Below are 57,671 nucleotides of genomic sequence, written 5' to 3'. Positions count from 1 at the left end.
CGACGAGAATCGGGTTGAACGCGATGCCGGGCGGCTGGTTCACCGGTCCCTTGCCCGTGTCCTCGCCGGCCGCGACCACCAGCTGTTCCTCGCGGTCGTAGCTGAACGCGTCCACGTCCCGGGCGGCCGTGTCATACCCGGTACCGGATCCCCAGCTCAGGTTGTGGATGGTCGCGCCGAACTCCCGGGACGCATCCAGCAGTCTCCGAAGGCTGAAGACGAAGAAGCCCGTCTTGAGCTTCCCGGTGTCCATGTCCCCGCGGCTGCGGCAGATGATCTTGGCGTCATGGGCGCCGCCCCGGTGCTCGTGCTTGCCGGGGTCGTTGAGGGCGTCGCCGGCCGCGATCCCGGCGACCTGCATGAAGTGGTCACTGGCGCCGAGGGCCTCGTTGAACGCCTTGAGCACCTTGCGGTGCTTCGGGCCGGGCTTGTTCGGTGGGTTGTCGGCGAAGAAGCCGTGGTCCATGTCGATGAAGCCCTCGTCGATGATCCCGATCACCTGGTTCTTGCCGGTGATGTGCCGGTCCCAGACCGTGCCCCGGTTCGGGTCGCCCGACTGATTCGTCTGAGCGGCCCCGACGTTGAAGTTGGTGAACACGGGCGCCGGTTCGATCCAGATGACGTCGTCGATCGCCGCCGCCTGGGCGAGCTCGGCCGGGTCGTCCAGCGTGAGGCGCAGGTGGAGCCGTCCGCCGATGTCCCGGTCGTCGAGGACCTGCATGTCGTGCGCGCCGATCGCGGTGAGCGCCGCCGTGACGGCGTCGGCGTCGGCGTCTTCGAAGAGGATCATCGTCAGGTCGAGCGGCCCGGTGGCGGGGAGCGTCGGGGAGAGCTTCGACGCCGGAGGGAACACGATGACGGACCGTACGAGGAAGTCGGCACGGACCCGGTCGGCCGTGGCCGTGTCGAGCCGTTCGAGATAGGCCAGGTTCGGAATGAACCGCTCCAGCCCCAACCCGTAGGCCGCCTTCAGCCGTGCGATGTCCGGCTCGCTCGGCAACGCCGCGAACTGCACGACCGCCGCCTGCGCGCCGGCCGCCGCCGGCGTGGCGGACGGATCCACCTCCGCGGGATCGAACGGCTCCGGCGCCACCATCAGCCGGAAGTCCCGCGCCCCCGGGACGGGCTCACCCCTCATCGCCGACCCCCTCGAAGCCCCGCTGTCCGGCCGCGGGCCCGGTCCCCCGGCCTCCGCCGGACCGGTCTCCAGTAGATGCGGGAGCCGGCGGGCGCACGGCTGGGGAGCGGTTCCCCGGATTCGGCCGGGCGAGCTTCATGCACTGCACTGCACCCTCCTAGGAGTGGGTGAGCCGGCGCCGACCGCGCCCCGGCAGCCGGCGTGAACCCGAGCAACTCCGCGATGGCCGTTCCGAAACGGTGTGTCCCAGAGGCAGAGCCGCCCTACCTAGAGGGCGTTCCATCTCGTTCCGTCTCGTTCCATCTCCCGCTTCCAGCGCCGCCGGTGCGGGGAGAACGGCGCTGCCGGGGACCCTGGTGAGGCCGATGTGACCTGCCTCGCAAATGATCGAGGCCAGCGCCGGAGCCCCGCCCGCATGCCCGCTCACCTGCACGGATGCAGTTCTCGGCAAGCGCAAGGTACGTCGGACACCTGAGGCGGCCACCTGCGGCCAGTGGTTGAAGCTCATCCACTGAACCGGCGAGGCATGCTCCGCGTGTAGAGGATGCACGCGCTCGGCATCGGTTCGAGAACCCCCGCACGACCGAGGACCGGCTACCGCGCGGCACGGCCGTGACGGCCAACGACGACCTGGGGGTGGACGGGCCTGTGACGACTTCACGGGAACTGGGCGTGGCTCCGGCCACGCGGGGTGACGACGCCATCGAGTTATCGCTGGCGGCCGGGGAGCGCGCCCTGCTCGACGAGGGGGACCTGCGGACGAGCCGGATCCGGTTCGACGCGGCCTACCGCGAGGCGGAGCGCTGGGGCGACGGGGAGGGGATGGCGCGGGCGGCGTTGGGCCTCGGCGGGCTGTGGGTGCACGAGCATCGCATGGCGGCCGTCGCGGGGATGGTGCGCGCCCGGCAGCGCACCGCCCTGTCGCTGATCGACCCGCGGTCCTCCCTGGCCCTGCGGCTGCGAGTCAGGCTGGCGGCAGAGAAGGACTACGCGACCGGCGAGCACGCCTCGATCATGGCCCTGGTGGCGGAGGCCAGGCGGGCCGGCCACCCGGTACCGCTGGCCGAAGCGCTGAGCCTCGCCCACCACTGCGTTCTCGGCTCCGAGCACGGGGCGCTGCGGCTCGAACTCGCCAGGGAGCTGATCGGCGAGGCGTCCAGGACCGGCCGCCGCGCCGACCTGCTGATGGGGCTGCTCTGGCATGTCGTCGACCTGTTCAGCAGCGCCGACCCGCACGCCGAGCGCAGCATGCGGGAATTGCGCGACCTGCTCGCCCGGCGGTCCCATCTCGCCGCCGGGGTCGTCCTCGACTCGCTCGAAGTGATGCTCAGCATCAGGCGGGGCCGGTTCGAGGAGGCCGAGGCGCTGGCCGGCGCCTGCGCGGAGCGCGGGGAAGCGACGGGCGACGCCTCCGCGACGGGCTGGTACGCGGCGCAGATCGGCACGATCCGGTGGTATCAGGGCCGCATCGCCGAGTGCCTCCCTGCGCTGACGGACCTGGTGGGCTCCCCGGTGCTCAGCCCCCTGGACAACGCCTGTTACGCGGGCCTCGCGATCGCCGCCGCCCACTCCGGTGACCGGCGGCTGGCGGCGGGGACGCTGGCCCGGCTGCGTGGCCGGGTGCAGGATGGAGCACCGCGCTCCAACACCTGGCTGTTCGCGATGTACGGGGTCGTCGAGGTCGCGCATCTCCTCGGAGACGCCGAGGCCGCGTCCCAAGCGTACGAACTGCTGAGCCCGTTCGCGGAACTCCCGACAATCCTGGGCCTCGGCGGAGCGTGCCTCGGCTCGGTGCACCACTCCCTGGGAGTGGCCTCGCTGACCGCCGGTGACGCGGACACCGCCGTGGGGCATCTGGTCAAGGCGGTCGACGGCAACTTGGCGCTGTGGCACTGGCCGGCCGTGGTCCTGTCCCGGACGCGCCTGGGCGAGGCGCTCACTCTCCGGGACGGGCCGCGAAGCGAGGCCGCGCGGGCGTCGCTGGAACTGGCGGCGCAGGAGGCGGCACAGCTGGGCATGCCGGTCCCCGCCGAGGCGTCCGGCCGACCGGCGGGCGTGGGCCGCTCCGGCGACCGGGCGCCGGTGCTCGTGTGCGAACGCCAGGGAAGGCAGTGGCGCGTCGCGCTGGGCTCGCGCACCGCGCTGGTGGGGGACAGCGTGGGCATGCGGCACCTGGCCACCCTGATCGACAACCCCGGGCAGGAGATACCGGCGATCACCCTGGCGATGGGACAGGCCGCTTCCTCGGGCGACACCGCGCCCGCCCAGCCGGTCCTGGACGACGAGGCCAAGCGCAGCTACAAGCGGCGGCTCTCGGAGCTGGAGGCCGAGATCGAGGAACTCGAGTCGGCGGAGCAGTTCGAGCGCGCCACCGCCGTCAGCGCCGAACGCGACTGGCTGATCGCCGAACTCGCGTCCGCTTCGGGCCTCGGCGGCCGGACGCGGCGCTTCGTCGGCAGCGAGGAACGGGCCCGTATCGCCGTCGGGAAAGCCATCCGGCGTGTCTTGCAGCGCGTCGCCGACGCCGACGCGGGCATCGGCGCCGAGCTGCGCGCCACCGTGCAGACCGGGCTTCTCTGCTCGTACCACCCCGAATGACAGCCCCTGCGCGACGCGCAGCCGCCCCCCCGGTGCCCGCCGAGGGGCGGAATAATACGCTGGTGGCCGGGTCGTGCCTCAGATCGTGCAGGCGGACGGGCGGTCGCCGCGCACCAGCGGGTGAGCAGCATGGCGCCCTCCATCGACAGGTTGGCCACGATAAAGCTCTGGCGCTGCGGGAACCTGTCGATGAGCGCCCCGGCGAACGGGGCGACCAGGAAAGGCCGGGCGGCGAAGAAGAACGCGCCGTCCGACGCGGCATCGCTACCAGTCAACTCCTTGACCCAGATGCCGAAGGCAATGATGAGTGCCCCGGCCGCCCAGGGGCGATAAGGACTTTCCGCTGATCAGGAGCCGGAATCCATGATTGGTCAGCAGAGCCCTAACAGGCGACCTCCTCGACGGTGGGTGAAACTTCAAGATCATGCCAGATTGGAGCCTGCGGGGATATGGAAGGCCGGTGGCCGGATCCGGCGCTCGGCGATTCCGCCTTGCCCATTTACTATCAGTAAAGATCATGTGTCGGACGACCCCGGACACCTGAGCGAGAGCGCCGTCGTCCTCCCGGCAACCCGCACGGGATGGGACGAACGGCCTGGGGCCGCTCGCCGGTAGCCGTCCGTGCGAGGAGGTCGATATGCCGGAGGCGCCGGTCGAAGACCCGGCCGCGGAACTCGCAGAGCCCGCGGCGCTGCTGGATCCCTACTCCCTCTTCGGCCGCCTGCGCGAGAGCGCGCCCGTCTACCGCAGCGCCTTCCTCGACTCCTGGGTGGTGACCGGGTACGACGACTGCGCCGTGGTGCTGCGCGACACGGCATCGTTCGCCTCGGACTGGCGCCGGATCGGCGAGGCCGTGCCGGAGCCGTTGCTGAGCATCCAGTCGCTCGACCCGCCCGAGCACACGGCCATCCGGCACTTCATGGTCGACGCGGTCCGCGGTCTCGACCTGGGCATGCTGCGCGAGCGAATCGCCGTGCAGGTCCGCGCCCGAGCCGAGCGGCTGCGCGCGGCCGGGGAGTTCGACTGCGTGTCCGACCTCACCGCGCCACTCGCGCTGGACACCATCACCGCGGTGCTCGGGGTGCCGCCCATCGACGCCGCGTAGTTCCTGCCCGTGTCGCAGACGATCGTGAACGGCATGGACGCCGGGATTTGGCCGGAGACCGCCGGGCCCGCCGTGCAAGCCCGCGCTGAGCTGGCCGAATACACCGGCCGGTGGCTGGACGACCCGCCCGCGGACGGGCTGGTGGCGCATGTGGCGGCCAAGGCGCCCGGCTCCGGCATCGAGCGCCCTGTGCTGCTGAACACGCTGCGGGCCGTCCTGCACGCCGGGTTCGAATCGGCGGGGCGGCTGCTCAGCAACGCTCTTGTCGTCCTGCTGAACGCGCCGGAAGTTTTGGCGCGTTTCGCCCGGAGTGACCTGTCACTCGCAGTGGAGGAACTGGTCCGGTACGTGTCGCCGGTGCAGGCCGACGGGCGGGCGTGTGTGCGGGAGACGCGTGTCGGCGGCCAGGTCATCGCGCCCGGCGAAGCGGTGACGCTGCTGCTGGCCGCCGCGAACCGGGATCCAGCCAAGTTCGCCGAGCCCGACGAGCTGGACTTCGCCCGCTCTCCCAACCCGCATCTGGGGTTCGGCCGGGGTGCCCACTCGTGCCTCGGGCAGTCGCTGGCGGCACTCCAGGCACAGGTCGTCCTCGGCCTGCTCGCCACCGAGTTCCCCGGCATCCGCCTTGCCCACGAGCCCGTCTACCACCGGAACCTCACGCTGCGAGGCGTGGCTCAACTCCGAGTCCGCCTCGGCTAACCGACCTCAGATCCGTCTTGACAGAAAGGAGGTGACAAGAATGCGTTACCTCCACTGAGTGGCATAGAGGGTGCCCGGCATATCGTGGCACGCTTCCTACCTGCGATGATATGCCGGGCACTCATTATTCACCGCGCGGCCGGCCTCAGAGACCTCTGCACATATCGATATGGTTTCTGTTTCCTGGCATCACATGTCTTCTTCTGGAGCGCTTATGAGGGTGTTTGTGCGCACAAAAACCGCCTTGGCAACCGGCCTCGTCACCATAATCGCCACCATCCTTTCGGCCGCTCCGCCGTCCGTCACCCCCCACGCCGCCGCAACTTCCCCCCACACGGTGTCCGCCCCGGTGGCGGCAGGTCGTTCGGACGGTAGGTCTGGGGAGCTGTGGCTGGCGCGGCTGCTGGCGGGGTCCACCCGTGGCGGTGACGCGTGGCGGCACCTGCGCGTCCTTGACCGGATCGCCGCACGGAACGGCGGGGTGCGCGCCGCCGGCACGCCGGGGTTCGAGGCCTCCGCGCGCTACGCCGCCAAGGTGCTCACCGCCGCCGGCTACCGCGTTCACCAGCAGCAGGTGCCGTACACCGACTACCAGGTCGACGCGGAGAGCGCGACGGTGACCGCGCCCGCCGCCCGGCAGGTGCGCGCGCTGGTCATGCGCTGGTCACCCGTCACCCCGCCCGGCGGCATCGACGCACACCTCGTCGTGCCCCGGGCCACGGCGGGTGACGCCGCCGGATGCTCCGCCGCCGACTACGACGGGCTGCCCGTGGCCGGATCCATCGTGATCGTACGGCGCGGATCCTGCGGCTACACGGCACAGCAACGCGTCGCCGCCGGGCTCGGCGCGCGGGCGATGCTGATCTACCTGTCCACGCCGAGTCCGAACAACATCTACCGGCTGCACGCGTTCAACCCGCAGGCGTTCACCATCCCGGTGGCCAGCGTCACACAGGCGCAGGCCGAACAGCTCGCGGACGAGGCCGCGCAGCACCAGGTGCGGCTGCGTCTCGACCTGCGCGGGCACGAGGTCGCGGGAGTCACCACCAACCTGTTCGCCGAGACGCGCGGCGGCAGCGACGACCGCACCGTCATGGCCGGCGCCCATCTGGACAGCGTCACCGAAGCACCCGGTATCAACGACAACGCCGCCGCGGCTGCCGCGCTGATGGCGACCGCGCTGCGGCTGGCTCCCCACCAGGACGAGGTGCGCCACAAAGTGCGGTTCGCGCTGTGGGGGGCCGAGGAGCTCATCGACATCGGCTCCAACTACTACGTGCGCAATCTGCCACCGGCCGAACGCTTCAAGATCGCGCTCTACCTCAACTTCGAACTGATCGCCGCGCCGAACGGGGTGCGGTTCGTTCTCGACGGGGATGGGAGCGAGCAGCCGCCGGGCACCCCGCCGGGCCCGGCGGGGTCGCAGGTCGTGGAGAAGGTCTTCAAGGACTACTTCGACCGCGCCGGACTCCCCTACGAGAGCCACGACCTGCGTGCCGTCGGCTCCGACCACGAGCCGTTCATGGCCGCGGGCATCCCGGTCGGCGGCCTGAACGGCGGCGTCCTCGGGGTCAAGACCGCCGCGCAGGCGGCGCGGTTCGGCGGGGCGGCCGGGCAGCTGTACGACCCCTGCTACCACCAGCCATGCGACACGATCGGCAACCTCGACCGCCGGGCTCTCGATGAGAACGTGCCCGCCATCGCGTGGGCCGTGGGCCGCTTCGCCCTCGACGTCTCCGACCTGCCCGCCGCCGGCGCCCAGGAGCAGCGACCATGACGACGTCCCACCAGGCCATCGAATCGCTGACGGATCCGCCCGCCGCCTACCCGCCGTCGTCGCCGATGCGGCTCAGCTTCGACGTCGATGCGCTGCGCGCCGACCTCGACCTGCTGCGGCACCAGCGGTGGCGCGCCCAGCGCGCCTACAGCCAGGACGGCGCCGCCACAGAGTCCGGCGTGGACTGGCGCATCCTGCCGCTGCGCAGCGTCGGCGGCGATCCGGTACGGACCGACCCGGGCGGCGCGGGCCTGACCGACTTCGCCGACACCCCGTGGCTGGCCGACGCCCCGGCCTTCGCACAGGTCATCGACGCCCTACCGGCGCCGGTCCGGGGCGTACGGCTGATCGCCCTGGGCGCGGGCGCGACCGTGCACGAGCACCGCGACTACAAGTACGGGTTCGAACGCGGACTCCTGCGGCTGCATGTGCCGATCGACACCAACCCGGACGCCGTCGTGGTCATCGACGGCGTGTCCGAGCACTGGACGGCGGGACGGTTGTGGTTCGGCGACTTCGGCCGAAGGCACTACGTGGCGAACGGCGGGGACCGCTCGCGGGTTCACATGGTGCTCGATTGCCTGGTCAGCCGGGAGGTCGTCGGGTTGTTGCCGGACGAGTTCCTGGAGCTGCTGCCGCTGAGCGAGGTGATGTTCGCCCGCGATCCGGTGCCGCTCACCGCGTCCGAACGCGACCGGCTGTGCTGCCGGTTCCGGCTGCCAGGCGACTTCGCGCAGTGGTCAGAGGAGGAGGTCGAGGCCAGGCCCGACAGCGACGCCGCGGTCCTCGTGCACGAGGACCGGCTCGTCCTCGCCATCGACGGCGAGCCCGCCTTCGGCCTGGTGCATCTCGGGCTGGGCGAGTTCCGCCTCAGCGGCTGGAGCGAGGAACGCACCATCGCCGTCGAGTCCACCGGCCAGGTGCGGATCAGGGAACGCGCCGGCCGCGCGCTCCGCGAGTGGACACGCCCGGCACAACTCACCTATGGCGGTCGGACGACGTCGGCCACGCACGATCATCTGACGACGCACCCTCGTTCCGACCAGACAGGCAGGTGACTCGCATGTCCTCCTCCGCCCGGGTCGCTCCGCTCGGCACCGACCCGTACGCCTTCCAGCCCGGTTACTATGATCTCTTCCGCGCCTCCCGTGGAGAGGGCGCCCTCCCCGACCCCCGGTTCTTCGCCGACCGCGCACCCCAGGGTGGACACGCGCTGGAGATCGGCGCGGGTACCGGCCGGATCACGCTGGCCGTGGCCGAGCGAGCCGCCACCGTACTGTGCCTGGAGCGGTCAGCCACCATGCGCGCCGTGCTGCTGGCCAAGCTCGCCGAACGCCCGCACCTGCGCGCCCGCGTCACCGTGCTCGACCGCGCGGCACCCCACTTCGACCTGGCCCGCCGCTTCGACTTCGTGTACCTGGCGGGTGTGCTGGAGCACGTGCCGCACCCCGAAAGGCCTGCGCTCTTCGAGGCGATCGCCGAACATCTGGCCGAGGACGGCGAGGTGGCGATGGACATGGTGCTGTCGGAGGCCGTACCGGACTGGCCCGAGCACGTCGCCGACGAGGCCACCCTCGGCGACTGCCGGTACGAGATGTCATGCGAGGCGCGGCCCGACGGCGACGACCAGGCGTACCTGCGGTTCGTCTACCGCACCTACCACCAAGGCGATCTGGTCGCGACCGAAGTGGTGGAACGCGCCCACTACATGCACCGGCCGGACGCCGTCGTCGCCGACCTGGCGGCGGCCGGGCTGACCCCGACTGCCGGAACCGCCCTCCACCCCGTCGCCAACGGCGAAGACCCCGGCACTCTGGTGGCCCGCCGTACGACCTGACCGACCTGAACGCCATCCACTTCATCCTGAGGAGAGTTCACGCGCAGGTCATCGGCGTCGGTTCCCTGCGAACGGGTACGACTTTCGCTCGCGCTGGTAATCGACCGGCTCGGCTACGGCCTTTGCTATGACATACGGGTCCCTCCACCCCATTAATTCACGGGCTTCAATCGGACGGTTCGTTGAGCAATTCGTTCCTTGACTGCGAGGGCTCGCGGCGCACTACGAGTCTCTGGCAGCTTTAGTGCGCTCCATGACCACGGGCCCTCTCCGTCCGGCCCGGCTGTGTCGCTCTGCGTCGGCAGGACGGTGGGCTGCTCGGTCTCCTACCTGCTCCTCAGCAGCCGGAACGACCGGACGGCTCCCGCTGCGACACCCCATTGTCTGGCCTGCTGTGGCGCGCCTACGCGGCGCATCGTCTCGTCGTGGCACCTCCGGTCCTCGTCCCCGAGGACGTCTCGCTGAGCGAGAAGGCGTCAGAAGCAATCGGTGTTGTGAAATATCGTCCTGCTGGTGGTGATCCGACAGCAAACGTTCCCAGCCCTCCTCTCGCCCGGCAAGATCGGGCCCATCGCGCTGGCCAACCGAGTGGTTCTTCCCGCGATGGACATGAACCTCTGCGAGGACGGCGAGATCCACCAGGGCGATATAGACCACTTCGCGGCCCGCGCCAAGGGCGGCACCGGAATGATCATCACGGGCTGCTGCGCCGTCGCCTACCCGGCGGGCTGCACCAGCCGCAAGGAGCCGGGCCTGTCGGAGGACCGGTTCATCCCCGGCCTCAAGGCGCTGGCCGACGCGGTCCACGAGGCCGGCAGCAAGCTGTGCGTGCAGATGGTGCACCACGGCAAGGTCGCCCGGATCGACACCCTCGACGGCCGGCCGCAGCTGGTGCCGTCCGTCCCGAAGCCTCTCGGCGACCTGAGCATGCTGATCGACTGCACTCCCGAGGAACTCGGGAAGATGGCCGCGATCCAGGAGGGCAAGAAGGCCACCCACCGTGAGGCCGCCCACGAGGACCTCGCGTGGCTGGTCCGGATGTTCGCGGAGGCGGCGGGCCGGGTGAAGGCCGCCGGTGGCGACGCCGTCGAGATCCACTGCGCCCACAACTACGTGCTCGGCGGCTTCTTGAGCCGCTACTCGAACCAGCGCACCGACGAGTACGGCGGGTCGCTCGAGAACCGGGCGCGGCTGTCGTGCGAGGTGATCCGCGCGGTCAAGGAAGAAGTCGGTGACAGCCTCGCCGTCATCGTGCGTCTGGCAGGCCAGGAGTACGGCGAGTCCGAGGGGCTGACGCCCGACGAGGCCGCCGGCGCCGCCGCCGTGTTCGAGCAGGCGGGCGCCGATGCCATCCACGTCACCGGCACCGCGCTGAACGCGTTCGCGAATTTCACCGACGGCCCGCTGCCCAACAAGGTCGGCTTCTACACCGCCAACGCCGCGGCCGTGAAGCGCGCGGTGTCGATTCCGGTCATCACCGTCGGCCGCATGCTGCCCGAGGTCGGCGAGCGGATGATCGCCGAGGGCCACACCGATTTCGTCGCCATGGGCCGCCAGCTGCTGGCCGATCCCGGCCTGGTCAACAAGCTGAAGGCCGGCCTCAGTGAGCAGGTCCGCCCGTGCATCAACTGCTACGTGTGCGTGCAGGAGAACTTCTGGGACGCCACCCCGCTGTGCGCGGTCAACCCCGCGCTGGGCAACGAGACGCTGCTGCCGTTCCCGCGCACAACGACCCCCAAGCACGTCGTCGTCGTCGGTGCCGGACCGGGCGGCATGGAGACCGCCCGTGTCGCCACCGAACGCGGCCACCGCGTCACCATGCTGGACAGGAGCGACCGTCTCGGCGGAACGCTGTGGTTCTCGACGCTGACCACCCCCGACAACGAGCGCCTGCTGAAGTGGCTCACCCAGGAGGTGCAGCGGGCCGGTGTCGACGTCCGGCTGAAGACCGAGGCCACCGCCGCGACGATCCAGGCCCTCGCGCCCGATGCCGTCGTCGTCGCCACGGGTGCTGTGCGCGGACGTCCGAGCGTTCCGGGCGGCGACCTGCCCCACGTGCATACCGGTGACAGTCTGCGCGGCCTGATGACCGGCACCGGTGACCTCTCGGACCAGCCGCTGTTCCTGCGGGTCGCCAGCAAGCTCGGCGGTCTCGTCGGCATCACCAAGAGCCCTTCCAGGATTCGCGGCATGAGTCGCAGGTTCCTCAGGTTCCTGCCGATGAGCAAGAACGTGGTCGTCATCGGCGGCTCGCTCGTCGGTCTCGAACTCGCGGAGTTCCTCGCCGAGCGCGGCAGTCGGGTGACCCTGGTCGAGGAAGGCCGGCAGCTCGGGGTGCCGATGGCGATGCCCCGCCGCTGGACCGCCGTCAAGCACGCCAACGAGCTGGGCGTGAAGATCCACCGCAACGCGACCGTCGAGCGCATCACCCCCAAGACCGTCGAGTTCACGGTCGAAGGCAAGTCGCTGTCCGTGCCGGCGAGCATGGTCGTCGTGGCGTCGGGTGTCTCGGCGGCGGCGCCGCTCGCCGACGAACTGACCCAGGCCGGTATAGAGGTCCACCTCGTCGGCGACGCCGAGGAGGTCAACTACATCGAGGGCGCGATCCACTCGGCGTGGAAGGTGGCCACCGCGATCTGACCGCGGTCGATGACGGCCCCCGAAGCCCGTCTCGGGGACCGCGGCGTGTGTTACCGCTACATGCCGGCGATGTTCATCGCGGCGATGTGGCTGACTTCACCATGCCGTGCCGGATTACGACGCGTCGTCCACCGCACCTGGTGGGCGGTGCTCTGAGACCGGCAAGGGTCCGCCATCGGCAGGCTCCGGCCAAGGTCGCCGCGGGCCTGACCGGAGACCAGCAGCATTTCAGGACACTTCAGACGACTCGATGACGGCAATGTCGGAGCAGTCGCCGGTCGATCGTATCGATGGCACCAGACCGGACTCCTGAGCGAGACAGGTGAACGCCCACGACGTGCCCTGGCGTCCTCCAGCAACAGCGCTCCCTGCTCGCCGACGGACTCGAACACGGCTGGGGACGACCCGCACATCTTCCACTTTTAGATATATTGCCCAGATTTGCCGGACCCTCGAATGAGAGAGCCGCAAAGGGACCTTCTCCCCGTTGCCGGTAAAGCATCAAGGGAACCACATTATTGAGCATTATCCGATTGTGCGCACTTCCGCCAGGAACAACGGTTCGTGTGATGAGTTCTTCTCGGACGAGGACTTCTCGGACAACGGCCTTCCTGCTGGCCGCGGCGGTCGCCTCGACGCTGGCGGGGTGCAATGGCGATGTGCGCCATGCTCCGTCCCACCAGCGTGCGGCCGTGGCCAAGGGGCCCGCCACGATCACGGTGGCGGCGACCGGCGATTTCCTCCTGCACGAGCCGCTCATCACGCAGGCCGCCGAGGACGCCGCGAAGAGCGGCCACCACAGCTGGGACTTCCTCCCCATGCTCAACCAGTTGCGCCCCCTCATCGGCACCGCCGACATCGGCATCTGCCACTTGGAGACACCGGTGGCCACGCGCCGCGGCCCGTTCCAGGGGTATCCCGCGTTCGATTCCCCGCCGCAGATCGTCGACGCCATCCGCGACCTCGGCTACGACACCTGCTCCACCGCGTCCAACCACACCCTCGACCAGGGCGACGCCGGGGTACGGCGGACGCTCGGCGCCCTTGATGCCGCAGGCGTCCGGCACACCGGGTCGGCACGCGGCTCCGCAGAGGCCGGGCGCACCAATCTGCTCGACGTGCGGGGGGTGAAGGTCGCGCAACTCTCGTACACCTACGGCACCAACGGTGTTCCGATCCCGCCGGGCCGGCCGTGGCTGGTCAATTCCGGGCTGGACGCGCCCGCGATCCTGCACGCCGCCGCCCGCGCCAGAGCGGATGGCGCCTCGATCGTCATCGTCAGCCTGCACTGGGGCGAGGAATACCGGCACGCGCCCACCGGCGAGCAGCGGGCGCTGGCCCGCCGCCTGCTCGCCTCACCCGACGTCGATCTGATCGTCGGCGACCACGTACACGTCGTGCAGCCGTTCGACCAGTTCAACGGCAAGTGGGTGGTGTACGGCATGGGCAACCAGATCGCCAATCCGATCGCCAACGAGGAGGACACCCATGAGGGCCTGGTCGCCCGGTTCCGGCTGACCCGCGACGCGGCGGGCCGCTGGCAGGCGACGGCGTCGTTCGTCCCGACCCTCGTGGAGGCGGGCCCGCCGATCCGGCTCGTCGACCTGCCCCGCGCCCTCGCCCGTGCCGACCTCCCCGCCGGGCCCCGCGCCCGGTACCGCGCGGCACTCGACCGCACAACGGCTGCCGTCCGCGCCCTCGGAGCGAAGGTCCCCGTCCTGGACGGCCCCCTCCCGACGAACTCTCCGGCCCCCGCCGAGCAACTCGCGGGCCCCTGAGACATCTGGCCGGCGCACGCTCTCGGGGACGGCGGCCCGGCCGTTCGCGACCCCGCGTCCTCGGAAGGAATGCGCCGCACTGCCCGCGCGCCCGAACGGTCACAGGTGTAGTCCAACACCGTCCTGAACAGCCCGACCCACATTCTCGTGTCAGCCCCCTGATCGATTCGTTCGACCTCGGCCTTGTCCCCCGCCAGGCAAGGCAACAGAGCACTTTGAACATGATCTACGCGCCCCGGGTGCGACCGTATGTAGTGCGGGCAGCTACGGGCCGTATGCGTTGCGGGATGTGGCCAGGTCCGGGAACCGGCCGCCCCTTTCCCGCCCCGCGTCCCGCTTGAATAATGATCAATATGCTCGCCCGACAGTACGGATATGCCGTCACCGCTCGGCCGGCCGCCGAGGCAGCCCCATGGGCCGCCGCCGACCTCCCTGCCTCGCGCTGGCTGCCTGTTCCGCCGATGGTCGCGTTCCTGCCCATCCCGCCGCTCCTCGTGCTGGTCGTGGCCGGCTGGGCCTGGTCTTTGGGCGGCGCGGGCGGCAGCCTCTTCCTTGCCATCGTCGCCTACATCGGGCCTATCCTGCTGCTGATTACCAGTTTCCTTATCTGGACGTCGACGCTCGCGAACAAGCGGCTCACACGCGAGATGCAGGAATTGCTCCAGCGGGAACCGTGGCAGGCATGGCCGTGCCGTATGGAACGCGAGGGCGAAGGCGGGACGACCCGCATCGAGGTCATCGTGTCCCTGCTGGCCCCGGACCACAGCGTTGCCGGTCAGTGCAAGGCGAGGGTCCGCCCCGAGACGTGGCGAGCGATGACCGATGGTTACGGTGTCCTGTTGTTCGCGGGCGACTTGCGCTTCCCCGGCGTCATCGCCGACCCCCGAACGGAAACCGCTCACCTCACCGTCCCGGTCAAGAATCAGGACTTGCAGCAGAACCAGAGGAACTCGGCTGTCGAGGACGAACTGACCCGCCAAGCGATCGCCTGGTTCTTCTCCCAGTGATGTGACTCCGGCCTGAAGGCGATGAGCAAGCGGAAGACTGCCACTCACTGAACTTCCGGCATCCCACGGGTGCACTCGGCCGGCCACATCCCGCCCGCCCACCACGAGATCGTTTCGACCCTGGCCAGCGGACCAGGCACCAAGGTCCCCGCGCCCTTCAAGGCGCGCAGGATGATGCCCCGTATGCAGGCGGCGGTCAGGTTGTGGACCTTGCCGGGCGGCGCCCTCGAAGTCCACAGGATGGCGAGGGCGGAGAGTGGGGCGCCCGCGCCGTCCGGAAGTTGACGACGCGGTTCGTGCCGTTCATCGGGCTCCGCTACATCGTGGTGTGCCTCGACCGCCTGAATATCGGTATCGCGGCGCTGACGAAGCCTCGCGGTGCCCTGACCCCGCGGCGCCTGCTTTCGGTGTGCCTACAGAAGGCAAACAACAGAAGCCCCGGTCCCTCTCGGGCCGGGGCTTCTTCAGTGTCACGTTGGCGTTAGCGCTTCAAGATTGCCAGGAGGCTCGCGAACTCGTCGCGGCGCAGGGTGAACTTGCCGCCGGCCGGGTCTTTGCTGTCGCGGATGCCCACGGACTCGCCGAGGTCGGCCAGTTCCACGCAGTTGTCTCCGGCCTCACTACTGCGCGACGACTTGCGCCAGGTCACGTCCATCGCTCCTCCACAACCTTCCGCATCAGTTCGACCGACGCCTTCGGCGAAAGCGCCGCCGCTTGGAGCCTACTGAACGCCTCGCTGACGAGCGCCAGGTCTCTCGGCTCTGCACTCGTCTCGCCCCCGACATTGCTTTCCAGGTACACGATCTCGCTGCGATCGGGTTGAGTCGCAATCACGAACGGCGCTCGGGCGTCGCGGTAGTAGCCGATCGGAGCGATCTGGATCGTGATGTTCTCCCGCTCCGACATCTCGATCAGATGCTCCAACTGTTCGCGCATGATCTCCCGGGAGCCGACCTCGCGGAGGAGGACGGACTCGTCCAGCACGACGAACACGGTCGGAGGGTTCGGTTTGGTGAGGATTCTCTGCCGTTGCATCCGCTCGCGGACGGCATCGTCGTTGCACAGGAGCACACGTGCGTACGCCTCGGTCTGCAGAAGCCCGTAGACCAACCTGATCTCGAACGCGCGCAGGGCGTTAGCGGACGCCTCGGCTCGGGGGAAGTCTGCGAAGAACTTCGGGTAGCTGCTGGAACGCAGGAGTTCGTCCCATGCATCGACCAGGGCCGTGCCCGCGTCCAGCCCCTTGTCCATGCGTTCGGCGAAGTCCCTGCGGCACTTGGTGCGCCCGGACTCGACCTGCGAGATGTAGCTCCGGGTGACCGCCGTCCGTGCGGCGAGTTCCGTGCGGTTGATTCCGGCTTCCTCGCGGAGACGCGTGACCTCTGCGCCGAAGGAGACGGTCTTGGATGTCGGTTTGCGTGCGGCCACTGCTTCGCCTCCACGTGAGCGAGGGGAACCCACCTACCAGCGATCGTCAGCGCCACGTGTGTTCCCACCCGGCTCTCCGCATCCCCGCCGGCACCACGGTCTCCACTGCACTGACTCGGATGCGCGAGGCCAGCGAACAGCTCGCCCTGGTGACCGAGGACCAACGGATCATGGGCGTCGTCACCATCACCGACGTGCTACGACGCCTGTTCCCCCGCGCGCCCGCACCGCCCCCGGCGACCTGATGACGACGGCCTGCTACTACCGCTGAAAAGAATGCTGGGATCGCGAGATCCGCAACGAGCGAAGGAAGCAACGCCTTTCTGGGGCACGTACGCGGGAACCGGGGTGCCATGTTGATGGGAGCGCGTTCACTGCCAATCCGACGCTGACCGGGCTGGAAGCGAGGGCTGTCACGACTCGGCCGCGCCGGCCGCGCGGAGGTAGCGGTGGCCGAGGGCCGCGACGTGGGTGCGCAGTTCGGGCGGGGAGACGACCTGGAAGTCGAGGCCGAGCATCCCGAGGTAGGCGGCGAGGGTCTCCAGGCTGTCGGCGCCGGTGACCAGGACGCAGCGGTCTGCGGCCACGGGCTCGACGATGCCGACCGTCGCATTGATCCGGGCCAGGACCCGTTCGGCCGAAGCGTGGACGGTGACGCGGGCGTGGACCTTCCAGCCCGTCGCCGCCACGTTCCGCAGGACGAACGAGGTGTAGTCACCGCCCGGCAGCGGTGTCGGAACGAAGGCCGGTCCGCCGGGCGTACGGAGGGTCATCAGGTCGGCTCGGAAAGCCGACCAGGCGCCCGTGTCTCCGTCCCGGGCGACGAGGTACCAGCGTCGGCGCCAGGCCACGAGGCGGTAGGGCTCCACCAGCTTGCGGCCCGGGGACGCTGCCGTCGCCGATGGGGGTCGGTCTCCGGCGGGCTCGACGGCGGCGGCGTAGTCGAAGCGGAGCTGGACACCGTCGCGGATGGCCGAGGCGATCGCGGTGAGGAGTGCGGCGTCGGTCTCGGGGTCGGCGGCGTCGGTGTCGAGGTTCTCCGGCGCCCGCGACGTGGCCTCGTGCAGGGCGAGGACCTGGCGGCGCAGCCGGTGCGGAAGCACCTGCTCGAGCTTCGCCAGCGCGCGGACGCTGCTCTCGGCGATGCCGCCGACGCCGGTGGCCGCGCGCAGCCCGATCGCGACGGCGACGGCCTCCTCGTCGTCGAGCAGCAGCGGCGGCAGTTTCGTGCCCGCGCCGAGCCGGTAGGAGCCCGCCGCGCCCCGGGTGGCGTCGACCGGGTAGCCGAGGTCGCGCAGCCGCTCGATGTCGTTGCGGATGGTGCGGGCGGTCACGCCTAGGCGTTCGGCGAGCTGCCCGCCGGTCCAGTCGGGCCGGGACTGGAACAGCGAGAGCAGCGCCAGAAGGCGCGCCGACGTTTCCAACATCTCTCCAGTATCCCGGACCATATAGGAACCTCTTCTTCCTATATGCCTCCTATCGTGAGGGACATGACGAAGACGCTGCACTCCACCGAGATCCGTCCCTTCACCGTCGCGATCGAGCAGGCCGAGATCGACGATCTGCACGCGCGGCTCGCCCGCACCCGCCTGCCCCGGCCGGCGGCGGCCGACGACTGGGCGCTCGGCACCCCGAACGGCTACCTGCGCGAGACCGTCGAGTACTGGCGCACCACGTTCGACTGGCGGGCGGCTGAGGCGCGGCTGAACGCGTTCCCGCACCACCTCACCGAGATCGACGGCCAGACCGTCCACTTCGTGCACGTGCCGTCGCCGGAGGCGGACGCGACGCCGCTGCTCCTGCTGCACACCTATCCCGGATCGTTCGCGGACTTCCTCGACATGATCGGCCCGCTGACCGACCCCGTCGCCCACGGCGGCCGGGCCGAGGACGCGTTCTCGGTGGTCGTCCCGTCGGTACCCGGCTTCGGTTTCAGCACCCCGCTCAACGGCGGCGGTTGGACCCAGGCGAGGGTCGCCCGCACCTTCGACGCCCTGATGCGCCGCCTCGGCTACGACTCCTACGGCGCGCACGGCAGCGACATGGGCGCGATGCTCTGCCGTGAACTCGGTCTTCTGAACCCGCCCGGATTCCTCGGGATGCACGTCCTGCAGCTGTTCTCCTTCCCCTCCGGCGACCCCGCCGAGTTCGAGGGGTTCGGTCCGAAGGAGTACGCGGCACTGGAGCACATGCAGTGGTTCCAGTCGGTCGGCGGCTACAACGCGATGAACGCCGCCCGGCCCCAGACGATCGGCGCGGCGGTGGCGGACTCTCCCGTAGGGCAGCTCGCCTACAGCGAACTGCTCAACTCCTTCGGCAACGGCACCAGCCTCGTGACCATCGACCAGATCCTGCTCCAGGTGTCCCTCTACTGGTTCACCAACACCCAGGCCACCGCGAGCCGGTACTACTACGAGGAGGCCCGCTCGGGAGCCGAGCCCGCGGTCAACACCGCCCCGACGGGCGTCGCGGTCTTCGCCGACGACTTCCAGACGATCAGGTCTCTCGCCGCAAGGGACAACACCAACATCGTGCACTGGAGCGAGTTCCCCAAGGCGGGCCACTTCGCCGCGATGGAGGCCCCCGACGACGTCGCCGCCGACATCCGCGCGTTCTTCGCCGGACTGCGCGCAGTCTGACACGATCATCTGCGTCGGCCCCGGCCCGTGGAATCCCGCGTTCGCGATGGTCAAGCTCGGCAGGTTCGGCGAGGTCGCCGCCGCCGAGCGCTCGGCAGGCCATCACGAGCAACTCGGCGGCATGGCGCTCGGGGCCGGCGATGCGGGTACGGCCGACGGCGCCGTCATCGCCGCTGAAGTGCAGGTCCCGGCCGGAGGCGAGTGCTTCGGCCGGGACTCCGGCCGTGCATCGCCGTTCGGCCGCGGCGCGACGTGGTCATGCAGGGCCGGGAGCGTCTGACGAACGGCGGATTCGATGAGCGAAGAGATGCCAGATGACCGACACCGTCGTTGAGAACGGGGCCGGGGAGCAGCCGGTCCCGGGGGCCATCGCGTGTGGCCTCGGACGAGGGACATCAGAGGCCGGGCATGAGGTGCAGCGAGAACGCCTCAGCCCTGAGTCGCTCAGGCCGTCACACCCGGCCGATCACCAGTTGTGTCACTTCGATGAACTTGCGTCCGGGTACCACGGCCGGTGCCGCGAAGATCACTGTTCTGGTCTGGCCGTTGTATCGCTTGCTGGCCGTGAGGACCGAGAACCCGTTTTTTGTATAGATAACTGCGGCGGCTCCCACGCCGGGCACCCGACGGCTCTTGACCTCGCTGTTCTTGGCCACCGCGGCGATCACTGCCTTCGGTGTGACGTTCGGCCGTGACATGACGGTGAGCGCGAAAGGTTTCTTCCCGCCGCTGCCGTACGCGCACGTGAAATCGTTCGGATTATCGGTTTTTTCGTCAGTTGCCGTCAGTTTCGTGCGAGCACCGCCACCGAGCAGTGTCTTCAGCTCCGTCGCCGAAAGGAGCGGGCAGGCGGCGGTCAGCTTCGCGGCCGGGGACGGCGTGCGATCCGCGCCGCCCGAAGTAGGCGTGGTGGGCGGCGCGGACGTCGAACTGGACGGCGCATCCTGGGAGCAACCGCCCACCAGGGCGACGCCGACACACATCAAGGACAAAAAGCGAATAGTTCGCAACACAAGTGATCACCCTATGCTTCAGTCGTATACGGACCAAATCGCTACAGTCTCCAGCGCTTCGTCCTGGCCGGCGACCTGCCTGCGCGCCCATTTTCCGGGGCCGCCCCCCTCTACGGCCCCTCCGGCGCAAGCCGCGGGTAGCCGCCAGCGGCTCCTCCCGCGGAGAGCATCACCCGCTTGGACGGCTCCCTGATCAGACCGGAGACCGGGACGCGTGGCCCGAAGATCGATACCAGTCTGGTTGTGAGACTTCCTCGGATTTGATGATCGTGGTTCCATAGGTGCCGAGCAAGCGTTTGGGGATCGACTCGGAGCGCTGAGCGAGGGAGAACCGGATGGGCCTGCGGTTTCTCGGGAGGTTGTGGGTGCCCCTGGCGGCCGCGGCCGTGCTGCTCCTCGGCATGGTGCAGGCGGCGCAGGCGCACATCGAGCGGCCGTCGTACTGGCCGTCTCCCGGCCCCGACTGCTCCGTCAGCCCGTGCGCGGGCGGGAGGGTGCCGACGGCCCGGAGCCTGGCGTCGGCCGTCCAGACCGTTCCGGGGAGCACGACCCGCGTGGTGTGCCGGCCGGACTCGCTGGAACGGCTGGACGCCTCGATCAAGCGGGCGCTGAAGTCGGGCTACGACGTCCGCCCGAACGACCACCGGACGCTCGGCGCCACCCAGGCGCGGGAACTGAAGCGGACCAACCGGGCGTTGTTCGACCGCTGCCGGTACAGCGAGATCCAGCCCGCGGTGACCGATTCGCGGAACAACGACCGGGTCGTGGTGCTGCCGGGCGTCTACACCGAGCCCACGGCGCGCCAGAAGCCGACGCACGACCCGGCGTGCGACCAGTACAAGCTGAGCACGGGCGCGTACTCCTACCTCGGCGAGTACACCTGCCAGAACGACGCCAACCTGATCGCCGTGCTCGGCCGGGCCCCCGGCGGCGGCCAGGACCCGGACCCGCCGCTCGTCGACCGGCACGGCATCCCCAACCGCGGCGCGTGCGTGCGCTGCAACCTCCAGCTCGAAGGATCGGGCGTGAGCGCCGACGACGTGGTCGTGGACGCCGGTGACCCGTCGTCCGGCAACGGCGGCCCGCACAACTCGGCGAAGGACGTGGGCATCCGCGCCGACCGGGCCGACGGCTTCGTGCTGCGGAACCTGACCGTCCGGCACGCGGGCGAGCACGACATCTACGTGCTGGAGAGCAACGGATACCTGCTGGACAGCTTCAAGACCTTCTACGCGGGCGAGTACGGCGTGCTCACCTTCGTCGAGGACCACGGCGTGATCCAGAACTGCGAGGCGGCCGGGAACGGCGACTCCGGGCTCTATCCCGGGTCGGGCGCGAAGACCGCGGCGGGACGCGACGAGAGCGTCTACCCGGCCGCGCGGTACAGCCAGGAGATCCGCTACTGCGACTCCCACCACAACACCAGCGGCTACTCGGGCACCGACGGCAGCGCCACCTGGGTGCACCACAACAACTTCTACGACAATGCCCTCGGCTTCACCACCGACGTGTTCACCGCCGCCGGGCATCCCGGTTTCCCGCAGCAGGGCGACCTCGTCGAGAACAACGACTTCTACTCCAACAACTTCAACCCGTACCTGGCGAACAGCGACGTGGTGCCGACCGTGCCAGTGCCCGTGGGGAGCGGGATGTGGATCGCCGGCGGTGACGACAACATCGTCCGGAACAACACCTTCCGCGACAACCGGCGGCGCGGGGCCATGCTCTTCGCCGTCCCGGACGCGTTCGTCTGCGCCGACCAGCCCTTGACGGGCTGCGACCCGCTGAAGCTGTCCACCTCGCACCGCAACCAGTTCTACGGCAACCGGATGACCGGCAACGGCCTGGACTTCTGGTGGGACGCCTTCCCCGGCAACTCCGGCAACTGCTGGTACTCCAACGGCACCGTCACCACCTCACCCGGCAACCTGCCGGACTGCCTGAACGGCAAGGCGCCCTTCCTCAGCATCGGGTTCGGCAACCTGGGCAACGAGCTCGAACTGCTCACCTGCATGGCCAACCTGAAGCCCGGCGGCCCGTGCCCCTGGTTCACGACCCCCGAGGCGACCGCCCCGGCCGCATCCAGGACGGCGCCCGCGGACGACCCCCACCACCCCGAGACGAGCGAACTCGACGACGCGATGCTCGCCGCGATGACCTGCCATTCCTGGCAGGAGATGACGACCGGCCAGCGCGACCACATGCTGGCCAAGATGGCAGTGTTCATGGGCGGCCAGATCGACCATCCGGGGGCGCGCGGCACGACGCTGAGCAACCAGAAGGCGACCAGCATGCTCAACAACGCCTGCGGGCTGTCCTTCGCGGGACCGTTCAAGCTCTACAAGCTCTACGCCCGAGCGGCGGCCTTCCCCCTGCAACTCCCATAACGACTCCAAGGGGCTGGCAAGCGGTGGGCGGGCGTGCCGGCCCTCCCTCGGACGCCGTCTCCGTACTGAGTACGGATGTGCCTTCTGCCAGGCCCCTGTCAAATGGAGGCAAGGACACCCGAGAGTTCGAGGTGAGGCAATGAGCAGTTCCGTCCGGCAGCTGGTGACTCGCGCACTAGCCGAGGTGCGCAACATGTCGGTGCCAGAGGTCACCGAGGCGCTGGAGGCGCAGGATCGCTGCGCGGTCGGGTCGCCCGGTCGCCTGATCGGCGTCCGCGAGCAGGAGCAGGCTCGTCACGAGCACGTTCCGGTCGCCCAGACCAACGGCGATCTCAAGGGCCTCGGCGAAGTGCTGCCAGGCCCGCCCGCGTTCACCGGCGGAGGCTGCGGCGCCGCCGAGGCCGTGGAGGCATCGCGCCGCGCAGCGCAGGTCGCCGATCTGACGGAACTCGGAAAGCAGCCCGGCGAACCGGGGGCCGGCGGCGGTTCGGTCCTCACGTGCCTGTGCGAGGCGGGCGAGGGCGAGCTCGACGTGCAGGCGCTCGTGCTCGTTGCCGCTGATCCCGGCCAGCCGACCGGCCTCGGCCAGCCAGGTCGCGGCCTCGTCGAGACGGATGCGGTCCTCGATCGCGAAATTGGCCATGTGGAAGAGGCAATTGGAGCGCTTGACCGGGTTATGTAGGTGGTCGAAGAGGTCGGCGGCATCCGCCAACCGGGTCAGGGCGGCCGGGGTGTCCGGCACGGACAACCCCAGGCGGAACAGCGCCAGAGCGCGATGCCAGTCGTCGCCCAGGCGCTCGAAAAGGGAGACGGCCCGTTCGAGGAGCTCGAACTCGCCGCCCTGCGCCACCACCGCCGCCCTCGCCGTCCAGCCGAGGGCGAGCAGGGCCAGCGCGCGGTCCTGCGTTGAGGCGTTCCCGGCACGCTCATACGCGTGTTCGGCGAACCCCCGCGCCCGTTCGGTGTCCTGGTAGTCGAGCAGGATGGCGCAGGTGATCGCGGCTCGAACGCCCAGGGCGCCCCGCGGGAAGGGGCGCTCGAGCAACGTGTCGAGCCAGTCGAAAAGCTCGCCGCGGGCGCCGAGCACCTCCCATCCGGTGCAGATGCCCGCGAGGAACTCCCACGCGACGGTCGTCTCCGGCTGCTGGAGAGCCCACTGCATCCCGGCCCGCAGGTCCGCCCAGTGGCGCGGCCAGCAGATCCGCCAGCAACGCCGCCGCGCCGTCGGCAACGTGCTCGCAGTTGTCGACGAGGAGCCAGTGCCGGCCCTTCGCGAGCGCGGCACGGACCTGGGCGAGCGAGCCGCCCCGTCCCGGCGACGAGCCCGAGGGCGTCGGCGAACTCCCGTTCCGCGCTCTGGCCGGGCGCGACGCGGGCGAAGTCGACCAGGACGGCGGGCGGCAGGGAGGTCTCCGTGTTCGCCAGGTGCAGCGCCAGCCGGGTCTTGCCGGTCCCGGCGGGCCCCGTCAGCGTCAGCAGCCGGTGGGCGCCGACGAGCCGGCGCACGTCGTCGATCTCCCGGCCTCGTCCGACGAACGAGGAAAGCGGCTTGGGCAAGGCGGCGGCGTCCCGGAGCGCCTTCAGCCGTTCCGCCGCCTCGACCAGGACCTGCCAGTTCGGCGAGGCAGGCCGGTCCGGGCCGCCGTTTTGCGGAGGAGTGCCGACACGTGGCTTTCCACGGTCCGTTCCGAGACGTGCAGGGCATCGGCGATCTCCTGGTTGTGCAGGCGATCCCCGACGGGCCAGAAGACCTCCAGCTCCCGGGGCGTCACCCCCGCCGCCCGCAACTCGTCCGGAAAGACGTCCGATCCCACTCTCGAAGTATCCCGTTATCAGCGGGCAGATCGACCTCGGTTTGGCGGGCGCGGGGCTCTGGCCGAGCTCACGCGATCTCGACAAAGTCCAGTTCGGCCCACCGGCTGTGGTGCTGGAAGCGCAGGGTGTTCCATCCTCGGGCGAGGCTGAGGGAGGTCGAGACCTGTTGCCAGTTGTCCCAGCCGTGCGCAGGATAATTCAGTACGAATCGGGTTGTACCGTTCACCGTCACGGTGTGCTGGGCGTCGCCGCCTCCGGCGGCGTACACGACGTGCGCGGTGTAGGTTCCAGCGGCCGGTGCGAACACCTGGATGTCGACCCAACTGTCCTGATGGTCCAGTCCGGCCACGACGGCGCCCTGCGATGCGCCGACAGCGCCGGTGCGGGTTTCGGCGTGGTTCAGCATGCCGCGCTCGGCCTCGTAACGAACCCGGCTTCCTCGCACGACGGGGTGGTCATTCGCCCAGCCCAGGTCCGCTGTATATGTCCAGCGCGCTCCATTTCCAGGGCAATCCCCTACCCAGCCGTGAAAGAAGACGTCCTCGCCGAGCACGTCGGCGCCGCCGGGGCCCCGCACCGCACCGCCGAGGGTCTCGGTCGTCATCAGCGGCCGGTAGGCCTTGCTGAAACGCCCGGTGAGCGAGGAGGACACGGCGTAGCTGGTGAAGTATTCGTCGCTGCAGTATGAGCCGCCCGAGTAGAGGAGCACGTACTGGGTGGGGCGTTTGATCAGTACAGGTGCTTCGATCACTCCATTTTCTTCAGCGCGATCGTTGCGGATCAATTCTTTGCGCGGGCCGACGAAGGTGATCCCGTCGGCTTGCACCTCCTGCAGCCAGATGACCGAGGGGGTGCCGTTGTTCAGCGCGTTCCCGTCATTCTTGTAGAGCAGATATCTCTTTCCGTCGGTGTCGACGAAGCTCGCCGGGTCGATGTCGCCGCCCTCGCTCGCGTCGCAGACGAGAGGCGCGTCGCCGATGGGCCGGAACGGGCCGAGCGGTCCGGTCGAGAGGGCGGCGCCGATGCACATGCGCGTGGGAGTGGTCGCAGCGCTCGGGGCGGTGAAGTACATGAGGTACTGGCCGTCCGCGCGCCGGGAGACGTCCGGTGCCCAGAAACCGCCTTTCTCCGTCGCCCAGGACGGCCTGCTGGGCAGGGCGTCCCCGCGCATGGTCCACGGCCCGGAGGCGGACGGTGCACTGGCGACGGGAACCGCGCCTGCCGAACTGCTTGTGGAGTAGGCGTAGACGGTGGACCCGGCCTGGATCACGTCCGGGTCCGGAAAGTCGGCGGCGATGACCGCTCTGGGAGGCACTGTGGCCGCCGCCAGAACCGGGCCGCCGTGCGCCGTGGCCATCACGAGCATGGTGACCAGCACCACGGTACGGCTGAACGATCGCATCACGCTCTCCTGATGGCTGCAGGGACGGTCGAGTCTCCAGGGCCGCCCCGCCGTGCCATACGCGCACCGGGCCAGGGGCACCGGGCGGTGTTGCACAGCGGGCGGGGCGAACCTCATTTCAGGTAGCTGAGGCGGCGCGCTCCGACCCAGGTCTGGTCGGTGATGCGGTAGTCGTGTTCGGCTTCACTGTCGGGGTGGTCTGGGCCGACATTGACGGTGTCGGCTCGGGACCAGGCTCCGTCGACTTTCTGGTCGACGAAGTAGGTGAACTCGTTGAAGTCCAGTTCCGAGGACACGAACGTGTTGACGATGGCGAGCCGGCGGTGCCCCACGGTCAGCGCAGGGGGGAGGACGATGCTCTGGTCTTTCCAGATCCGAGGCCCCCCCTGCAGGGGTTGCCATACCGCGGCCAGGGCCCCGTCCACGGTGACGGTGGCGGTTTGCCTCGCGATGATGGCGTCCAGACGGCGAGTCAGTCGTATCTCGGTATGGGCGGGATTGACGGTCACGTTGAATCGGCTCGACCCGCCCCTGCTGAACGCACGACCGTCGTCGGTCAGGCCTTGGGGAGGTGAGCCCGGGTCGGTGAGTGCCAAGAGGCCGATGGCGGCGGCCAGGCCCGCGGCAGCGGCCAGCCCGATCGACAGTCCGATACGACGCCGAGCAGGCTTCCTGTCGCGGACGGCCTTGCCCATGACCGGCTGACTGTTCTGGCCTGCTGGAGCGGAGCCGCCCTTGGGCTCACTGGAAGAGTACTGAGGGGCGGGCCCGTCGTGTTCCGCACCAGCGGGCTGTGCCACGGAGACCTGCGTGGAGACCTGCGCAGTGGAGATCTGGGAGATCTTCACCCGTTCCCATGCCCGCTCCCAGTCGGGGAGTTGCCCGTCGGGCACCTGACATGCCCGCAGGAACGCCACCATCACCGCCTTCTTGGGGAACCTGCGGCCGGCCAGCATGTCCGAACACGTCGCCCGCGCCAGCCGGGTCCCGCCCGCCCGGTTCGCCCGCAACTCCAACTCTCGCAGCGACACATCGGCCCGCGCGTACTGCTCGGCCAGCAGCCTGGCGAGTTCCTCGGTGCATGCCACCGAATCCAACTCGGACCGGCGTACGGCCCGGGAGGCTTCTGGATCATCACTGATCGTCACGCTGGACCTCTGCGTTTGATGGCGGGCGGCGCGGTTCTCCACTGTCCTGACGCTGATTATGCCGCAATCCTGTCCGACAGTGTCCGAGCAGTGACCGTACGTGTCCGATCGTGGTCGTGTGCTGTCCGCTTTCAGCCCCAGCCCGGACGAAGGCGGACGAGCCTGTCCAGCGCTCTGTTGGACACCTTCACAACCGGGTTTTCCTCTTCCCAGGGCACCTGCCGGTTTCCGTCGCTGCGGCGACAGACCCCGTGAGCGGGCCCGCCTGCACCACAAGGATCGCGTCGGCCCCTTCGGGCCGCCGAACACATGAATCTCCGCTGCTTGAAGCAGCGAGATGGATGGGAGAACGTCATGCACACCACCGCGAAAGTCGCCGGCCGCGTGCTGGCCACCACCGCCGCCGGCCTGCTGGCCATGGGGGTCGCAGCCGGCACCCATGCCTCGGCTACCGCGAAGCCCGAGCCCACCGCCACGCAGGGCACGACCATGGTTCTCAAGGACCGCCAGACCCTGCCTGGCAAGAAGCCCCTGACGGGCAAGACCGCCGCCAAGCGCGTCGCGCTCAAGGGCTATGTCACCGACGGGGTCTGGAGCACCGACATGGCCTGGGGCGCCGGCGTGCGCATCAGCTCGGGCCGGTACGGCGCCTACACCGATTGCAGCGACGGCAGCACGCGCTACGGCCCGAAGCAGGGCCCCGGGTACTGGGCGTTCGGCGGCAACTGCGAGGGCGCCGGCCACCTGATCGAGGGCGGCGTCTACGGCAGCGGCTGACCTCAAGGCCCGCGTCCGGGAGGGCCGCTCCCTTGACCGCCCGTGTGGTCGAGGGAGCACGCCCGCCACCTGAGACCGGACGCGCTGACAGCGGCCGTGGGCGGCGGCTCTCCCCGCCGCCCACGGCCGCGGCACCACCCCAGGCAGTCGATCAACTACGAAACCGGTGCGCGCCGTCCCGCGTCGGCCTCCCGGCTGGAAAGGCAGCGGGTCACGGCCGCCGAGGCGCAGGCGGCCACCGCCAGGGCGGTCATCGCCATCGTCGCTCCACGCGGCCCGTACTCGAACAGCCGGCTCACGGCGATGCCGCCGGCGAAAGCGAGCAGGCCGGAGAAGAACGCCCGCACGCCCAGGTGGGTTCCGTAATGCGCGGACGGGGCGAGCCGGACGACGGTCTGGAACACCGCCGGTTGCAGCAGACCGCCCGCGATCCCGTGCAGCACCGCCGCCGCGACCAGGCCCGCAAGCCGGTCCCCTGCGCCGGCCGCCAGCAGCAGGTAGCCGCCCCCGGCGCACAGCAGCCCCGCGCGCAGCACACCGAACCGTTCAGCGCGGGTCCCCGCCGCGCACCAGGGCTGGACCGCCGCCGACACCGTCGCCAGGACGCAGGTGAACAGCGTGACCGCGCGTGGTTCCGCGCCGCCCAGCGGCACCACCACCGACGCCTGGTCCGTCAGCAGCATCGTGGGCATCGACACGGCCACGAACCACATGAAGAACCGGTTCCGCAGCGCCGTCCGCACTCCGGCCGCGGCCCCGTCCTCGGACGGAACCCGCGGACCGTTCCGTACCAGCGGGAACAGGCACGCCGCCAAGATCCACAACCCGGCCGCCGTCAGCGCCACCAGCCAGTAGCCGATGTTCAGCAGTGCCAGCCCGACCGCCGGCCCGAGCACCGCCATCGCCTGCAGCGTCATCGTGTACGCCGCATACCCGCGGGCGCGCCGCCGCTCGGCGACCCCTGCCAGCAGCGACTGCGCCGCCGGATGGAACAGCGCTCCGCCCGTGCCCAGCAGCACCGCCGCGACAACGAGCCCGGACGGGGAGGACACGGCGCCCAGCAACGCGAACCCGGCCGCGCGGAGCAGGCAGGCAAGCGTGCCCGCCCGGGCCGGGTCGAGCACGTCCACCAGCGCGCCGACCGGGAGGGAGAGCGTGTGCTGCACCAGGTTGCGCAGCGACAGCACCAGGCCGATCAGCCCGGTGGCCGCTCCCAGGTCCTCCTTCAGGTGTACGACCAGGTGCGCCATCGCCGAGAAGTAGCCGAGCGAGATGGCCGCCTGAATGGCGACGACCACGGTGACCGTGCGACGGTCACCGTGGTCCGCGGAGGAGACGCTCACGCAGTGGGCAGCACGTTCAGCCGCTGCAGCAACTCGCGCGCGACCGTGGCGCGCTTGCCGGCGTCGCCGTCCTTGGTGACGTCGATGTTCAGCGCGAACGTGTACACACGTCCGCCGCGCTCGACCCACCCGGCCCACCAGCCGGTGCCGGGGCCCGGGGCGTTCTGCCACCCCGACTTGGCGAACAGTTCGTACCCGTCCTTCTCCTCCTGCTTGATCAGCTCCCGGACGGTGCGCTGGTGCTCACGCGAGGCGGGCAGGCGGCCGGCCGCCAGCCGCTCCATGAACCGGGTCTGCTCCACCGCCGAGATCTTCAGCGGGCCGTCCAGCCAGAACCGGTCCACCACCGCCCCGGCCTGGCGGTTGCCGTAGCCGAGGCGGTGCAGCCACTGCCGTTCGCGCTGCAGGCCGATCCGGCGGGCGATCACCTGGAACGCCGCGGCGTTGGAGACGCGGACGGCCTCCCGCATCGTCATGTCCTGCTCCCATTCGGGGTACGGCTGCGGCGTCCCGTCCCAGGGGATCACCTCGTCAGGGCTCTTGACCGCCCCCGTTTCCAGGGCGACCAATACGTGCGGGACCTTGAAGGTGGATGCGGGCACCAGCGCGGTCTGGGCACGCCGCCGGTCCACCACGGTCGTGCTCTGGGTTCTCACGTCCAGCAGCGCGAACGAGCCCCGCACGCCCGCCGCGTCGAAGACGGCCCGCAGATCGTCGCGCTCGGTGATCCCGGGCCGGATCGGATCGGCCGCCGCGACGACGGCGGCGCCGCGCGGGGTGGAGTCATGGGCGGCCGCGCCGCACGCGGCGGTGCCGAAGAGGGTGAGCGCGGCGAGCGTGGTGGCACCCAGCCGAGCGCGCAGAGTTCGGGGAGAAGGCTTGATCATGCGGTCACTCGACCACTAAACGATGCCCTCTGTCCAATATGCATATCAATCAGCGATTGATATGCAAAAGCGAATTATTGCAGCTCAAGTGGGTGACCTGGCGTCATCGACACAGCGTCCAGCCGCGCGCCGCGATCCCCGGCTCGGCTGCCGGCGGACGCCGCAACGTGAGGAGTCGCCCAATCACGAGTCGGTGTAGACGGGCGGCCGGCGTTCGACGAAAGACGCGGCCTGTTCGGCGTGGTCGCGGGTGTAGGAGGTGAGGATCTGGGTGCGGTTCTCCAAATCGATGCCGGCCTGGAGGCTGGAGACCTCGAGCTGGCTCCAGGCGACCTCCTTGGTCATCCACACGCCCATCGGGCTGTTGGCGCAGATCTGCGCGGCCGTCTCCAGAGCGGCCTCGACCGCCTTGCCCTCGTCCACGACGCGGTTGACGAGGCCGATGCGCAGGGCCTCCTCCGCTTCGACGAAGCGGCCGGTGAGCAGCAGTTCGTGGGACGGGCCGGCGCCGACGAGGCGGGGCAGGAGCCAGCTGACGCCGATGTCGCAGCCGGACAACCCGATCTTGACGAAGGCGGCGTTGAACCTGGCGGTGGCCGAGGCGACCCTGACATCGCTGGCCAGGGCGAGGGCGAAGCCGCCGCCGGACGCCGGCCCGTTGACGGCGGCGATGACGGGCTGGCGCAGGTTGCGCAGTTTGGGGACGAGCGAGGCGATGGCCTGCTGGACGTGCATCCGGGCCTGCGGGCTGTGGCGCCCGGCTGCCTCGTCGTCCCCGGCGGGAGGGCCCGCGTCGCGGTTCGGAGGCTCGTACAGGTCCAGTCCCGCGCAGAAGGCGCGTCCCGCGCCGGTGAGGACGACGACGCGGCAGGAGTCGTCCAGGGCGACGTCGTCGAGCGCGGCGTGCAGGTCCTTGATCAGCTCGCCGGACATGGCGTTGAGCCGGTGCTCGCGGTCCAGGGTGAGCAGCCGGACGCCGGGCGCGGGTTCCTCGGCGCGCACCGTCCGTCCGGAGGCGGGTGTGTCGCGCAGGTAGGCGGCACCGTTGATCAGCATGTGGTTCCTTCTGCGCTCAGCGCGGGACGAGGCCGCCGTCGGCGATGAGGACCTGTCCGGTGACGAAACTGGAGGCGTCCGACGCCAGGAACAGGGCCGGGCCGACCATCTCGTCGGGGTCGGCCATCCGCTTCTGGAGGGCGGCCTGTTCCATCGCGGCCTGGAACTCGGGCGGGTTGTTGCGCACCATGTCGGTGTCGACCGTGCCGGGGGCCAGGGCGTTGACGCGGATGCCGCGCGGCGCGAACTCGGCGGCCATGGAACGCGTGTAGGCCACCATCGACGCCTTGGCCGCGGCGTACATCGACACGTACGGGGAGAACATGAACGCCCCGGCGGAGACCACGTTGACCACCGAGGCGGACGGGCTCGCGGTCAGGTGCTCCAGCGCCCGCTGCACCAGGAAGACCGGCCCGCGGACGTTGACCTCCTGGGACTTGGCGAACGCCTCGGGGGTGAGGGAGCCGAGCGGCAGCGCCAGGGCGTTGGCGGCGTTGTTGACGAGGACGTCGAGCCCGCCGAAGGTGTCGACGGTGCGCGTCACGAGGGCGTCCAGCGCGTCGAGGTCGCCGAGATGCGTGGGGACGCCGAGCGCCGGTGCGCCCATCTCCTTCAGATGCGCCTCCGTCTCGGCGCAGGGGCCCGGTTTGCGGCTGGCCACCACCACGTTCGCGCCGGCGGCGGCGAACCCCTCCGCTATCGCGCGCCCGATGCCGCGCGTGCCGCCGGTGACGAGCGCCGTTCTCCCCGACAGATCGAACAGCGACCGCAGACGTTCCGCGTCCATGGCGTCCCTTCAGCGAGCGGATGTTGGTGAGACTTTGCATCAACTGGGACAGAGTGTCAATATCGCGCTATGGAAGGTTCCCTGCGGGAGCGGAAGAAGCAGCGCACGTACACCGCGACGGCGCAGGCCGCGGTGAGGCTCGTCGCCGAACGCGGCATGCAGGCGGTCCGGGTGGAGGACGTCTGCGAGCGCGCGGAGATCAGCCGATCGACGTTCTTCCGCTACTTCGACTCCAAGGAGAGCTGCTTCATCATCGGGCTCAACCGCGGACGGCTCGACGCGGTGCTGGCCGCCCTGCAGGCCCGCCCGGCACACGAGGACGCCTTCACCGCCCTGTGCAACGCCTTCTACGACATCACCGCCGACTGGCGCCGCCACCGCGAGATCACCCAGCTGGAAATGCGCATCCGGGCCGAGGTCCCGGCGGTGCAGGTGCACTCCGACGCCGAACGCATCTCCTGGGAGAACACCCTGGCCACCGCCCTCGAACCCCGCTGCGCCGATGTCGGCGAACCCGCCCGCGCCCTCGCACCGCGCCTCGTGGCCGGGATCGTGCTGAGCGCGGTGCGGTTGGCGACGGAGCGGTGGCTGCAAGAGGGCGCCGCCCGTTCACCGGCCGAAAAGTACGCCGAAGCCTTTTCCGCGGTTCACGCCGTCCTCGAACGATCCCCCGGCGGAAGTGAGCGCAGCAGCGCAGAAGACGGCCAGTGAGGAACAAGTCCGTTGACGGCACCCGAGTGCCCGTCGTCGGCCTTCCACGGCTGAGCCGACGGGTGGGGGAAGGCGTCCCCGCTCCCCCGATCCAGCGAGCCGAGCGCTACTCGAGTCCCCTGCTCCGCAGCTCCAGAGTTTTGCGAAGGGCGAGTTCGTAGGCGAGGAACTCCAACCTCACCGGATCCGCCGCGAACAACCGGTTCATGTGCATGTGCAGCAGAGACCTCAGGAGGGCGGCGTCCATGATGTTCAGGTCCCGCACCCGCTCGAGCACCGCTTCTTCACTTTCATACCGATCAAGGAACCCGTCGACATGCACGCGGTGGCCCCGATAGAACTTGCCGACTCTATTGCCCTTGCGATTGAATTCCCAGCCGGTGTCATGCTGACACATCCGGTAGAAGTCGAGCCTGCGGTCGTGGTCTTCATACACGACGGCGGACCACTGCAGAATATCCGCCACCGCGCGATAGAGCCTCTCAAGGTGGCCGGGCCCCGCCCCTAGGAGACGCGCGATGTCCTCACTGTCCGCCGTGAACAGGGACTCGGCCTTCGCCAGGTTCGCCGGCCCGCCGTACCTCGTTGTCTCAGGCACGTAGCCGTCCATCACCGTACGTGCCACCAGAGCGGAATCACCGAATTCGTCCAACGCTGACATGACCGGCGTCCGAGCGGCGGGACGAGTGACCAGCATCCGCAGGCGAAGATGGTTTCCGTCCTCCTGATACCTGACGAAGAACCATTTCGATACGCGGCCCTCCGCAGTGAGTCGGTCAGCCAGCCGAGCCGCCTCGACGATCAACTCATCGGTCTCCACCACTCCGCAATAGTATTTGAAGTACAGCCACCTCTTGGAATGGGCGGGATCTCGACCGGCTGCGCGGCGCGGTGAAACCTCGTCGGGCACCCGGGCCAGGGGCAGGTAGATCTCCGCGACATGCCGTCCGGTCGGACTCGTCGCGGCCGGTGCCTCCATCTGCGGCAGTTCCCAGAAATCGAGGCGGCCTGCCTTGGCCGTCTTTTCCACGGCGTCTTCGATCGACTCCTTATCGGCGAGGTCCACGGGGACGTACTGGTGGACGTCCCCGTATCCCACCCATCTGCGGTCGCCGATTCCGGGGAGCAGCGCCCTCAGATCGTCGGATCTCACCTGTTCCGCCGTGACCCGCCACCGCTCGGGGACGACGATGACCTCGCCGCAGATGACGCGCGGGAGATGCGGCAGTTCCCCAAGAGAGCCCCACCGCCAGCGAACGGGATCGCCCCCCGCGAGCTGGGCCAGGAGACGGTAGAACGGGTCGGTGCTGTGGAGGAGGGCGTGATGGGCGGTGTTGAGCTCCAGGACGACCGGGCAGCCCGTCACCGCGTCCCGCAGCAGGAACCGGCCGTCCACCTGACGGATCAGCAGGCGGTCCAGAGTGAAGGTCCCGCCCGTGCCGCCACGCAGCGCGAGACGTTCCCCGCGCATGTCGGGTCGGAGGAGCACATTCGCCTGGTGCCCTCCCGGGTTGTGAACGACCTCCACATAGAGTTCGTCACCGGAGCGACATTCGGCCAGCCAGTCGTCCATGCGGGTGGAAAGTTCCGGGCGGGAGAGCCCGAACCGTGCCAGCCGGGACAGGGGCGCGCCCGGGTGCCCCGTCAGCAGGAGCGCGGTGAACCGCGCCTCGTACCGGTCGAGCACGGCGGCGTGGATCGAGTTGCTGACTCGCCGCTCGTTCGGCGGAAGCCCGGCCAGATCGAAGTCGCGTCCGGTCTCCATCCAGAATCTGAGCGCCCGGACCGCGATCTCGTCCACCTTCGCCTCCGGGCCGGACGAAGGGCCGACCACGCCGGCCATGCCGGGAATCGGCGACCGCACGGGTATCCACTCAGCCAGCATTCCCGAGCTGAAATCGACGGCCTGCAAGAGGTTCACTTCGGAGTCTTCGTAGCGTTCCCGGAAGCGCTCGCGGAATCGGGTCATGGCATTGCGGCGAGGGAACAGGGACTCGATGACCCGAATCGTCCCTTCCAGCCGCCCCTGGAGGCTCTCGGATATCCGGCCGGCGACCATCTTCAATTCGAGATCGAGGTGGAACCGTTCGTTCTCCGGATGATGGTCGAGCACGGCGATCGCTTCGCCTGCCTTGCGCCAGTCCCTCTTCAGGTCCGCGCGGAGGCCCTGCTCGATGGGGCGCAGTCCGGGTGACTCCAGACTTGCCAGGACAGTGGCCTCCTCGCGCCTTCCGCATCGTTCCAGCAGGTCCACAGCCAGCTCGCTGGGTTCGCATCCGGCACCGAGAAGATCGATTGCGGGGTGGAGCAGACCGGACCGGACCAGCTCCGCGACGGACCGCTCAGGCAGCAGCTCGCCGAGTTCGGCGGCCAGCAGCGTCCGGCCACGGCTGAGCGCCAGCCCGTCCAGCCAGTCGGTCGCCGGAACGACGGCCGTGCTCAGGTCGCGTCGCATGTACCGATACCCCTCGGGCACGCGGCACAGGGTCGGATTCACCTGCATCGCAACGGCGCCGCATCGGTCAAGGACCGCTTTCACCGCCTTCTCCAACGCCCCGACGTCCACCCGGACCCGGGCACGGTGCTCCGCCCGCGCGGCCATCACCAGGGACTCGCTCTCGCCGACCCCGACCACGGCCGTCCCGGCGAAGAGGCCGAAGGGCGTGGCTCTGCCGGCCATCCTGCGGACGTACCGGCCCACGGCGCGCGCGGCGCGCTCGTCCCGCTCGGAACGGTCGAGGAGCTGGCCGCCCGCGGCGACGCCGACCGCCTCGGCGACGAACGGCCGGGCGCGGTCGACGCCGGCGAGCTCGTCCACGCTGAGGGCCGCGACCCTCAGCAGGGCGAAACCGGCGTCCCGGGGCTTGCGTGCGAGCCCGCTCATGATTTCGTGTCCGAGGCGGCCCGGTCCTGCGGTGGCGGCTCGCCCGCGGCAAGATGCGCCATGGCCTGCCACAGTCTCGCCGGCGTCAGGGTCGTCCGGGTGGAGAAGAGCTCCAGCGACAGCACATCCCCGGAGAACTCCACCCCGTAGGCTTCGGCGAAGGCGACCAGGAAGTGGATCGTCTGAATCGAGTCCAGCCCGCTTGCCCGCAGGTCCAGATCGACGTCCAATTCATCATCCGCCGACAGACCTCGCACGTGCTCGCGCAGGATGGCCTCGAAAGTCTCGTCCCATTCTCGGCGTTGCGGTTCGGATGCCATTTCCTCTCTCCGATCGGCGACGGCGGCCGGGCCACCTCCCACGGTGACCCGCACCCGCCCCGCGCGGGGCGGGGCGGGTGCGGTCTTCTGCACTCAGCGCGTGGTCGTCGAACGCGGGACGCTCGTCCCCGTCTGGATGACCTCGTCAAGCGCCTCGTCCGGAACCGACGAAATGTCGAGGACGTCATACTCTGTCGCAGACATCATGAGCCTTACCTCCTCCCATTCTTCTCGAAAACCGACACGTTGGCCGTCTCACCATCTCCTCTCTGCTCAGTGGGGCCGTTCCCCCGAAGCATCCGGGCTTCACTGCGGACGGCACTCAATGCTCCGTGCAAACGGGCCGTCATCTCCCCCGCAAACCGGTCACAGGCCAATGCGCCACCGAAAAATATCTGTAGGCGAAGGACGGTTTCGGCGCCTACCGCCTGCACCTCCAGCTCCGGCGGGATGTAGCGAACGGGAACGTCGTACGCGCCTTGCACGACGGTCAAATCGCCCACCTTGAAACCGTCTTCGTCGCCCTTGCGGGCGATATAACTGATATTGATCCTCCGTGGATCCTCGTCATTCTGCAGGGAGGTGGCCAGGTGCTCTTCGACCAGTTCCCGGGGATTCGTCTGAGCCCTCATGACCGCCAGATACACCTCTCTGCGCACCTGCTCCAAAAGCTGCTCGACGCTCGGCGCCCGGCGCAGGAAGACAGAGGCCGGGATCGCGAACATCCCCGCGGTTTCCCGCTCGTGCACCCGGCGCGTGTCCACCGGAATCGCGATATGCAGTTCCTGTTCGTCGGAAAGCTCGAAGACCGCCGCGGCCACAGCCGTGACGAGCCCTTGGAACTCGGTGACGTTCCGGCGATGCCAGTCTTCTCTGAGTGCCGTCAGCGCCCCGTCGCAGAGCGACAGGACGGCACTCTCCTCAGGAGAGCCTCCGATGCACTCGGCACGCCACCGGCCGGGACGCCGCACCCAATCGTCCGAACGGTACGGCCGCGGCAGTGCCCCAATCGGGCGCTTCGGTCTCGACGCGTGTTCTTTCGCAGCCTGAGCGAACGACCCGGCGGGCTTCTCAGCCCGATCTTCCGCCATATCGGCCGACAGGTAGCCGTTCCAGATCTCTCGCAGCACGATGTCACAACCATGGAGGTCCAGCGCCAGATGGGAAAAGCTGCACAGCAGAGCGTGGAGATCTGGCGAATACCGGTACAGCCGGAACCGGAACGGCAGGCCACGGCACAAATCCCAGGGGCTTCTCACGTCGGTCGCCAGCATGGCCGTGGCGTATCGGGCGAACTGCCTTTCGTCCCTGGCCTTGATCTCTTGAAACGTCAGCAGGTCCCGCATGGCGGGAAGCGGCTGCACCCACTGCCGGCCCAACCACTGCCGGCCATGCTCGTCGGAGACACCTATGCGAAGAGCGTCATGACGTCGCACCGTGCGCTCCAGAGCACGGACGAGGCGCTCCGCATCGAGCGGACCGGTCAGTCTGTACGATGTCCCGATGGCGGTCTCGACCTCGGGATGCGCCGCCAGGATCGCGTGATGCAACTGTTGCGCGCCGATTAGCGGAAAACTCTCTTCACCGCGCTCGGATGACGTGCTCGGCATCACGTTGCGCCCTTCTACGGAGATCGATCGACGCGACCTGAACGAAAGAATTCGCCCGACAATTATGACATTTCGCCATAGATATTCATCAGATTATCCCGCCGGATCATGCTTCACAAGCGTTCACCATCCGACCTGGCCGGGCGGAGCACCTTATCGCGCAATGCGGCGCCATTCTTCCAGCCGCTGTCCCCCGCAATCGCGACAACATCGCCCCGCACGTCGTTGCGCCGCGCGAACTCCCGCGCCGCGGCGACGACGGCGCCCGTCTGCAGGCCGCCGAAAACGCCCATGTCGAGCAGCGCGCGGGCGGTCTGCGCGGCCTGCTCCTCGGCTATCGGGATCGAGGTGTCGAACACTCCCTCTTCGCATCCCGCCGCGATGAAGGGCGAGCGGTAGTCTCCGTCCGCGAGGGATGCCGTTCCGGGGATTCGGGTGCCGCTCGCGGCCTCCACAGCGACAACGGCAATCCGGGCGTCCACCTGCTTGAGGAAGCGACCCGTCCCCAGCAGCGTCCCACCGGTGCCGACGGACCCGACCACCGCGGCGACGCCGGGCACCTGGGCGAGCACCTCGGGCCCGGTGCCCGCGAAATGCGCCTGAACGTTGACCGGATTGTGCAGCTGGTCCATGAAGTACCACCGCCCGGGTTCCGCCGCCGCCACGGACCTGGCGAACCTGTTCCCTTCGATGGTGAAGTCCCCGACCGTCTCGACCGCGGCCCCGAAATATTCCATGAAGAATCGCTTCTCCGGTGTGAGCCTGCTCGACGCGACAATCCGCGTGGGAATGCCTAGAAGCCTGCCGAAATAGGCCAGGCTGCATCCCATGTTGCCGCTCGATGCGTCCAGCACGGTCTTTCCCGCGCTCCACTCCGGATCGCGCAACAGCTCTCGGAACAGCGCCACGCATGCCCGGTCCTTGATGCTGCCCGTCGGGTTCGCGCCCTCCGTCTTCACCAGGATGCGTGCACCGGCCGTCTCGTCCGGGCGGATTTCCACGACGGGTGTGCGGCCGACCGTCGCGGCCAGCGACTCGAATCTCCCCGCCGCGTCCGGGGCGATGCCGGGCCGGCCGTCGCCGCTCGGCCGTCCCTCGTCGGCGCCGTCTCGCGCGGCCGCCGCCCGCCGGCCCGCAGGCGCGAGTTCATCGGTGCTCTTCCACGCCACTTTGCTCTCCCCGCCGCCCGCGAACGCTCAGCGGGCGCATGTCCGTCCATACTTCGTCGATGTGGGAGAGGCAGTCCCGCTTCGGTCCGCGCACTCCGACCTCCCGCCATCCGGCGGGCACCGTCCGCTCCGAGGGCCAGATCGAGTACTGCTCCTCGTCATTGACCACGACGGTGAATTCCGGTTCGCTCATGCCCGCTCCCCGAGGAGAGATCGCCGTGAGCCCGCAACGGCGGCCGCGACTTCGGCGGGCCAGCCGTCCGGGTCCGTTCCGTACTGGCACAGAAAGGCGTAGGTAAGCCGTTCGAGACCGACGCCGACACAGCTGCTGTGTGCGCGGGCGCCGTCGGGCAGCGCTATGCCGAACCGCCTGCCGAAGAAGTCTTCGTGGTAGTTGAAGGACGCCACGGCGATGTCCCGCCGCGTCGCCACGTGCAGGCGGAGTTCGTACTTGAGTTCCATCAGCTGCTGCGACCACGCCTGACCGGCCGGGCTCTCGCTGAGAAAGAAGGGATCGTTGCCCACGACGCAGACCCCGCTCAGTTCCAGCTTCTCGGCGAAGCGCTGCACGGCCCGCATGTAGTTCGTCCGCCCCGCAAGGACGTCGGCTTTCCGGCCGATGAACACGATCTCCCTGATCGTGAAGTCCCAGAGCCGCTCCAGCGTCTTGGCGTAGCGCGACTCGAAGCGGAACGATTTGCCCCGTGCGGTGACGACGAGCGGGCCGTCGGATGCCAGTCGCTGACCGCTGTACTGGTTGAACGTGTGGAAGCACATCGTGGGCGGCAGGCAGTAGTCGACGCTCTCACACCAGTCGAGCAGCGCCCGGTCGACGGTCCCCCGCCGTTCGTACTCCGCCTTGAAACGCTGGTAGGCGTCCACGTCGTTGTGCAGTCGCGTGGTCAGCATCAGATGCTGCGGGAAGGAGGCGAGGTACCCGCATCTGTCGAGGACACCGGTCGGGATGAGCGTCGGATACCTGAATTCGGATGCGTCGAACATCGTCAAGGCCATCGACGTGACGGCGTCGTCGAAGTAGTCCATCAAGGCGATGAGCGGCTGCCCGACGGCGACCTGCCCTTCGCCCGTCTCCAGCACCAGGGAACGCTCGGTGAGGTCGGCATAGGTCCGTTCGTCAGCGGCGCGCCGCCCGGACGACGTCCACATGACGTCGGGCGTGACGACCCGGTGCCCGGACAGGTCGTGGTCGAGCACGAACCTGACCTTCTCCGCCAGTTCCTCCCCGTTCGCCGGCCGGTCCGTCACCACCACGATCTCGCTGATCAGGTCGTCCCGCTCGATCAGCCGGAAATCGGTGATCTGCGCGGAGACGAAGTAGATCCGGCGCTCGATCTCGGGGCGGTAGCCGCACGGCAGCGGGCTTTCCAGCGCGATGCGGGTCTCGAACATCTTCACATCCCCGACGCGAGGCGCTTCTTCAGCACCGTCTGGACGATCCGCTCGACCGTCTGGAAGTTCTCGAACTTGAGGTCCTCGGACTGCAGGCTGATGTCGAAGTCGACCTCGATGAACCGGAGGAGCTGCATCGCGAACAGCGAATTCACGAAGCCGAGATCGAAGATGTTCTCGTCGTCGGCCACCCGGTGCCCGTTGAGCCGGGGCCCCAGGAACTCCAGCACCCGCTCACGCACCGCGCTCTCAGTTGCCATTTCGATTCCTTCTCTCCGGCCGTTCAGACGGCAGCCGGTAGTCGTGGAAACCGAGCTTCGTCTTGCGTCCAAGCAGACCGGCGTCGACCATTTTGCGGAGCAGCGGAGCCGGCCGGAACTTGCAGTCCCGGTATTCGTCGTACAACACGGTCAGCGAATTGAGAATCGTGTCCAGGCCGATGAGGTCCGCTGTTTCGAGCGGCCCCATGCGATGGCCGAAGCAGCCGGTGAAGATGCGGTCGACGTCGGCGGCGCCGGCCGTCCGGTCCTGCACGCAGAAGATCGCCTCGTTGATCGTCAGCATCAGCACCCGGTTGGTGACGAAGCCGGGGGCGTCCTCGACCACGACTCCCCGCTTGCCGAGGCGGCCGAGCAGGGCGAGCGAGGCGTCCAGCGTTTCGGGAGAGGTCGCGTGCCCCCGCACGACCTCGACCGTGTCCATCAGCGGCACCGGATTCATGAAATGCATCCCGAGCACCCGGGCCGGCCTTCGGGTGAGCGAGGCGATCCGCGTGACGGGGATGGCGGACGTGTTGACCGCGAAGGTGACGTCCGCCCGGCAGAGCTCATCGATCTCCCGGTAGACCCCTTCTTTCACCTCCCATTTCTCGGTCACGTTCTCCACCACGAAGTCCGCGTCGGTGAGCGCTTCCATCGCGGTGCCGGTGGTGATTCGTGCGATCACTCCGTCGACGTCCACCGCCTCGCTCGTCCGGCGCAGCAGCGCCCCCGCGCGGAGGTCGTTCGCGACGGCGTCGATCGCAGCCTTGAGCTGGTTCTCCTCGATGTCGACCAGCGCGACCTCGAAGCCGTTCTCGGCGAACGACTGCGCCACGCCGCGGCCGATCGTCCCCGCACCGACGACTCCCACGGTGCGCAGCGGCGCCCGATCCGGAGAACTGGTCATTTCTCCTCGTTTCTGCTGTCCACGTATTCGGCCAATTCTCCGATCGTGACGTACTGGAAGAGCTCCGCCAGACCGACCCTCACACCGGTGCTCCGCTGAATGTTCTGCGCGATGCGCAGCGCCATCAGGGAATTGCCTCCGAGGTCGAAGGAGTTGTCGAACACATTGAGCTCCGACAGGCCCAGCTCACGGCCCCACACTTCAGCCAGTCGCCGTTCGGTCGCGGTGTAGGCGCCGTTCTCCCGGCCGGCCAGCCGGACGGCCGCGGCCGTCTCCGCCGGGCCGGGGACGGTCGCCGGCGCGGCCCCGGACACCGCCTTGATCGATTCGCGTACTTCCGGGGAGAGAGAGATCGGCGCGGTGCCGTGCCGCTCGTCCAGGAACCGGTCTCCGAGGCTCCGGAGCCGGTCGTGATTGAGCTCGCCGACGATGACGTGGGGGACGCCCGCCTCCAGGATCTCCTCCAGGCGGTCCAGCCCCTCGGCGACACCGATCGAGCGGAAGAAGCCCTGGTCGCGCCGCACCCCGTTGGCGACGGCCATTCCCGTTTCGAGCCAGTCGGTCCAGTCGATCGTCGTGGTCGCGAGCCCCAGGGCGTTGCGGTACTCGCCGTACCCGGCCAGATAGCCGTTGGCCGCCGCGTAGTCCCCCTGGCCCGCGGCACCGAGCAGCGAGACCGTCGACCCGAACAGCACCATGAGGTCCGGGGGGTCGCCCGCGGTGACCCGGTCCAGGACTCTCGCGCCCACCACCTTCGGCCTCATCGTGTTCACGAAGACGTCGCGGGCCTTGCGGAAAAGGAACCCGTCGCCGGCGACCCCCGCGGCGTGGACGACGCAGGCGACACGGCCGAATTCAGCCCGGGCCGAACCGATGACGGCCGCCATCGCGACCTCGTCGGCCACGTCGGCGGAATGGCAGCGCACGCGCGCACCGTGCGCCTCCATCTGCTGGAGCGCGAGTATCTTCGCCCGCTCCCTCGTGTCCGGGCCTCGCGCGATCTCCGGCCACCTCTCCCGCGGCGGCACCGCGCTGCGGCCCACGAGGAGGAGGGGGACGCCCGGCCGGGTCGCGGCGAGTCGCAGCGCGACCTGGAGACCCAGTCCGCCGAGCCCGCCGGTGATGAGCACGGCCCCGGCGGTGTCGACGGCGCCGGCCCGCCGGTCATCGACCTGGAGGGGGACCAGCTCGGGAACGAAGTGCCTCCCTCCCCTCAGCGCGACGTGCCCGGGCCGGCCGTCGGCGAGCAGTTCGGCGCACAGCTCGATCGGCGAGCCGTCGGCGGGCGCGTCGACGAACCGGCCGCGCATGCCGTTGACCTCCTGGTCGATGACCTTCGTGAGCCCGGTCAGCGCGGCATGGACGGGAGCGGGAGCGAACGCGTCAGCGCCGCTCACCCGGGCGGCCCGCGGTGCGACCACGGTCAGCCGGTCCGGGGCGTCGCTCCGGCCGCCGAGCACCTTGGCCAGGGCGAAAAGGCCGTGCACTCCCCGGTCCAGCTGACCGGCCAGCACATCGAGGCCGTCGGCGGCGTCCGGCTCGGCCTCACCCGCGACGTAGGCGATCTGGTCGGGCATGGGCTCGCCGAGTGCGGCCAGCAGCCGGGTGAAGCCCTCCTCGCTCGGCGGGACCCGGTACTCGTCCTCGGCGTCCGCGTGCCATATCTCGGACAATCGCGCCTCGACGACCTGGATGCCCCGGGCGCGCAGTGCCTCTCCAAGACCGTCCGCCAGGCCCGGGTTGTCATGCACGACGAGCACCCGGTCCGGCAGGGCGCGGGAGGCGCCGGGCGCGTCCAGCGGGGCCCAGCGCAGCGTGTGGTATCCGGCGTGGCGCTCCAGCCGGCGCGCGAAGCCGGAGGGGTCGGCGACCAGCTTGGTGCTGAAACCGCGGATCTCGACGGCGGCGGCCCCCGACTCGTCGTACACGAGGACGTCGATCTTGCGGACCTGCCCGCTCTGGTCGTGGCCCGGGTGGGGCCGGACGACGGCGAAGCCGCGGGCCGGCATGGCGCCGCGGACGCTGATGCCGTCGTATCCCACCGGCAGGTGCAGGAGGCCGCCCTCGTCCTCGGCACCCCGGAGGACGGCCGGCGCGTCAGGCCCGAGAACGGCCAGCGCGTGGATGCCCGTGACCAGGTCGACGAGCGCCGGATGCAGGACGCAGCCGGCGTCCTCCCGCGCGAACTCGGGCCGCAGCTCGAAGGGCGCCACGGCCATGCCGACCCCGACATGCACCGTGCGCAGGCTGTCCCGCCACCGGGGGCCGAACAACATGTACTCGTGTTCGTCTTGGCGGCGTCCTACGTCCACGGTGCAGACCTTGTGGCGGGCGATGAGCGCCTCCATGCCTTCCCGCGGCGAAACGGCGGCGAGTTCGCCGGTCCCCAGCCGCCCTCGCGCGTGCTCGACCCATCCACCGGCTTCCGCCTTCCGGCTGACGACGGTGAACGTCAGCGTCCCGTCGCCGTCCTCTTGGATCTTGGTGTGCAGCCGCCGCCGTTCACCGTCGGCGACGTGCAGGGGCCCGGAGAAGTCGACGTCGAAGATCTCGGTGACGGGCCGGCCGGCGTGCCGGGACCCGGCCGCCCGCGCCACCTCCAGGTAGGCGGTGCCCGGGACGATGCCTCGTCCGAGGAGCCGATGTTCGGCGAGAACCCAGTCCCGGTCGGGCGAGAGTTCGGTCAGGAAGACCGTTTCGCCCATCGTCTGCACGAGCGTCCTGTCCAGCAGGGGGTGCGGTTCCGCGAGACGGTCCCCGGGGTCGGAGGCAGGAAGGAGGTCCAGCCAGTACCGTCGCCGCTCGAACGGATAGGACGGCAACGGCACGCGGCGGGCCGGGGCGTGCCCGAAGTAGCCTTCCCAGTCCGCGTCGAAGCCCGCCGTCCAGAGCGTGCCGAGCGCCCGCTGCATGGTTTCCAGGGCGCCGCGCCGATCGGCGGCGTGCGGCAGGGACGAGACGACGGTCCGGCCGCCGGAGCCGGACACGATCCGGCGGGCCAGGCTGCTCAGCGCCTGGCCCGGCCCTATCTCGAGCAGCGCCGCGCGCGGCTCCTCGGCGACGGTCCGCACCCCGGCGGCGAACTCGACGGTCGAGAGGAGATGGTCGCCCCAGTAGTGGGGGTCCTGCGCTTCGTCCCGGGTGATCCAGGTGCCGGTCACATTGGACGCGAACGGGATCCGGGGTGCGCGGCGGGGGACCGCGGCGACGGCGGCGACGAACTCCTTGACCATGGGCTCCATCGACGCCGAGTGGAACGCGTGCGAGGTGGCGACCGGCCGGGCGATCAGCCCGCGGGCGGAGACGGCCGCGGCGAACGCGTCCACCGCGGCGGTGTCACCCGACACCACGCAGTCCAGCGGGCCGTTGTGGGCCGCGAGGTGCAACCCGTCCGGCAGCAGCGAGCGGACGGTGTCACGGTCGGCCGCGACGCTGAGCATCGCGCCGGGCCGCTGCGCCTGCATCAGCCGGCCGCGCTCGGCGACGAGTTCGAGCACGTCCGGCAGCGTGAACACCCCGGCGACGCAGGCGGCCGCGTACTCGCCGCAGCTGTGCCCGAGCATCGCCTGCGGCGTGATCCCCCAGGCGCGCCACAGCCGCGTCAGCGCGATCTCCAGGGCGACGATGGCGGGCTGGGCGATCTCGGTCCGCCGGAGCCGCCGGGCCGCCTCCTCGTCGCCCGGGTCCGCGAACAGCTGCGCGCGCAGGTCCCAGCCCACGATCGGGTCCAGGACGGCCGCGCACTCGTCGATCGTCCGGCGGAACTCGGGCTCGCATTCGTACAGGTCGCGTCCCATGCCGGGATATTGCAGGCCCTGCCCGGTGTACAGGAACACCACGTCCTGCGGCTGCCGGGTCACCGTGCCGCTGACGCAGGCGGCCGGGCGGCGGGACTCCAGGGCGTCCGCGGCGGACCCGGGGTCGGACGCCACGACCGCTCGCCGCCAGGGGAACGGCCGGCGTCCGCGCGCCAGCGTGAAGGCGACGTCGGCCAGGTCCTGCGGCTGTGCGCGCAGGTGCGCGGCGAGCCTGTCCGTCGCGCTCTCCAGGGCCTGCTCGGTACGGGCCGACAGGACCAGCAGCCGCGAGCCCCGGTGCGGGTCGGCGGTGTCGCCGGCCGCCGGCCGAGGCGCCTCCTCCAGGACGACATGGGCGTTGGTCCCGCCGAACCCGAACGCGCTCACCCCTGCCCGCCTGGGCCCGTCGGACTGCGCCCAGGGCCGCAGCGCGCCCTGGACGTGGAACGGGCCGGAGGCGAAGTCGATCTCGGGGTTCGGCTGGGAGAAGTGCAGTGTCGGCGGCAGCTCCTCGTGCCGCAGCGACAGGACGACCTTGAGCAGGCCGGCGATGCCCGCGGCCGCGTCCAGGTGGCCGAAGTTGGACTTCACCGAGCCCAGGGCGCACCGCGAGGCTCCGCCACCGCATCGCGCGAAGGCCTGCGTCAGCGCCTGGACCTCGATCGGGTCGCCGAGGGGGGTGCCGGTGCCGTGCGCTTCCACGTAGCCGATCGTCTCGGCGCCCACGCCCGCGTTGGCCAGAGCCGCGGCGACGACGTCCGCCTGACCGGCCGCGCTCGGGGCGGTGTAGGTCGGTTTCAACGAGCCGTCGTTGTTGACGGCCGATCCCTTCACCACCGCGTGGACGGTGTCCCCGGCGGCCAGGGCGTCCTCCAGGCGTCTGAGCACCACGACGCCGGCCCCGCTGCCGAAGAGGGTTCCGTTGGCCTTCGCGTCGAAGGGCCGGCAGTGGCCGTCCGGTGAGAGCACGGACCCCTCCGGGGCCAGGTATCCGGTGCCCGGGCTGCTCTTGTACGCCGACGCTCCGCAAACGGCCAGGTCGCACTCGTAGGCGAGGAGGCTCTGGCAGGCCAGGTGGACCGCGACCAGGCCGGTGGAACACGCGGTCTGCACCGCGAGGCTCGGACCGCGGAGGCCCAGTTTGAAGGAGACCCTGGTCGCTGCGTGGCAGACCTCTACGCCGAGGCCCGGGTTGTCGCCGCCAATGGCGGCGCCGCGCTCCATGTTGGCGTAGACGTTGCCCAGGTAGGCGGAGCTGGTGCTGGTGCCGGCGAACACGCCGATCTCGAGGTCGCACTGGCCGGGGTCGTAGCCGGCGTCCTCCACGGCCGCCCAGGCCGTCTCCAGGAGGATCCGCTGCTGCGGATCGATCATCTGCGCCTCGCGCGCGGTGTAACCGAAGAAGTCCGCGTCGAACTGGTCGACGGCGTCGAGCTCGGCGCCGGCCGGCACGTAGTCGGACGGGCCGGACGGCGCGGCGGGGACCCCCGCGCCGGCCGGCCCGTCCGCGTCGAAGAACGTGATGGATTCGACCCCGGCCCGCAGATTCCGCCAGTACTCGGCGAGGTCGGCCGCGCCGGGAAAGCGGCCCGACATGCCGACGATCGCGATGTCGTCGATTCCCTCAGTGCCGTCGGAGCCCGTCATCCCCGCTCCCGTCTCATGCTGGTCTGCCGGCGTCGCCGGTATTCGCGCCGCCTGCCGACGCGCTGCCTGCGTTCTTCGAGGAAGTCGTCGGCGGCGTCGACGCCGGGCCCGTCCGCGCCGTCCACGAGCGCGGCCAGCCCGGAGATCGTCAGCCGGTCGTACAGCTGGACGACGGTCAGGCTCGCCCCGAGCCGCCGGTTCAGCAGCGCGACCAGCTGGACGGCGATCAGCGAGTCGCCGTCCAGGTCGAAGAAGTTGTCGTGCACGCCGACCCGGTCGAACCCGAGCACCTCCCGCCATATCGCGGCGATCTCCGTTTCGGTCTTACCGCGCGGATCGGCGTAGACGGTCTGGAGCTCCGGCCGCGGCTGGCTCTCCTCGGCGGGATCGAGCGACGGGAGCGGCATGCCCTCGCCGGCGGCGTCGTCGTCCAGGGAGAGGGCCGTGTCGGCGAGAACCCGCGGGTCGACCGGTGACACGACGATCTGAGGCTCCTGCCCGTACCGCAGGACGCGGTCCAGGGCGTGCAGCCCTTCGGCCGGGGACATGCCGCGCTGCTCGACGTCCTGCCGCCGGAGGCGCCGCAGCCCCGCGGGCACATCGGAGTTCACCGCCATGCCGACGTCCCGCCACGGGCCCCAGTCGACGGCGACGACCCGGCCGTCGCCGCGCGCCTGCGCGTACGCGTCCAGGAAGCAGTTCGCGGCGCAGTAGTCGGCCTGCCCTATGGTGCCGACGTTCGCCGCGTTCGAGCCGAACAGCACCATGAAGTCAAGATCATCAGGGGGCAGCAGCCGCTCCAGGACGAGCGTGCCACCGACCTTCGGGCGCAGCACGTCGGCCGCCTCCCGCACGTCCCTGACCTGGATCAGGCCCCCGCCCGCCGTGCCCGCGGCATGGAAGACGCCGTTGATCGGCCCCCATCGGTCCCGCGCGCGACGCACCACGTCCCGCATCTGGTCTTCGTCCGCGGCGTCCGCCGAGGCGAAGAACGGCTCTCCGCCGAGCCGGCGGAGCTCCGCGGTCCTGCGCCGGACGAGGCCCGGCGGGAGCGGGGTGCGGGAGACCAGGACGAGCCGTCCGCCGCGCCGCGCCAACTCCTCGGCGAGGACGGACCCGATCCCTCCGGTCCCGCCGGTGACGAGATAGACACCGCCCTCGCGGATCCGGCCCCATTCCTCCGCGGGCCGCGGCAGCGGGTGCGGTACGAGGCGCCGCGCCCAGCGATGCCTACCCCGGTAGGCGATCTGGGTCTGCCGCGGGTCCGCGGCGAACTCGCTCATGAGCCGGCCGATCAGCCACGGCGACGGCGGCTCCGAGACGGGGACGTCGAGGCTCTGGCACCTGATCCGCGGATGCTCGCGGGGAATCACCTGGCAGGGGCCGAGCACCATGGCCTTCACCGGTTCCTGCGGCTCCTCGCCGGTCACGCACTGGAGCCCGCTGCTCAGCACCCACAGGAACCGTCGTGAGCCGTCGTCCGCCTTGCTGAGCGAACGCGTCAGGTGCATGAGGCTGTCGAATCCGCGCCTTCTGGCCTCGTCGGTGACCGCGCCGGACGCGGCGGCACTCGCGGCGGCACTCGCGGCGGCGTCGCCGACGCTCCAGCAATGGACGAGATGGGTGGGCAGCGCCGACTCCGCGCTCAGCGCGCCGATGAGCGCGTCGTAGCCGGGGCCGTCGGCCGGGTCGACCGTGAACGCGTCGTCGGCGTCTCGTGACCACTTCTCCCCGATGGAGACCGTGGTCACCTTGCGGCCGCCGTCCCGCAGCCGCGCGGCGAGGGCTTCGCCCAGACCGCACCGGTCGGTGAACACCAGCCAGGAGGTACCGGCTGACGGCGCGCCCTGCTCGGGCGGAGGCGTCCGCTCCCAGGACGGGACGTAGAACCACTCCTGGACGTCCTCCCGCCGGCCCGCCGGGTCCTGCCACGCCGCTTCGCCGCGGACCGCGCCCGCCTCGACCGGTGGGGGCTGCTCGGTGAGCCAGTGGCGCCGCCGCTGGAACGGGTAGCCCGGCAGCGGGACGCGCCGGCGGCGCTCCTGTCGGTGGTAGCCGTCCCAGTCGACGTCGGCGCCGGCCGACCACAGGCGTCCCAGGGCGTGCTGCATGCTCCCCGCGGCGCCGCCCCGGCCCTCCCGGCGCGGAATGCCGGGCAAGGCGAGCCTCCCCTTCACCGTCTGCCGGGCGAAGCCGCTGAGGGCCGAGCCCGGCCCGGCTTCCACGAAGACCACCTCGGGTCGGCCGCCGGCGGCGGTCCGCACTCCGGCGGCGAACTCCACGGGCGCCCGGACGTGCCGTCCCCAGTAGGCGGGGTCGCACGCCTCCTCGCCGGTGATCCAGCAGCCGGTGACGTTGGAGGCGATCGGGATCCGCGGCTCGTGCCTGCGCAGCCCCGCGACCGCGGCCGCGAGCTCCTCGGCCACCGGTTCCATCAGCGTGGAATGGAAGGCATGCCGGACCTCCAGCCGTCGCGCGGGCACGCCGCGCTCGCTGAGGGACCGCGCGAAGGCGTCGATCGCCTCGTCCGTTCCGGAGACCACGCAGTGGTTCGGCCCGTTGTGCGCCGCCACGCGGAGGGCAGACGGCAGCAGTTCCTCGACCACGTCGCGCTCGGCGGGGACGCCCAGCATCGCGCCGGGAGGCCGTTCCTGCATCAGGCGCCCGCGCCGGACGACCAGTTTCATCGCGTCGGGCAGGCTGAACACCCCGGCGAGGCAAGCGGCCACGTACTCCCCCAGGCTGTGGCCGACCATCGCGCACGGCCGGACTCCCCAGCTCTCCCACAGCCGGGCGAGCGCGACCTCCATGACGAACAGCGCCGGCTGCGCCGTCTCGGTCCGGGCGAGCGCCCGCGCCGCCGCGGCGTCCCGCGGGTCGCCGAGCAGGGCCGTGCGCAGGTCGTCTCCGATCGGCGGGCGCGGAGTGGCCAGGCATTCGTCCACGGTCTGCCGGAAGACGGGCTCACGCGCGTAGAGTTCCCGCGCCATCCCCGGGAACTGCGAGCCCTGGCCGGGGAACAGGAAGACGATGCCGGGCGAGGCGCTGACGGGCGGCGTCCCCTGCCCGGCCGCGCCGCCCGCCTCCAGCGCGGAGGCCGCCGACGCCGCGTCGGAGGCGACGACCGCCCGCCGATACGCAAACGCGCGCCGGCCCACGGCCAGCGTGTACGCCGCGTCGTCGAGATCGACCGGTTCTCGCCGCAGCCGCGTCGCCAACCGGTCCGCGGCCGTGTCGAGCGCCTCGGGGGTGGACGCCGACAGGACGAGCAGCCGCGTCCCGCGCGGGCTCGGTGGCAGCGGGTCGGCGACGGGCGCCTCCTCCACGATCACGTGCGCGTTGGTCCCGCCGAACCCGAACGCGCTGACCCCGGCGCGCCGCGGCGCGCCGGAGCGCGGCCAGGCGGCCGGCTCGGTCTGGACCCTGAACGGCCCGCCGTCGAAGGGGATCTCCGGGTTGGGCGCGGAGAAGTTCAGGGTCGCGGGCAGCAGCTCATTGCGCAGCGCGAGCACGGTCTTGAGCAGCCCCGCCATCCCGGACGCCGCGTCCAGATGACCGATGTTGGACTTCACCGACCCGATGCCGCAGTACCCGACCCGTTCGGTGCCCCGGCTGAAGGCCCGGGTCAGCGCCTGCACCTCGATGGGGTCCCCGAGCATCGTGCCCGTGCCGTGCGCCTCCACGTAGCCGATCGAATCGGCGCTCACACCGGCGTCCGCGAGAGCGCGTTCCACCACCTCGGCCTGTCCCGTGACGCTCGGCGCGGTGAAGCCGACCTTGAGCGCGCCGTCGTTGTTGACCGCCGAACCCTTCACCAGCGCGTGGACGGTGTCCCCGGCGGCCAGCGCGTCCTTGAGCCGCCGGAGCACCACGACGCCGACCCCGCTGCCGAAGACCGTCCCCCGCGCATCGGCGTCGAACGGACGGCAGTGCCCGTCGGGAGACAGGAAGGACCCTTCTTGCGAGAGATAGCCTCGGTCCTGCTCGACGACCACGTGGGCGCCGCCGCAGAGGGCCATGTCGCACTCGCCGTCGAGGAGGCTGCGGCACGCCATGTGCACCGCGACCAGGGACGTCGAGCAGGCGGTGCGCAGCGACACGCTCGGGCCGCGCAGGTCGAGCTTGTACGAAACCCGGGACGTCAGGAAGTTGATCTCGTTGGCGACCAGGATCCGGGTGAGGTCGACGGCTTCGGCCCGCGGCCGGTTGGCGTGCACGTTGCGCAGGTACCCGTTGCTGCCGGTGCCGCCGAAGACGCCGATCCGGCCGTCGAAGCGCGCGGTGTCGTAGCCGGCGTCCTCGACCGCGTGCCACGCGGTCTCCAGGAACAGCCGCTGCTGCGGGTCCATGGTCTGCGCCTCGCGCGCGGTGTAGCCGAAGAAGGCCGCGTCGAACTCCTCGATGCCGTCCACCCTGGCCGCGGCGGGCACGTACCCGGGCCGCTCGTACTCCGCCCGGGGGACGCCGGCGGCGTCCAGGTCCTCCGCGCTGTAGAACGACACCGACTCGACCCCGGCGCGCAGATTGCGCCAGAACTCGTCGAGGTCGCGGGCCCCCGGGAAGCGGGCCGACATGCCGATGATCGCGATGGGGTCGCGCCGGCCGGCATCGGTCATCCGGACCGCTCTCCGATCTCGTCGACCAGCCGCGCCATCGTGCGGACCGTCGGCCCCTCGTAGAGGACGGTCAGCGGCGCGGCGAGCCCCAGATCACGACGCAACCGGTGGATGACCTGGATGCCGAGCAGGGACGTCCCGCCGAGCTCGAAGAAGCTGTCGTTGGCGCCGACCCGGTCGATCCCGAGCAGGCTCTGCCAGATCTCCGCGATCCGCCGTTCGGTCTCGCCGTCCGGCGCGACGTAGGGGTTGCCGAGACCCGGACGGGGATGCAGTGCGGTGACCGGCTGCGGCGCCTCTCCGGGTGCGCTCCACTGCCGCCGGCGCTGCGCCAGGTCGCCCGTCGAGACGACCACCTGCGGCGGCAGGGGCCGGGAGAGCAGGCTCTCGAAGACCTCGCGTCCCTCCTCGGGGCTGATCACCAGTTTCCTCAGGGTCGCTCCGACGTCGGACTCGTCGTTCGGGAAACGCCATCCCTCCCAGTTCACGCTCACCCATCGCGAGCCTGGCCTCTGCGCGTAGGCGTCCATGAAGGCGTTGGCGGCCGCGTAGGCGCCGAAGCCGAGCCCGCCGAGCAGCGGGGACAGCGACGAGCACAGGATCGCGAAATCGAGGTCGTGCCCCTGCAGCACGCGGTCGAGCACGTGCACCCCGTGCAGCTTCGGGCGGAAGTGGACCTCGCCTTCCGCGGGGTCGAGGTCGGCCAGGAAGCGGTGTGCCCGGGCGCCGGTGACCCCCGCGGCATGGATCACCCCGTTGAGCGGGCCGAACTCGGCGGCGACCCGCTCCACCAGCCGCCGCATGCGGTCTTCGTCGGCCACGTCCGCGGCGGCGACCATGACCTGCGCGCCGAGGGCGCGCAGGTCCCGCACCGCACCGACGGCGGCCCGGACCGGCTCGGGATGGTCGGGGTCGTCCCAGGTCGCGGCGGGCGGAAGACCGGTCCGGCCGACGAGGACCAGGCGCGCCTTCACCGACTCCGCGAGGCACCGGGCGAGGACGAGGCCGATGCGGCCGAGCCCGCCGGTGATCATGTAGACGCCGCCGGGGCGGAGCAGGCTCCGGTCCGGTCCCGGACGCCGCAGAGGGAGGAAGGAGCGCACCCAGCGGTGCGGGCCGCGCAGGGCGACGTCCGCCTCCTCGCGCGGCGTGAGGAGCTCTGCCATGAGCCGGCCCGTGAGGCGCTCGGCCTCCTCTTCGGCGCGGGGCACCAGCACGTCGAGCTGTCGGCAGCTCAGGAACGGATACTCCTGAACGGCGATCATGCCGATCGCGCCCCCCGTCGCCTTCGCCGGGCACACCGGTTCCTCCCCGGTCACCGCGTGCACTCCGGACGTCAGCACGTCCCAGCGGACGGGTTCGGACAGCAGTTCCGGCGCGGACGCCCGCAGCCAGCCGGCCAGGCTGTGGAAACCGCGGGCCAGGACCTCGCGGGTCGTCTCCGGACCGGCGGACCGGTCCGCGACCGGGCCGACGCCCCAGCAGTGCAGGACGCGGCCGGGTATCCCGCCCGTGCTTCGCAACGTCTCGGCGAGGGCGCGGTAGTCATCGGCGCGGTGCGGATTGAGGGTGTGGTCACCCGCTCCCCCGCCCGCGGTCACCGTGATCACCTCGGCGCCCGCGGCGCGCAACCGGGCCACCAGCCGCGCCGCCAGGCCGTGCTCGTCGGCGAAGACGAGCCATCGCCGCCCCGCCGGACCGTCCGGCGGCTCCGCGGGCACGGCGTCCGTCCGCTGCCAGGTCGGCGTGTAGAGCCAGTCGTCCGGGGCGGCTCCGCGGCGGCCGGGCGTCCCGGCGACGCGTCCGCCGCGCTCTCCGGCGTCCAGCCAGTACCTGCGGCGCTGGAACGGATACGTGGGGAGCGCGACCCGCCGCCGCACGCCCGGATGGAGAGCGGCCCAGTCGACCGGCACGCCGGCGAGCCACAGACGGCCGAGCGAGCGCTGGACGGCGGCGCTCTCCCCGGTGCGGTCGTGTCCGTCCGGCATGGACGGTACCGCGACCGGATCGGCGGCCCGCCGCTTCGCCGGGTGCTGCAGCGCCGCCGAGCACAGGGCCTGGCCCGGCCCGATCTCCAGGAGCACCGTCCGCGGATCGGACCACAAGGTCGCGACTCCGTCGGCGAACCGGACCGTCTCGCGCATCTGCCGGGCCCAGTACGCGGGGCTGGTCGCCTGCTCGTCGGTGATCCACGTTCCCGTGACGGTGGAGACGAACCGCAGCCGCGGAGGACGGAGGCGGACCCCGGTGAGCATGTCCGCGTACGCCTCGGCGACCGGCCCCACAAGCGGCGAATGGGACGCCGTTCCGGTGGGCAGCGGTCGGCACCCGATGCCTTCGGCGTCGAGTTCGCCGACCACGTCCTTCACGGCCGCCTCGGCGCCCGACAGCACGCAGGTCTGGGGGCTGTTGACGGCGGCTAGGGCGACCTCCTCGCCGAGGAACCGGACGATCTCCTCCGGGCCGAGCGCCACCGCGACCATCGCGCCCGCCGGCTGCTCCTCGACGAGCCGGGCTCGCGCGACCGCGAGCGACAGCGCCTCCTCCAGCGGCAGGACGCCCGCCACGCACGCGGCCACATGCTCGCCGAAGCTGTGGCCGATCATCGCGTCCGGCGTCACGCCCCACGACCGCCACAGTTCGACGAGCGCGTACTCCACGGCGAAGGTCGCCGGATGGCAGAGCAGCGGCCGGTGCAGCGGATGGTCGCTCCGCTCCCGGCTGCGAAGGCGCCGCAGGTCGAATCCGGCGGCCGGGGTCTCGCCGGACGAAGGACGATCCTCGCGTGCGAACACCACCTCCGCGATGTCGAGACCGAGATGCGGCCGCAGGATGGCGGCGCACCGGTCGAACGCGGCGCGGAACACCGGCTGGTCGCGGTGGAGCCGGGCGCCCATGCCCGGGTACTCGCTGCCCGCGCCGGTGAACATGAACGCGACGGGACGGCTCCCGGCCGCCGGTGCCTCGCCCGTGAGCAGCCGGCCGTCGTCGCGGTCCTCCAGGATCCGCCGGCCGTCCTCGGCGTCGCCGCAGACGAGCACTCGCCGATGCCGGAACGCCGTCCGGCCGTTCTGGAGGGTGAAGGCGACGTCCGCGAGGGCCGTCTCGGGGCTCCCGCCCAGATATCCGGCGAGCCCGTCGGTGGCGGACTCCAGGGCGTCGGGGGTCTTCGCGCTGATCACCAGCAGCTGCGGGCGAGTGTCGGGCTCCGGCGCCGGCGGCCGTGGCGGCGCCTGTTCCAGCACGACGTGCGCGTTGGTGCCGCCCAGCCCGAACGAGCTGACGCCCGCCCGCCGCGGGCCTTCGTCCACGGGCCAGGGAACCGGCTCCGAATTGACGAAGAACGGTCCGGCGGCGAAATCGATGCGCGGGTTCGGCTCGGTGAAGTGGGCCGTAGGCGGGATCTCTCCGTGCTCGACGGCCAGGATCGCCTTGATCAAGCCGGCCACTCCCGCGGCGGCGTCCAGGTGGCCGATGTTTCCCTTCACCGATCCGAGCGCGCAGCGGGCCCGCCCGGCCGGCCGACCGCCGAAGGCCGCGTTCAGCGCTGCGACCTCGATGGGATCCCCAAGGACCGTGGCGGTCCCGTGCGCCTCCACGAAGCCGACTGTCCGCGGCTCGACGTCGGCCGCCGCAAGCGCGGTGGTGATGGCGAGCGCCTGGGATTCGGGGCTCGGCGCGGTGAACCCCGCGCGGCGGGAGCCGTCGTTGTTGATCGCGCTGCCCTTGATCACCGCGTGGACGCGGTCCCCGTCCGCGACGGCGTCCGCCAGCCGCTTCAGGACGACCAGCCCGACGCCGTTGCCCGCGCTCGTGCCCTGCGCCGCGGCGTCGAACGGACGGCACAGGCCGTCCGGCGAATACAGCCCGTCCCGGTTGTACAGATACCCGCGCTGTTTGAGCACGTCGACGGACACGCCGCCGGCGAGCACCATGTCGCACTGGAAGGCGAGCAGGGACTGGCAGGCCAGTGCCACGGCGACCAGGGACGTCGAGCACGCCGACTGCACACTGACACTCGGCCCCTCGAACCCGAGCTTGTACGCCACCCGCGTGGCGAGGAAGTCCGTCCCGTTGGCGAGCATCACCTGGTTGCCGCCCATCGTCTCGATGAGCTCGCCGTATGACGCGATGTTGTGCAGGAGATAGGTGTTGTTGCCGGCGCCCGCATAGATGCCGATCAGGCCGTCGTAACGCTCCGGGGCGTACCCTGCGTTCTCCAGCGCCGTCCAGGCGCATTCCAGCAGGATCCGATGCTGCGGATCGATCAGTTCCGCCTCGCGCGGCCCGTATCCGAAGAAATCGGCGTCGAACAACTCGATGCCGTCGAGCAGATTTCCGGCCGCCACATACTGCGGATCGGAGATAAGTTCCCGAGGGACGCCGCGTTCGCGGAGATCGGCTTCGCCGAGGTGTTCCAGCGAGATCTTCCCGGATCGCAGGTTGCGCCAGAATTCTGTGACGTCCCGGGCCTGCGGAAAGCGGCCGGCCATGCCTATCACAGCGATGTCAAGGCTGTCCTCGTACGCACGCTGCTCGCCGGGCATGGACCACCTCGTGTCGTTTCTCCGCGCATCAGCGCCTGCCATCCTCAGGGCACCTGGTACAACGTGCCGACGCACTCTCCGATAATCGACTGATGAATTTGCGTCGTCCCTTCGATTATCTCCAGAATCTTGGCATCCCGGTAGTGCCGTTCAATCGGGCTCTCCCCGCTGACTCCGAGGGCGCCGTGGATCTGCACCGCGTCCTCGGCGGCACGTCGCGCCACCGTGGACGACCGATACTTCGCCATCAAAGTCCGATAGAGGTCGCCGGAATCTCCTTTCTCCACGGACACTCCGGCCTGGTGGCACAGCAGCCTCGCGGCACTGACATCCGTGACCATGTCGGCGAGCATTCGCCGCACCAGCTGGTGCTCCGCGATCGGGGCGCCGTGCTGCCGCCGCCGCGCCGCATGGCCGACCGAAGCCTCCAGACACGACTGGGCCAGCCCGACCGCCCCCCATGCCGTGCTGTAGCGGCCGAGGCCGAGGGCCGGCGAGCCGACGAAGGCCAGCCCGGCGCCAGGCGGCCCCACCATGTCGTCCGCGGTCACGTGCACGTCGTCGAAGACGAGTTCGGCGAGCATGGAGCCGCGCAGGCCGAGCAGGTCCCTGATCGGCCGCACGGCGAGGCCCGGCGCGTCCCGCTCCACCAGAAAGGCGGTCAAGGCGCCCTCGCACCGGGTGAGGACGAGGAAGACGTCCGCGATCTGCCCGAAGCTGATCCATTTCTTGTGACCGGAGAGAACGAAGCCGCCGGCGGCGGAGGTCGCCGTCGTCTCCACCGCGGCCGCGTCGCTGCCGACCTCGGGTTCGGTAATGGCGAAGGCGGCGACGGCCTCGCCGGAGAAGACGGGTCCGAGCCAGCGATCGCGCTGCCGCTCGCTCCCCGCGCGCACGACGGCATGGCAGACCATGTCTTCGACCGCGACCAGGTTCCGCGTCGACTGACAGACCCGGCCGATTTCATGGGAAAGCAGCCCGTAGCAGACCGCATCCATGCCACCGCCGCCCCATCGCCGTGGCACGGACGAGCCGATATATCCGGCGGCCGCCAATCCCTTCAGCACCTCGGGAGCGAGCGTCTGGGTCCGGTCCGCGTCGGCGGCATGAGGTTCGATCCGCTGCTCGGCGAATTCCTTGAACCGGCCCCACCGGTCCGTCTGTTCCACATTCAAAATGCCAAGCATCAGATCCGTCCGATCCTATTGGAGTCGTGCGGCCGCGGCGTTTCCGGCCTCATACTCAAGCGCGATGAGAAACCAGGTGCTGGTCGATGTGCTCAGCAACAGCACCTTGTCGCCGTCGGCCAGCAGGCCGGTGCGTTCCAGGCGGTCGAGAGAGACCAGGCCGTCGGCCGCGAAACAGTGGGCGTATTCGCGGGCGGTTCCGCGGTACGCCCGGCTCATCGGAATGCCGAGAACGGTGAGCATCGCCTCCACCGCCGGGCTGACATAGCTGTTGGCGATGACGAACGCGTAGTCGTCCGGGTCGGCTCCCGTCGCCTCGGCGAGGCGGTCGCTCGCGGCCTCGACGCCCTTGATGAAGGCGCTGGCACTCAGCGGATCCTGCTGGATCACCGACACGAGGGTGAGCCGGGCGCTCGTCGCGTGCTCGATGCCCAGGATCCGGAACGCCGGCCCGTCCTGCGGTCCGCGCGTCACCAGCGCGCTCGCCGCGGCGTCGCTGAAGATCCCCATGTCCCCGCTGATCAGACGCTCGCCCGCGGACGCACCGTCGACCGTGACGGCCAGGCAGGACGCGGCGAACCCGGCGAGGACCAGCGAACCGCTCACGGTGAGCACCGCCCCGAGATTGGCGCACAGGTTGAGACCGGCGCCGAACAGCGGCAGGCCGCCGAGTCCGGCGGCCTCCAAGGACCGTGCCACATCGCGGGCCGCGTCGCCCGTGCCGCTTCCTCCTTCCGTCGCGTACACCACCCCGGCGGGGCCGGCGAGGCCCCCGCGCGCCGTAGCCGCGAGGCAGTCGGCCGCGAACCGCCAGGAAGGGGCGTCGAAGACCCGCACGCGACGCAGCCCCCCGGCCCGCAGCTGCGCCACCGCGTCGGCCTCAAGCTCCGGCAGGTCCGAGATCGGGGTCGGCTTCCCCGCCGCCACCTGAATGCGGGCGAGACGGAGCTCTCCGGGCCGGAACCGCGCGTCATCCATCCAATCCCGTCCCTCCGGGAACCCGTGTTCAACCGTCATTTCTGGCCGGTTGAACGGCAGACCGAGCTGATCCTTCGCCTGGCACGACCGGCAACTCCAGATAGGAGGCACAGCCCCGCTGCCCGTATATCCGGACGGTCGGCGGCGGCGAATGGACCGGAGAGTCGGCGTTGCCCCGGTCCCGGCAGGTGATCGCCACGCGCAGTCTCTTTCCCGGGGTGAGACGGAACGCGGTCGGATGCAGGTCGATCACCAGCTCCACCGGCAGCGACGGCAGATCCTCCACGGCCGCCTCGGCGGACGGGTGATACGGAAGGCCGAAGTTCGAGTACGGGGCCAGACCCAGCCTGCGGTGGGAGGCGCGGAG

The 57,671-nt window shown here is 70.3% G+C and carries 43 protein-coding genes (2 of these 43 cut by a window edge); 15 read left to right on the top strand and 28 right to left on the bottom strand.

Annotation, left to right across the window (positions count from 1 at the left end; all coding sequences use genetic code 11):
- On the bottom strand, positions 1–1,138 hold the 5' portion of the coding sequence (locus tag SM418_RS17170; RefSeq protein WP_371941816.1) for a S8 family serine peptidase. Its footprint begins 854 nt before the window's first position; 1,138 of the gene's 1,992 nt are visible here — the first part of the coding sequence; it begins with the start codon at positions 1,136–1,138; its stop codon lies beyond the left edge, outside the window.
- A gap of 648 nt (positions 1,139–1,786) precedes the next feature.
- Here SM418_RS17170 and SM418_RS17165 point away from each other — a divergent pair.
- The 7 genes from SM418_RS17165 (at position 1,787) to SM418_RS17135 (ending at position 11,794) form a co-directional block, all read left to right on the top strand.
- Positions 1,787–3,736, top strand: a complete 1,950-nt coding sequence (locus tag SM418_RS17165; RefSeq protein WP_371941814.1) for a hypothetical protein — start codon at positions 1,787–1,789, stop codon at positions 3,734–3,736.
- A 637-nt stretch (positions 3,737–4,373) separates the two neighbouring features.
- The gene (locus SM418_RS17160) at positions 4,374–4,841 is read left to right on the top strand and encodes a hypothetical protein (RefSeq protein WP_371941812.1); all 468 of its coding nucleotides are present in this window, start codon (positions 4,374–4,376) and stop codon (positions 4,839–4,841) included.
- A gap of 33 nt (positions 4,842–4,874) precedes the next feature.
- Positions 4,875–5,540, top strand: coding sequence for a cytochrome P450 (locus tag SM418_RS17155; protein WP_371941810.1), 666 nt, complete (start codon positions 4,875–4,877; stop codon positions 5,538–5,540).
- Positions 5,541–5,889: 349 nt separating this feature from the next.
- Positions 5,890–7,317 carry a M28 family peptidase gene (locus SM418_RS17150; protein ID WP_371941809.1) on the top strand — a complete coding sequence of 476 codons (1,428 nt, stop codon included), beginning with the start codon at positions 5,890–5,892 and terminating at the stop codon, positions 7,315–7,317.
- The gene (locus tag SM418_RS17145) at positions 7,314–8,375 is read left to right on the top strand and encodes an aspartyl/asparaginyl beta-hydroxylase domain-containing protein (RefSeq protein WP_371941807.1); all 1,062 of its coding nucleotides are present in this window, start codon (positions 7,314–7,316) and stop codon (positions 8,373–8,375) included. Before SM418_RS17150 ends, SM418_RS17145 begins: the two co-directional genes overlap by 4 nt.
- Before the next feature lie 5 nt (positions 8,376–8,380).
- Complete coding sequence (locus SM418_RS17140) at positions 8,381–9,154, top strand: class I SAM-dependent methyltransferase (RefSeq protein WP_371941805.1); 774 nt, start codon at positions 8,381–8,383, stop codon at positions 9,152–9,154.
- A gap of 513 nt (positions 9,155–9,667) precedes the next feature.
- Positions 9,668–11,794 carry an oxidoreductase gene (locus tag SM418_RS17135; RefSeq protein WP_371966078.1) on the top strand — a complete coding sequence of 709 codons (2,127 nt, stop codon included), beginning with the start codon at positions 9,668–9,670 and terminating at the stop codon, positions 11,792–11,794.
- 56 nt (positions 11,795–11,850) lie between these two features.
- Here the strand turns inward: SM418_RS17135 and SM418_RS17130 are convergent, their stop codons facing one another.
- Positions 11,851–12,021, bottom strand: coding sequence for a hypothetical protein (locus tag SM418_RS17130; protein WP_371941802.1), 171 nt, complete (start codon positions 12,019–12,021; stop codon positions 11,851–11,853).
- Between the two features lie 465 nt (positions 12,022–12,486).
- Between SM418_RS17130 and SM418_RS17125 the strand changes: the two genes are divergently transcribed.
- Together SM418_RS17125 and SM418_RS17120 are read left to right on the top strand one after the other, a co-directional pair.
- Positions 12,487–13,572 carry a CapA family protein gene (locus SM418_RS17125; RefSeq protein ID WP_371941800.1) on the top strand — a complete coding sequence of 362 codons (1,086 nt, stop codon included), beginning with the start codon at positions 12,487–12,489 and terminating at the stop codon, positions 13,570–13,572.
- A 353-nt stretch (positions 13,573–13,925) separates the two neighbouring features.
- Positions 13,926–14,579, top strand: a complete 654-nt coding sequence (locus tag SM418_RS17120; RefSeq protein WP_371941798.1) for a hypothetical protein — start codon at positions 13,926–13,928, stop codon at positions 14,577–14,579.
- A gap of 481 nt (positions 14,580–15,060) precedes the next feature.
- On the opposite strand, the gene SM418_RS17115 is transcribed toward SM418_RS17120, so the two are convergent.
- The gene (locus SM418_RS17115) at positions 15,061–15,234 is read right to left on the bottom strand and encodes a DUF397 domain-containing protein (RefSeq protein WP_371941796.1); all 174 of its coding nucleotides are present in this window, start codon (positions 15,232–15,234) and stop codon (positions 15,061–15,063) included.
- Positions 15,225–16,040, bottom strand: a complete 816-nt coding sequence (locus SM418_RS17110; RefSeq protein WP_371941795.1) for a helix-turn-helix domain-containing protein — start codon at positions 16,038–16,040, stop codon at positions 15,225–15,227. The genes SM418_RS17115 and SM418_RS17110 overlap by 10 nt, the downstream gene beginning before the upstream one ends.
- Here SM418_RS17110 and SM418_RS17105 point away from each other — a divergent pair.
- Positions 15,986–16,252: a CBS domain-containing protein gene (locus tag SM418_RS17105; RefSeq protein WP_371941794.1), complete on the top strand. Its 267-nt coding sequence runs from the start codon at positions 15,986–15,988 to the stop codon at positions 16,250–16,252. The genes SM418_RS17110 and SM418_RS17105 overlap by 55 nt on opposite strands.
- 168 nt (positions 16,253–16,420) lie before the next feature.
- Here SM418_RS17105 and SM418_RS17100 read toward each other — a convergent pair whose 3' ends face one another.
- Entirely contained in the window at positions 16,421–17,434 is a 1,014-nt protein-coding gene (locus SM418_RS17100; RefSeq protein WP_371941793.1) for a helix-turn-helix transcriptional regulator, read from the bottom strand.
- A gap of 63 nt (positions 17,435–17,497) precedes the next feature.
- Here SM418_RS17100 and SM418_RS17095 point away from each other — a divergent pair, with 63 nt between their 5' ends.
- Positions 17,498–18,646, top strand: coding sequence for an epoxide hydrolase family protein (locus SM418_RS17095; protein ID WP_371941791.1), 1,149 nt, complete (start codon positions 17,498–17,500; stop codon positions 18,644–18,646).
- Between the two features lie 46 nt (positions 18,647–18,692).
- Positions 18,693–18,926, top strand: a complete 234-nt coding sequence (locus SM418_RS17090; RefSeq protein ID WP_371941789.1) for a hypothetical protein — start codon at positions 18,693–18,695, stop codon at positions 18,924–18,926.
- Between the two features lie 172 nt (positions 18,927–19,098).
- Here the strand turns inward: SM418_RS17090 and SM418_RS17085 are convergent, their stop codons facing one another.
- On the bottom strand, positions 19,099–19,659 hold the full coding sequence (locus SM418_RS17085) for a DUF3558 domain-containing protein (RefSeq protein WP_371941787.1): 561 nt from the start codon (positions 19,657–19,659) through the stop codon (positions 19,099–19,101).
- Between the two features lie 335 nt (positions 19,660–19,994).
- Between SM418_RS17085 and SM418_RS17080 the strand changes: the two genes are divergently transcribed.
- Positions 19,995–22,046 (top strand): right-handed parallel beta-helix repeat-containing protein, encoded by a 2,052-nt coding sequence (locus tag SM418_RS17080; RefSeq protein WP_371941785.1) that lies wholly within the window; start codon positions 19,995–19,997, stop codon positions 22,044–22,046.
- Positions 22,047–22,221: 175 nt separating this feature from the next.
- On the opposite strand, the gene SM418_RS17075 is transcribed toward SM418_RS17080, so the two are convergent.
- The 4 genes from SM418_RS17075 to SM418_RS17060 all read right to left on the bottom strand — a co-directional run bounded on the left by SM418_RS17075 (position 22,222) and on the right by SM418_RS17060 (position 26,453).
- On the bottom strand, positions 22,222–23,277 hold the full coding sequence (locus tag SM418_RS17075) for a hypothetical protein (RefSeq protein WP_371941784.1): 1,056 nt from the start codon (positions 23,275–23,277) through the stop codon (positions 22,222–22,224).
- Positions 23,278–23,626: 349 nt separating this feature from the next.
- On the bottom strand, positions 23,627–23,860 hold the full coding sequence (locus tag SM418_RS17070) for a response regulator transcription factor (protein WP_371941783.1): 234 nt from the start codon (positions 23,858–23,860) through the stop codon (positions 23,627–23,629).
- A gap of 68 nt (positions 23,861–23,928) precedes the next feature.
- Positions 23,929–25,263, bottom strand: coding sequence for a family 43 glycosylhydrolase (locus tag SM418_RS17065; RefSeq protein ID WP_371941781.1), 1,335 nt, complete (start codon positions 25,261–25,263; stop codon positions 23,929–23,931).
- A gap of 113 nt (positions 25,264–25,376) precedes the next feature.
- Positions 25,377–26,453 carry a hypothetical protein gene (locus SM418_RS17060; protein WP_371941779.1) on the bottom strand — a complete coding sequence of 359 codons (1,077 nt, stop codon included), beginning with the start codon at positions 26,451–26,453 and terminating at the stop codon, positions 25,377–25,379.
- Between the two features lie 312 nt (positions 26,454–26,765).
- On the opposite strand from SM418_RS17060, the gene SM418_RS17055 reads away from it, so the two are divergent.
- The gene (locus SM418_RS17055) at positions 26,766–27,188 is read left to right on the top strand and encodes a hypothetical protein (protein ID WP_371941778.1); all 423 of its coding nucleotides are present in this window, start codon (positions 26,766–26,768) and stop codon (positions 27,186–27,188) included.
- Positions 27,189–27,343: 155 nt separating this feature from the next.
- Here the strand turns inward: SM418_RS17055 and SM418_RS17050 are convergent, their stop codons facing one another.
- From SM418_RS17050 to SM418_RS17035, 4 genes are all read right to left on the bottom strand, one after another.
- Complete coding sequence (locus tag SM418_RS17050) at positions 27,344–28,531, bottom strand: MFS transporter (protein ID WP_371941777.1); 1,188 nt, start codon at positions 28,529–28,531, stop codon at positions 27,344–27,346.
- Positions 28,528–29,418 carry a class D beta-lactamase gene (blaOXA, locus tag SM418_RS17045; RefSeq protein ID WP_371941775.1) on the bottom strand — a complete coding sequence of 297 codons (891 nt, stop codon included), beginning with the start codon at positions 29,416–29,418 and terminating at the stop codon, positions 28,528–28,530. The genes SM418_RS17050 and blaOXA overlap by 4 nt, the downstream gene beginning before the upstream one ends.
- A 183-nt stretch (positions 29,419–29,601) precedes the next feature.
- Entirely contained in the window at positions 29,602–30,474 is an 873-nt protein-coding gene (locus tag SM418_RS17040) for an enoyl-CoA hydratase/isomerase family protein (RefSeq protein ID WP_371941774.1), read from the bottom strand.
- A gap of 16 nt (positions 30,475–30,490) precedes the next feature.
- Positions 30,491–31,261, bottom strand: coding sequence for an SDR family NAD(P)-dependent oxidoreductase (locus tag SM418_RS17035; protein ID WP_371941773.1), 771 nt, complete (start codon positions 31,259–31,261; stop codon positions 30,491–30,493).
- Between the two features lie 69 nt (positions 31,262–31,330).
- Between SM418_RS17035 and SM418_RS17030 the strand changes: the two genes are divergently transcribed.
- Positions 31,331–31,972 carry a TetR family transcriptional regulator gene (locus SM418_RS17030; RefSeq protein WP_371941772.1) on the top strand — a complete coding sequence of 214 codons (642 nt, stop codon included), beginning with the start codon at positions 31,331–31,333 and terminating at the stop codon, positions 31,970–31,972.
- A gap of 106 nt (positions 31,973–32,078) precedes the next feature.
- Here SM418_RS17030 and SM418_RS17025 read toward each other — a convergent pair whose 3' ends face one another.
- The 14 genes from SM418_RS17025 to SM418_RS16960 all read right to left on the bottom strand — a co-directional run.
- Positions 32,079–34,856, bottom strand: coding sequence for a lantibiotic dehydratase (locus tag SM418_RS17025; RefSeq protein ID WP_371941771.1), 2,778 nt, complete (start codon positions 34,854–34,856; stop codon positions 32,079–32,081).
- Positions 34,853–35,176 carry a phosphopantetheine-binding protein gene (locus tag SM418_RS17020; protein WP_371941770.1) on the bottom strand — a complete coding sequence of 108 codons (324 nt, stop codon included), beginning with the start codon at positions 35,174–35,176 and terminating at the stop codon, positions 34,853–34,855. Before SM418_RS17020 ends, SM418_RS17025 begins: the two co-directional genes overlap by 4 nt.
- 212 nt (positions 35,177–35,388) lie before the next feature.
- Complete coding sequence (locus SM418_RS17015; protein ID WP_371941834.1) at positions 35,389–36,786, bottom strand: condensation domain-containing protein; 1,398 nt, start codon at positions 36,784–36,786, stop codon at positions 35,389–35,391.
- A gap of 113 nt (positions 36,787–36,899) precedes the next feature.
- Positions 36,900–37,955: a PLP-dependent cysteine synthase family protein gene (locus SM418_RS17010; RefSeq protein WP_371941769.1), complete on the bottom strand. Its 1,056-nt coding sequence runs from the start codon at positions 37,953–37,955 to the stop codon at positions 36,900–36,902.
- A complete protein-coding gene (locus SM418_RS17005) occupies positions 37,933–38,148 on the bottom strand; it encodes an MbtH family protein (protein WP_371941768.1) in 216 nt (71 codons plus the stop codon). Before SM418_RS17005 ends, SM418_RS17010 begins: the two co-directional genes overlap by 23 nt.
- The gene (locus SM418_RS17000; protein ID WP_371941767.1) at positions 38,145–39,365 is read right to left on the bottom strand and encodes a class-II aminoacyl-tRNA synthetase family protein; all 1,221 of its coding nucleotides are present in this window, start codon (positions 39,363–39,365) and stop codon (positions 38,145–38,147) included. Before SM418_RS17000 ends, SM418_RS17005 begins: the two co-directional genes overlap by 4 nt.
- A gap of 2 nt (positions 39,366–39,367) precedes the next feature.
- Positions 39,368–39,625, bottom strand: coding sequence for an acyl carrier protein (locus SM418_RS16995; RefSeq protein ID WP_371941766.1), 258 nt, complete (start codon positions 39,623–39,625; stop codon positions 39,368–39,370).
- Entirely contained in the window at positions 39,615–40,532 is a 918-nt protein-coding gene (locus SM418_RS16990; protein ID WP_371941765.1) for a 3-hydroxyacyl-CoA dehydrogenase family protein, read from the bottom strand. The genes SM418_RS16995 and SM418_RS16990 overlap by 11 nt, the downstream gene beginning before the upstream one ends.
- Positions 40,529–45,976: a beta-ketoacyl synthase N-terminal-like domain-containing protein gene (locus SM418_RS16985; protein ID WP_371941764.1), complete on the bottom strand. Its 5,448-nt coding sequence runs from the start codon at positions 45,974–45,976 to the stop codon at positions 40,529–40,531. Before SM418_RS16985 ends, SM418_RS16990 begins: the two co-directional genes overlap by 4 nt.
- Positions 45,973–50,592 carry a type I polyketide synthase gene (locus SM418_RS16980; RefSeq protein WP_371941763.1) on the bottom strand — a complete coding sequence of 1,540 codons (4,620 nt, stop codon included), beginning with the start codon at positions 50,590–50,592 and terminating at the stop codon, positions 45,973–45,975. The genes SM418_RS16985 and SM418_RS16980 overlap by 4 nt, the downstream gene beginning before the upstream one ends.
- Entirely contained in the window at positions 50,589–55,139 is a 4,551-nt protein-coding gene (locus tag SM418_RS16975) for a type I polyketide synthase (protein WP_371941762.1), read from the bottom strand. The genes SM418_RS16980 and SM418_RS16975 overlap by 4 nt, the downstream gene beginning before the upstream one ends.
- 44 nt (positions 55,140–55,183) lie before the next feature.
- Positions 55,184–56,326, bottom strand: a complete 1,143-nt coding sequence (locus SM418_RS16970) for an acyl-CoA dehydrogenase family protein (RefSeq protein ID WP_371941760.1) — start codon at positions 56,324–56,326, stop codon at positions 55,184–55,186.
- Between the two features lie 15 nt (positions 56,327–56,341).
- Positions 56,342–57,304 (bottom strand): 3-oxoacyl-[acyl-carrier-protein] synthase III C-terminal domain-containing protein, encoded by a 963-nt coding sequence (locus SM418_RS16965; protein ID WP_371941758.1) that lies wholly within the window; start codon positions 57,302–57,304, stop codon positions 56,342–56,344.
- 28 nt (positions 57,305–57,332) lie between these two features.
- Positions 57,333–57,671, bottom strand: partial view of a CocE/NonD family hydrolase gene (locus tag SM418_RS16960; RefSeq protein ID WP_371941756.1) — the end only. 1,593 nt of this gene lie beyond the right edge of the window; the window shows 339 of its 1,932 coding nt (coding positions 1,594–1,932); its start codon lies off the right edge, out of view — the gene reads right to left on this strand; it ends in the stop codon at positions 57,333–57,335.

The sequence above is a fragment of the Actinomadura chokoriensis genome (assembly GCF_041463665.1).
GTDB lineage: Bacteria > Actinomycetota > Actinomycetes > Streptosporangiales > Streptosporangiaceae > Spirillospora > Spirillospora chokoriensis_A.
This window is presented reverse-complemented; position numbering and strand designations above follow the sequence as displayed.

Bases quoted from the DNA above. Each gene is read 5' to 3' on its own strand.
- SM418_RS17035 (WP_371941773.1), bottom strand. From the start codon at position 31,261: ATGGACGCGGAACGTCTGCGGTCGCTGTTCGATCTGTCGGGGAGAACG.
- SM418_RS16985 (WP_371941764.1), bottom strand. From the start codon at position 45,976: ATGACGGGCTCCGACGGCACTGAGGGAATCGACGACATCGCGATCGTC.
- SM418_RS16990 (WP_371941765.1), bottom strand. From the start codon at position 40,532: ATGACCAGTTCTCCGGATCGGGCGCCGCTGCGCACCGTGGGAGTCGTC.
- SM418_RS17055 (WP_371941778.1), top strand. From the start codon at position 26,766: ATGCACACCACCGCGAAAGTCGCCGGCCGCGTGCTGGCCACCACCGCC.
- SM418_RS16975 (WP_371941762.1), bottom strand. From the start codon at position 55,139: ATGCCCGGCGAGCAGCGTGCGTACGAGGACAGCCTTGACATCGCTGTG.
- SM418_RS17080 (WP_371941785.1), top strand. From the start codon at position 19,995: ATGGGCCTGCGGTTTCTCGGGAGGTTGTGGGTGCCCCTGGCGGCCGCG.
- SM418_RS17130 (WP_371941802.1), bottom strand. From the start codon at position 12,021: ATGCTGCTGGTCTCCGGTCAGGCCCGCGGCGACCTTGGCCGGAGCCTG.
- SM418_RS17090 (WP_371941789.1), top strand. From the start codon at position 18,693: ATGGTCAAGCTCGGCAGGTTCGGCGAGGTCGCCGCCGCCGAGCGCTCG.
- SM418_RS17100 (WP_371941793.1), bottom strand. From the start codon at position 17,434: ATGTTGGAAACGTCGGCGCGCCTTCTGGCGCTGCTCTCGCTGTTCCAG.
- SM418_RS17020 (WP_371941770.1), bottom strand. From the start codon at position 35,176: ATGGCATCCGAACCGCAACGCCGAGAATGGGACGAGACTTTCGAGGCC.
- blaOXA (WP_371941775.1), bottom strand. From the start codon at position 29,418: ATGATCAAGCCTTCTCCCCGAACTCTGCGCGCTCGGCTGGGTGCCACC.
- SM418_RS17040 (WP_371941774.1), bottom strand. From the start codon at position 30,474: ATGCTGATCAACGGTGCCGCCTACCTGCGCGACACACCCGCCTCCGGA.
- SM418_RS17095 (WP_371941791.1), top strand. From the start codon at position 17,498: ATGACGAAGACGCTGCACTCCACCGAGATCCGTCCCTTCACCGTCGCG.
- SM418_RS17015 (WP_371941834.1), bottom strand. From the start codon at position 36,786: ATGCCGAGCACGTCATCCGAGCGCGGTGAAGAGAGTTTTCCGCTAATC.
- SM418_RS16980 (WP_371941763.1), bottom strand. From the start codon at position 50,592: ATGACCGATGCCGGCCGGCGCGACCCCATCGCGATCATCGGCATGTCG.
- SM418_RS17140 (WP_371941805.1), top strand. From the start codon at position 8,381: ATGTCCTCCTCCGCCCGGGTCGCTCCGCTCGGCACCGACCCGTACGCC.
- SM418_RS17160 (WP_371941812.1), top strand. From the start codon at position 4,374: ATGCCGGAGGCGCCGGTCGAAGACCCGGCCGCGGAACTCGCAGAGCCC.
- SM418_RS16970 (WP_371941760.1), bottom strand. From the start codon at position 56,326: ATGCTTGGCATTTTGAATGTGGAACAGACGGACCGGTGGGGCCGGTTC.
- SM418_RS17145 (WP_371941807.1), top strand. From the start codon at position 7,314: ATGACGACGTCCCACCAGGCCATCGAATCGCTGACGGATCCGCCCGCC.
- SM418_RS17000 (WP_371941767.1), bottom strand. From the start codon at position 39,365: ATGTTCGAGACCCGCATCGCGCTGGAAAGCCCGCTGCCGTGCGGCTAC.
- SM418_RS17030 (WP_371941772.1), top strand. From the start codon at position 31,331: ATGGAAGGTTCCCTGCGGGAGCGGAAGAAGCAGCGCACGTACACCGCG.
- SM418_RS16965 (WP_371941758.1), bottom strand. From the start codon at position 57,304: ATGGATGACGCGCGGTTCCGGCCCGGAGAGCTCCGTCTCGCCCGCATT.
- SM418_RS17155 (WP_371941810.1), top strand. From the start codon at position 4,875: ATGGACGCCGGGATTTGGCCGGAGACCGCCGGGCCCGCCGTGCAAGCC.
- SM418_RS17065 (WP_371941781.1), bottom strand. From the start codon at position 25,263: ATGCGATCGTTCAGCCGTACCGTGGTGCTGGTCACCATGCTCGTGATG.
- SM418_RS17105 (WP_371941794.1), top strand. From the start codon at position 15,986: ATGTCGGTTTGCGTGCGGCCACTGCTTCGCCTCCACGTGAGCGAGGGG.
- SM418_RS17005 (WP_371941768.1), bottom strand. From the start codon at position 38,148: ATGAGCGAACCGGAATTCACCGTCGTGGTCAATGACGAGGAGCAGTAC.
- SM418_RS17115 (WP_371941796.1), bottom strand. From the start codon at position 15,234: ATGGACGTGACCTGGCGCAAGTCGTCGCGCAGTAGTGAGGCCGGAGAC.
- SM418_RS16995 (WP_371941766.1), bottom strand. From the start codon at position 39,625: ATGGCAACTGAGAGCGCGGTGCGTGAGCGGGTGCTGGAGTTCCTGGGG.
- SM418_RS17025 (WP_371941771.1), bottom strand. From the start codon at position 34,856: ATGAGCGGGCTCGCACGCAAGCCCCGGGACGCCGGTTTCGCCCTGCTG.
- SM418_RS17120 (WP_371941798.1), top strand. From the start codon at position 13,926: ATGCTCGCCCGACAGTACGGATATGCCGTCACCGCTCGGCCGGCCGCC.